The organism is Serratia sp. 22278 (genome assembly GCF_052045405.1).
Taxonomy (GTDB): domain Bacteria; phylum Pseudomonadota; class Gammaproteobacteria; order Enterobacterales; family Enterobacteriaceae; genus Serratia; species Serratia marcescens.
The window spans coordinates 1-56,073 of record NZ_JBQEOW010000013.1; the positions used below are offsets into that span (position 1 = coordinate 1).

The window sequence follows — 56,073 nt, forward strand, 5'->3', positions numbered from 1 at the left end:
GGCGCGCACCCGCACCTGCGCCACGCTGCGCACGCCGGCCACGGCGGACAGCGTCACCGGCGCGAAGATCGCCAGATAAATCAGCAAGATTTTCGAGGTCTCGCCGATGCCGAACCAAATCACCATCAGCGGCAGATAGGCCAGCGGCGGCACCGGGCGATAGATCTCAATCAGCGGATCGAGGATGCCGCGCACCGTGTCGTTCAGTCCCATGGCGATGCCCACCGGAATGCCGACAATCACCGCCGCCAGCAGCGCCACCAAAATGCGCCCCAGGCTGGCCGCCAGATGCTGCCATAGCGTGGCGTCCATAAAGCCTTGCGGGCTGGCAATGGTGATCAGTTGGTGCAGCACCTGCTGCGGCGCCGGCAAAAATAGCGGGCTGATCAGCTGCAGTGCCGTCACGCCCCACCACACCGCCAGCACCGTCAACAGCGTGGCGCCGCTCAACCAAACGTTGCGCGGCACGCTGAAACGGCGCGCCGCTTTGCCCTGCGGCTGGGCCGCGGCCTTCATAGTGGAATGCAGGCTCATAGCAAGGCCTCGCGCTGTTGGAAAACTTTGCCCAGCACGTATTCGCGCTGCGCGATAAATTCAGGATCGGACTTGATGGCGCGGCAGGCTTCGCCGTCGGCATAGCGCTGGCCGAAGTTCAGCGACAGCCGCTCCACCACCTGCCCCGGCCCCGGCGACAGCAGCAGCAGCTCGCTGGCGAGGAACACCGCCTCTTCGATATCGTGGGTGATCAGCAGTACCTGCTTGCCGGTATCACGCCATATGGTCAGCAGCAGCTCCTGCATTTGCTCGCGCGTGAACGCGTCCAGCGCGCCGAATGGCTCATCCAGCAACAGCAGACGCGGATCGGCGGCCAGGGCGCGGGCAATGCCGACGCGTTGGCGCATGCCGCCGGAAAGCTGCCAGATGAAGTGCTGTTCATAGCCCGCCAGCCCCACGCGCTGCAGCATCTGCCCCGCCACCTGGCGGCGCTGCGCCTTGCCGATGCCGGCCAGTTGCAGGCCGAACTCGACGTTGTCCACCACGTTGCGCCACGGCAGTAAGCCCTCATGCTGGAACACCACGCCCCGTTCGGCCCCCGGGCCGTGAACGGGCGTTCCATCCAGCGTGATGCTGCCAGCTGAAGGCTCGATAAACCCGGCGATCAAATTCAGCAGCGTGGTCTTGCCGCAGCCCGATGGGCCGAGCACCACCACCAGTTGCCCGGCGGCGATCTGGAACGACACGTCACGCAGCGCGGGCCGCCCCTGATACTCTGCTGAAAGATGATTGACGTTTAGCATCCTGCTTCCTTACGACTGCGGCGCAGCCTGCACCTGTTTCACAAAACGGTCGGTGACGTAAGCGCTGTAGTCGCTGTCGACCTGCGGGATCTTGCCCTGCTGCTTGAGGAATTCGGCGGTATCGCGGATTGCCTTGTCCACCGGCTGGCCGAGTTGGGCAACCTGATCGGCCACCGGCAGATAACGGTTCCCCTTAACCAGTTCAGGCACCTGCGCTTCCGGTACGCCGCTCAGGCGCGCCAGCGTGCTGAGATGGCTCGGATCTTTCAGCCACTGTTCCGGCGCCGCCAGGTAGGCCTTTTGCGCCTGCAGGGCGCTGGCGGCAAAGGCGGTCACTACGTCGGGATGTTTCTCGGCGAAGTCTTTGCGCACCACCCACACGTCCAGCGTCGGTGAACCCCATTCGCCCACCTGCGCGGAGTCGGTCAGCACCTTGCCCTGTTTGGCCAGTTCGTTGACCACCGGCGCCCAGACATAAGCGCCGTCGATGTCGCCGCGCTGCCAGGCGGCGGCGATGGCCGGCGGCTGCAGATTGAGGATCTTCACCTGTTCAGGCTTGATGCCCCAATGTTTGAGCGAGGCCAGCAGGCTGTAATGGGTGGTGGAAATAAACGGCACCGCAATGCGCTTGCCGATCAGATCCTGCGGGCTTTTGATGTCATTTTTCACCACCAGCGCTTCGGAGCTGCCGAGCTGCGAGGCGATGAGGAACACTTCGATGGGGAGTTTTTGGCTGGCGGCCACCGCCAGCGGGCTGGAGCCGATATTGCCGATCTGCACGTCGCCGGAGGCCAGCGCGCGCAGCACGCTGGAACCGCTGTCGAACTTACGCCAGTCGACGGTCGCGCCGGACTGTTTGGCGAAGCTGTTTTCCGCCTGCGCCACCTTGGCCGGCTCCGCCGACGTCTGGTACGCCACGGTCACGTCCACCGCGTAGGCGCTGGCCGCGCTGAGCGACAACGCCAGCAGCGCCGCGTTACGTAAAGAAAAGAGTTTGCCCGCCATGTTGCGCTCCGTTGATAAAAATCTGTTCAGTTGCTGACAGTTTTATCTGAGCGATGACGGGCGATAAAAGAATAAAAAAGTCTTCTTTATTACCTTAGGTAATATTAAAGCGGATCACAGCGCGATCGACCCGCGCAAGAACACGTGAGCGTAGCCGCCCAGCAGCGTGCGGTCCCCTTGCAGTTCGCAGAACAGCTCGCCGCCGCGCGCCGAAATCTGCCGGGCGTGCAACCGATGGCGGCCGAGACGCGCCGTCCAGTAAGGCATCAACGTGCAGTGCGCGGAGCCGGTGACCGGATCCTCACCGCCGTCGAGCGTGAAATAGCGCGAAACGAAGTCCACGGTGTCACCGGGCGCGGTGACGATGACCGCACGCCCGGCCAGCGCGATCAACGCGGGAATGTCCGGCCGCAGCGCGCGCACCTGCGCCTCGTTTTCAAGCACCACCAGCAGCGCTTTCGCCTGCCACACTTCCTGCGGCTGCACGCCCAACAGCGCCGCGAGGCCTGCCGGTTCGGCGACTTTCTGCGGCGGCCGGGCGGGGAAATCAAGTATCAGCCGCTCCCCGTCCTGCGCATCGCGCTTGACGAGCAGCTCGCCGCCGGCCGAACGGAAGCGAATATCTCGCAGCGCCGGGTTAACCGCGCTGAACATCACATGCGCCGCCGCCAGGGTGCCGTGGCCGCAAAGATCGACCTCGCGTTCCGGGGTAAACCAGCGGATGGCGGTCATATCGCCGTCATCCCAGACAAAGCTGGTTTCCGGCAGGCCGATCTCGTTGGCGATCGCCTGCAGCCGCTCCGTCGGCAGCGGCTGCGTCAGCAGGCAGACCCCGGCCGGGTTGCCGCGCAGCCCCTCACCGGTAAAGGCGACCACGTGATAATAGTTTTCCGCCATCGTTCCGCTCCTTAATGCCAAATCAGTAATACACAGGCTGCAGTCAGCAGCCCCATGGAAACGTTGAAGATAACCCAGGCCTTTTTACTGCGCAGCAGGCGGCCAATCAGGGTGCCGAACGCCAGCCAGATAATGCCGGCGACGATGTTTACCGCCACAATGCCCAGCGCGATCGCCGCAATGGAACCGTTGTACTTATCGCCCGCCAGGCTGAAGCTCGCCACCGCCCCCAGCGCCATCAGCCAGGCTTTCGGGTTGAGGAACTGCAGCAGCCAGCCCTGATACAGCCGCACCGGCTGCGGTGGCGCCACGTCGGTTTCCAGCTTTTCATAGGCGGCGGTGGCGACTTTCCACGCCAGCCACAGCAGGTACAGGCTGCCGAGGATTTTCAGGATCAGGTGCAGCGACGGGTAGACCAGGATCAGGCTGCCGACGCCGAACGCCACCAGCAGCAAGATGCTTTGCATGCCGAGCATGATGCCGACCATCAGCCACAGCGATCGCATAAAGCCGAAGTTAGCGCCGGAGGTGGTCAGCAGCAGATTATTGGGGCCAGGCGTGATGGCGGCGACCCACAGGAAGCCCAGCATCGAAAGGAATAAACTCGGTTCCATGGCACGGGTGCTCCTCACCCAAGGCGCTTTTTTGCAGTATCATTGATAATTCTTGGTATTGAAGCTAACAGTGCGCTAGAGATCTCACAATAGCCGCCCACAACATTTTACTCAGCCTATGCCTAACACCTTTCGCCCTCTGACCGGGGCCAGTAACCCGCACCTGCAAACGCTGTTGCCGCGGCTGGTGCGCCGCCGCGTGTTATTGAAACCGCATTGGCAACGGCTGGAATTGCCCGACGGCGATTTCGTCGATCTCGCCTGGAGCGAGGATCCGGCGCAGGCGCGCGACAAACCGCGCGCGGTGCTGTTCCACGGCCTGGAAGGCAGCTTCTACAGCCCCTACGCGCACGGCCTGCTCAACGCCTGGCGCGAGCGCGGCTGGCTGGGCGTGGTGATGCACTTTCGCGGCTGCAGCGGCGTACCCAACCGCAAGCAGCGCATCTACCACTCCGGTGAAACCGAAGACGCGCGTTTCTTCCTGCGCTGGCTGCGCGACCGCTACGGCGAAGTGCCAACCGCGGCGGTAGGCGTTTCGCTCGGCGGCAACATGCTGGCCTGCTATCTGGCGCAGCAAGGCGCCGACAGCCTGCTGCAGGCGGCGGTGGTGGTCTCGGCGCCGCTGATGCTGGAACCCTGCGCCTACCGCATGGAGCAAGGCTTCTCCCGCGTTTATCAGCGCTACCTGCTGGGGCAGCTGAAACAAAACGCCACCCGCAAGCTGTTGCACTATCCGGACACCCTGCCGCTCAAGCTGTCACAGCTGAACGGTTTGCGGCGCATCCGCGAGTTCGACGATGCCATCACTTCGCGCATTCACGGCTTCAGCGACGCCACCGACTATTATCGCCGCTGCAGCGCCCTGCCGCTGTTGCCGTCCATCCAGACGCCGCTGCTGATCATCCATGCGAAGGACGACCCTTTCATGACCCCTGAGGTGATCCCCGACGTCGCCGGCCTGCCGCGCAATATCGAATATCAGCTGACTGAGTTCGGCGGCCACGTCGGCTTCGTCGGCGGCACGCTGAAAAAACCGCACATGTGGCTGGAGCATCGCATTCCGGCCTGGCTTTCCCCTTATCTGGACATTCCGACGTGATTATTCCCTGGCAAGAACTGGCAACCGACACCCTGAACAGCCTGATCGAATCCTTTGTGCTGCGCGAAGGCACCGATTACGGCGAGCACGAACGATCGCTGGAGCAGAAGGTGGAGGACGTGCGCCGCCAGCTGAAAAACGGCGAAGTGGTGCTGGTGTGGTCGGAACTGCACGAGAGCGTCAACATCATGCCGCGCGGCCAGTTCCGCGCCGGGCAGGAAGAAATTTAGTGGCGCCCGGTTCTATGACTGACGGAAAAAATCAGGTAACAATGGGACATTGCAAACCAGCGCGCGCCATTTTTTCCTGACATAGAGAGCGTCAACAAGAGCCACAATAATCCCCTGACGCCGGCGCATTCAACACGGAGTGACAACCACCATGTCTGCCAAACATCCCGTTATCGCGGTGACCGGTTCCAGCGGCGCCGGCACCACCACCACCAGCGTGGCGTTCCGCAAAATCTTCCAGCAGCTCAACATTCGCGCCGCCGAGCTGGAGGGCGACAGCTTCCACCGCTATACCCGGCCGGAAATGGACGCGGCGATCCGCAAGGCGCGCGATCTGGGCAGACACATCAGCTATTTCGGCCCCGAGGCCAACGACTTCGGCCTGCTGCAGCAGAGCTTTATCGAGTACGGCAAAAACGGCACCGGCCGTTCGCGCAAGTACCTGCACACCTACGACGAAGCGGTGCCCTACAATCAGGTGCCGGGCACCTTCACCCCGTGGGAGCCGCTGCCGGCGCCGACCGACGTGCTGTTCTACGAGGGTCTGCACGGCGGCGTGGTCACCGAGCACCATGACGTGGCCAAACACGTCGATCTGCTGGTCGGCGTGGTGCCGATCGTCAACCTGGAGTGGATCCAGAAGCTGATCCGCGATACCGGCGAACGCGGCCACTCCCGCGAAGCGGTGATGGATTCGGTGGTGCGCTCGATGGAAGACTACATCAACTACATTACGCCGCAATTCTCGCGCACCCACATCAACTTCCAGCGCGTGCCGACGGTGGACACCTCCAACCCGTTCGCCGCCAAGGCCATTCCCTCACTGGATGAAAGCTTCGTGGTGATCCACTTCCGCGGCCTGGACCAGATCGACTTCCCCTACTTGCTGGCGATGCTGCAGGGCTCGTTTATCTCGCACATCAATACGTTAGTGGTGCCGGGCGGCAAAATGGGGCTGGCGATGGAGCTGATCATGGCGCCGCTGGTGCAGCGGCTGCTGGAAGGCAAGAAGATCGAATAAGCGCGTTGAGCGCGGCGCCGAGCCGCGCTCCGTCTCGATTACGCCAGCTGGCGGATCTCGAAGCTGTGGGTCACCGTGGCGGCCTTGTTGAGCATCAGCGCCACCGAGCAGTACTTCTCCGCCGACAGGTTCACCGCTCGCTCAACGATTTTGTCGGTCAGATCCTGGCCGGTAACGATGAAGTGCAGGTTGATATGGGTGAACAACCGCGGGGCTTCTTCGCGGCGCTCGGAGGTCAGCTTCACCTCGCAGTCGCGCACGTCGTTGCGCCCTTTTTGCAGGATGGAGACCACGTCGATCGCGCTGCAGCCGCCCACCGACATCAGCACCATCTCCATCGGGCTGGGCGCTTTATCACCGGCGTTGCCGTCCATCAGCACCTGATGGCCGGAGGCCGATTCACCCAAAAACGTTAACCCTTCCACCCATTTAACTCTTGCCTGCATTCTGGTCACTCCGGTTGATTTCTTAAAATCAGAGTACGCTTTCGCATAGAAACAGGCAACGTAACCTGATGCTAATCATGCTGAAGCGAGACAACACGAGACACCCGCCTTACTCTGTGCTACAAACAGAGCCGCAATAAATCTTTCCGGGACACTGTATTTCAGGGAAACGCCCAGAGAAAGGCTCCTTTACCGGTATGTTAACAGAATGTAGCTTGCAGCGCTTACGGCAAGTTAATATGCTAGAGCGACAGCGTATTTTTATGACACGCCTCAAAACTTGCCGGTAGCCCTCGCTCATGACTGCGGCTACAGGCGGGTTTTACAGGGAACTCTGACCCCTGTGACACAAGGCAGCGATAACAACAGAGGATAACAGCGAATGGTTCTCGGCAAACCGCAAACAGACCCTACTCTCGAATGGTTCCTGTCTCATTGCCATATCCACAAATATCCATCGAAGAGTACGCTGATTCACCAAGGTGAAAAGGCCGAAACGCTTTACTACATCGTGAAAGGCTCCGTCGCGGTGCTGATCAAGGATGAAGAAGGTAAAGAGATGATCCTGTCCTACCTCAACCAGGGGGATTTCATCGGCGAGCTCGGATTGTTCGAAGAAGGCCAGGAGCGCAGCGCCTGGGTTCGCGCGAAAACCGCCTGTGAAGTGGCCGAAATTTCCTACAAGAAATTCCGCCAACTGATCCAGGTGAACCCGGACATCCTGATGCGTCTGTCCGCCCAAATGGCGAGCCGCCTGCAGGTCACCTCCGAAAAAGTGGGCAACCTCGCCTTCCTGGACGTGACCGGCCGCATCGCGCAAACCCTGCTGAATCTGGCGAAGCAACCCGACGCCATGACTCACCCGGACGGCATGCAGATCAAGATCACCCGTCAGGAGATCGGCCAGATCGTCGGCTGCTCGCGTGAAACCGTTGGCCGTATTCTGAAAATGCTGGAAGATCAAAACCTGATTTCCGCCCACGGCAAAACCATTGTCGTCTACGGCACCCGTTAATCTTCGAAGAAACGGCGCAATCTGCGCCGTTTTTTTATCTGCTCTCTGCCATGTGGCGCCGCCTGATCTACCACCCGGAAATCAACTACGCACTGCGACAAACGCTGGTGTTGTGCCTGCCGGTGCTGTTCGGCTTGTTGATAGGCCAGCTGCAGCTCGGCCTGATGTTCTCTCTGGTGCCCGCCTGCTGCAATATCGCCGGTCTGGACACGCCGCATAAGCGCTTCTTTAAACGGCTGATCGTCGGCGGCTCGCTGTTCGCCTTCAGCAGCGTGCTGTTGCAACAGGCGCTGCTGTGGCACGTGCCGCTGCCGGCGCTGATGCTGGGCCTGGCGCTGCTGCTCGGCGTCACCGGTGAAATCAGCCCGCTGCACGCCCGGCTGTTGCCGGCGGCGCTGGTGGCCGCCATTTTCGCCCTCAGCACGGCCGGCACGGTACCTCTCTGGCAGGCGCCGCTGCTGTACGCGATCGGCACCGTCTGGTACGGCTTATTCACCTGGTTCTGGTTCAAGCTGTGGAAAGAGCAGCCGATGCGCGAGACGCTGAGCCAGCTCTACCTGGAGCTGGCGGACTATTTCGAAGCCAAATACTCGTTGCTGACCCAGCACACCGATCCGCAAACCGCGCTGCCGCCGCTGCTGGTACGCCAACAAAAGGTGATGGATCTGATCAGCCTTTTGTACCAACAGCTCAATTTCCTGCCGCACGCCAACAACCTCGAACAAAAGCGCCTGCAGCGCGCCTTTCAGGTGGCGATGGATCTGCAGGAGCACATCACCGTCAGCCTGCATTTGCCGGAGGAAGTACAAAAACTGGTGGAGCAGAGCCAGGCCGAAGCGATCATTCGCCGCAATGCACTGGTGATCGCCGGCCGGCTGCGCGTGGTGGCGCACGATATCCTCTACCATCAGCATTCGAAGCGCTTCTCCATGAGCCACGAACTGGCGGCGCTGGAAAAAATGGCGGCGCAGCATCCCGATAACCCGGTCGGCCAGTTTTGTTATTACCACTTCAGCCGCATCGCCCGCCTGCTGCGCACCCAGCATCCGCTGTACCGCCGCGACCTGATGCCCGGCCAGCACCGCCTGCCGTTTTGGCCGGCGCTGGCCAGCTATCTGTCGTTCAAATCCACCGCCCTGCGCAACGCCGCGCGGCTGGGGGTGACGCTGGCGGTCGGCAGCAGCCTGGGTGCGGTCTTCAACCTGCCGAAGCCATACTGGATCCTGCTCACCATCATGCTGGTGAGCCAAAACGGGTATAACGCCACCCGGGTGCGTATTCAGCACCGTGCGCTGGGCACGATTGCCGGACTGTTGCTGGCGGCCGGGCTGTTGCAGCTGCAGCTGCCGGAAGGAGAAACGCTGAGCATCATGCTGGTGATCACGCTGTTGGCCTACCTGGTTTCGCGCAAGAACTACGGGCTGTCGGTGATTGGCTTTACGGTCACGGCGGTTTACACCCTGCAACTGCTGGCGCTGAACGGCTCGCATTTTCTGGTACCGCGCCTGATCGATACGCTGATAGGCTGCGTGCTGGCGTTCGGCGGCACCATTTGGCTGTGGCCGCAGTGGCAAAGCGGGCTGCTGCGCAAGAATGCCCATCAGGCGCTGGAAAACGATCAAGCCGCGCTGCGGCTGATGCTGAAGCAACCGGAACCGGACGCTACCGCATTGGCCTATACCCGCATGCAGGTCAACCAGGCGCACAACGCGCTGTTCACCTCACTCAATCAGGCGATGCAGGAACCGGGGTTCGCGTCGAATTATCTGGCGGACATGCGGCTGTGGGTCACTCACAGCCAGTTCATCGTCGAACACCTGAACGCCATGACCATTCTGGCGCGCGAGCACTACATGCTGACGCCGAAACTGGCGGAAGCCTATCTGCAAACCTGTGAAATCGCGCTGCAAAGCTGCCAGCAGCGGTTGGAATACGACGGCCCGAGCAGCGGCAACAGCGGCATCATGCAGCCACCGGATCTGCATCCGGAGATGCCCGTCACCGAGATGGAACGTCATTTGCGCCGCATCCTGTCGCACCTGAACGTGATGCATACCATTTCGTCGCTGGCCTGGCGCCAGCGCCCACACCACGGCATCTGGCTCAAGCGCAAACTGCGCGATCAATAAGGGCGCGGCATGCCGCGCCCCGTCATGCGCCGCACGGGCTTCAGGCGTTGATCACATCCTGCACCGCCAGCTCGAACAGCGCCATGCCGGCCTCGATATCCTGCAGCTCCACCACCAGCGACGGCGCAAAACGGATCACGTTCGGCCCGGCGTTGAGGATCATCAGCCCACGCGCGGCGGCGGCGGTGAGGAAATCGCGCGCTCTGCCGTGATAATGCGGCGTCAGCTCGGCGCCGATCAGTAACCCCATGCCGCGAATGGCAGTGAAAATACCGTATTTATCGCCGATATCCTGCAAAACCTGCACATACAGCGCGTGGCGCTGTTCGATGCCGCTCAGCACTTCCGGCGTATTGATCACATCCAACGCCGCCTCCGCCACCGCGCAGGCCAGCGGGTTGCCGCCGTAGGTGGTGCCATGAGTGCCCACCTGCATCACCGACGCAATCTCTTCGGTGGTCAGCATGGCGCTGACTGGGAAACCGCCGCCCAACGCCTTGGCGGTGGTGAGAATGTCCGGCGTCACGCCATAATGCATATAGGCGAACAGCTTGCCGCTGCGCCCCATGCCGCTTTGCACTTCGTCGAACACCAGCAGCGCCTGATGTTGGTCGCACAGCTCGCGCACGCCTTTGAGGAAGCCGGCGTCGACCGGCGTAATGCCGCCCTCGCCCTGAATCGGCTCCATTACCACCGCGCAGGTATGGTCGTCCATCACCGCTTTCACCGCCGCCAGATCGTTGAACGGCACGTGTACGATGTCGGCCGGCTTCGGCCCGAACCCGTCGGAGTATTTGGCCTGCCCGCCCACCGACACGGTGAACAGCGTGCGGCCGTGGAACGCGTTATAGAAGGCGATGATTTTGGTTTTGTACGGGCTGTGGCGGGTGATGGCGTAATGACGCGCCAGTTTAAACGCCGCTTCGTTGGCCTCTGCGCCGGAGTTGGCGAAGAACACCCGGTCGGCAAAGGTGGCGTCGATCAGTTTGCTCGCCAGGCGCAGCGCCGGTTCATTAGTGAAGACATTGCTGGTATGCCACAGAGTCTCGCCCTGACGCTTGAGCGCCTCGACCAGCGCCGGATGGCAGTGCCCCAGCGCCGTCACCGCGATGCCGCCGGAAAAATCGATGTACTCTTTTCCCTGCTGATCCCAGACTCGGCTGCCTTGGCCGCGCACCGGCACAAACTGGGCCGGTGCATAAACAGGCAGGATCACCTGGTCAAAGGTGCTGCGGCTCACTGCGGATTTTTCAGTCATTTTCGGCTCCACCCTGAAGGTTTTTCAGCGCTATCGTAATATTAGATTGAAAACATAATCACGAAATATGCATAAAAAACCAATCAAGCGCAAACGCAAAACGCCTGACGAGCGAAAAAAACGCATCGGGATTAACGGTTGAGGAAGTTATCCAGCAGCTGATGGCCCTGCTCGCTGAGCACGCTTTCCGGATGGAACTGCACGCCTTCCAACGCCAGCGTGCGGTGGCGGATGCCCATGATCTCGTCGCGCACGCCGTCGCGTTCGCTCCAGGCGGTCACTTCAAAACAGTCCGGCAGCGTATCGGCTTTCAGCACCAGCGAGTGATAGCGGGTCACGGTCAGCGGATCGTTCAGGCCGCGAAACACGCCGACGCCCAGATGGCGAATGGCCGAAGTTTTGCCGTGCATCACCGCGCGGGCGCGCACCACCTCGGCGCCGAACGCCTGCCCCAGCGCCTGGTGCCCCAGGCACACGCCGAGGATCGGTAGTTTGCCGGCGAAATGACGAATAGCGGCCAGCGAGATGCCCGCTTCGTTCGGGGTGCAGGGGCCAGGGGAAATCACCAGATGCTGCGGCGCCAGCCGCTCGATATCGGCCAGCTGCAGCTCATCGTTGCGCTTCACCATCACCTCGGCGCCCAATTCGCAGAAGTACTGGTAAAGGTTATAGGTAAAGGAGTCGTAGTTATCGATCAGCAGCAGCATGTTAGGTCCGGCAGAGAAAAATGCCGCCACAGTGTACTGATTTAACCCGCCGCTGCCGACGATAATTTCCGCTTACTTTTTACGGCCGCCGGTGATCGAGCCCAGCACGCCGCGCAGGATCTGGCGGCCGAGATCGCGCGCCATGCTCTTGGCGGCGGTCTGGACGATGCCGTCGCGTTTGCCGCCGCGCGGGCCGGTGGAACCGAACAGCAGTTCGTTCAAACCGTCCATCAGGCCGCCGCCCGTCTGTTGCTGCGCTTGCGCCTGCGGTTGCTGCCCCTGCTGCGCAGTGCCGACGGTGGCGAAACCGCCCGACGACAGCTTCTCGTAGGCGGACTCGCGGTCGATCATGTCTTCATAGCGGCCATACAGCGGCGACTTGTTGATCGCGCTGTTCAGCCCTTCCGCGCCGAGCATGCCCATCTTGGATTCCGGCGCGATCACCATCGCCCGCTCCACCACGTTCGGCCGGCCCTTCTCGTCGAGGAACGACACCAACGCTTCGCCCACGCCCAGCTCGGTGATCGCCGTTTCGGCATCGAAGGCCGGGTTGGCGCGCAGGGTTTGCGCCGCCGTCTTCACCGCCTTCTGATCGCGCGGGGTAAAGGCGCGCAGCGCATGTTGCACGCGGTTGCCCAACTGGCCCAGCACGCTGTCCGGGATATCCAGCGGGTTCTGGGTGACGAAGTAAATGCCGACGCCTTTCGAGCGGATCAGGCGCACCACCTGTTCAATCTTGGTCACCAGCGCCGCCGGCGCATCGTTGAACAGCAGGTGCGCCTCATCGAAGAAGAACACCAGCTTCGGCTGTTCAGGGTCGCCCACTTCCGGCAGGTGCTCAAACAGCTCGGCCAGCAGCCACAGCAGGAACACCGAATACAGCTTCGGCTGATTGATCAGCTTGTCCGCCGCCAGCAGATTAATCACGCCGTGGCCGTTGGCGTCGGTTTTCATCAGATCGTTGATGTCCAGCATCGGCTCGCCGAAGAACTGGTTGGCCCCCTGCTCTTCCAGCGTCAACAATCCGCGCTGAATGGCGCCGATAGAGGCGGCAGAGATATTGCCGTACTGGGTTTGGAATTGTTTGGCGTTGTCGCCGACGAACTGCACCATGGCGCGCAGATCCTTCATGTCCAGCAACAGCAGCGCATTGTCATCGGCGATTTTGAACACCAGCTGCAGCACGCCGCTTTGCACCTCGTTCAGATCCAATAGTCGCCCCAACAGCAGCGGCCCGAGATCGGAAATCGTGGCGCGGATCGGGTGGCCCTTTTCGCCGTAAATATCCCACGGGATAATGGTGCAGGCCTGCGGCTGCCAGTCGGTGACGCCAATCGCCGCCAGACGCGCCTGCAGTTTCTCGGAAGGCGCGCCCTCAGCGCCAATGCCGGACAGATCGCCCTTCACGTCCGACAGGAACACCGGCACGCCGATGCGCGAGAACTGCTCGGCCATTTTCTGCAGCGTCACCGTCTTGCCGGTGCCGGTTGCCCCGGTGATCAGCCCGTGGCGGTTGGCCAACGCAGGCAAAATCACCAGCTCCTGCTCCGGTTTTCCGTCTTTCATCGCTTTGGCGATAATCCGTGGTTCACTCATTTTCGGTTCCTTTGACGCTGACGCGGCGCAAAACGCGCCTGTTGATGCAATAAAGCTATAAGCGCCGCGTAACCCCGTCAAGGACAAACAAAAAGGGCGCCGTCGGGACGCCCATGATGCCTGTCTTTTCAGAATCCCCCTAAGATCTGCGTCACCCCCGCAGCCCCAGTTGCTCCTTCAGCGCCTTCAAATAGCGCCGGCTGACCGGCACTGGATCGCCGGCCGACATGATCATCTCCGCCGCGCCGCCCTCTTCGAAGCGGATCTCGCGCACCAGCTCCAGGTTGACCAGATACTGCCGATGGCAGCGCACCAGCGGCGTACGGCTTTCCAGCGTGCGCAGCGTCAATTCGGTGAAACACTCCATGCCGTCGCTGCGCACCACGAATACCCCGCTCAGCTTGGAACGGATCGCCAGCACTTCATCGAACCGCAGCAGATAGATGCGGCTGTGGCCGGTGCAGGGAATGTATTTCAGGTAACCGGCGCTCTCATCCAGCGCCGTCACATCCTGCGGCGCACTGCGCTGCCGCAGGCGTTGCAGCGTCTTGCTCAACCGCATCGGCTCCGCCGGCTTCAGCAGATAGTCGAAGGCGTGCTCCTCGAATGCCTGTACCGCGTATTCGTCGTAGGCGGTCAGAAACACGATGTGCGGCATCCGGTTGGGATCCAGCATGCCGACCATTTCCAGCCCGCTGATGCGTGGCATCTGGATATCGAGAAACACCACGTCCGGCTGCAGCCGGTGGATCTGGCTGATGGCTTCGATGGCGTTGGCGCACTCGCCGATAATCGAGATCCCCGCTTCAGCTTCCAGCAGGTGGCGCAGGTTGTCGCGCGCGGAAGGTTCATCGTCAACAATCAGTGCATTTAACATCAGGCGGCCCTCTCCATAGGGACATTAAGCGTAATGCGGGTGTAGGCATCCGGCCGGCAATCCACCTGCACGCCATAGCCTTCGCCGTAGCGCACGCGAATGCGTTTATCCACCAGGTTCATGCCCAGGCCGCTGCCGTCCGGTTTCGGCTGGAACAGCCCGGCGTTGTCCGTCACCTGCAACAGCAGATGCTCGCCTTCGCAGCAGGCGCCGATTTCGATGCGGCCCACGCCCAACAGATGCGAGGTGCCATGCTTGATGGCATTCTCGACGATCGGCTGCAGCGAAAACGCCGGCAGCCGCGCCGCCAACAGCGCCTCCGGCAACGATACCGCGATCTCCAGCCGATCGGCGAAGCGCGCTTTCTCTATCTGCAGGTAGGCGTTCACATGTTCAATTTCGTCCGCCAGGCTGACTTCGTCATCCGAGCGTTTGAGGTTTTTACGAAAGAAGGTCGAGAGGGACTGCACCAGATCGCAGGCGCGCTCGCCATCGCGGCGGATCACCGCTACCAGGGTATTCAAGGCATTGAACAGGAAATGCGGATTGACCTGCGCATGCAGCAGCTTGATCTCCGACTGCGCCAGCAGTTGCTTGTGGCGCTCGTACTGTCCGGCCATGATCTGCGCCGACAGCAGGCTGGCGATGCCTTCGCCCAGCGTACGGTTGATGGTGCTGAACAGCTGGCTTTTCGGTTCATACAGCTTGATGGTGCCGATGACCCGCTGGTTTTCGCCGCGCAGCGGGATCACCAGCGTCGATCCCAGCTTGCAGGCCGGATTGATCGAGCAGCAGTAAGAGAGCTGATTGCCGTCGGCGTACACCACCTCGTTGTTGTCGATGGCGCGATGCGAATGCACCGAGGCGATCGGCGTGCCCGGCAGGTGGTGATCGTCGCCGATGCCGATAAACGCCAGCAGCTTGTCGCGATCGGTGATCGCCACCGCGCCGATGCCCAGCTCCTGATAAATCACCCGAGCAACCTTCATGCTGTTTTCCTGATCGAAGCCCTGCCGCAGGATGCCCTCGGTGCGCTCGGCGATCTTCAGCGCCTTGGAAGAGAAAGCGCTGGTGTATTTCTCGAACATCGCGCGCCGATCCAGCAGGATTTGCATAAACATCGCCGCGCCGACGGTATTGGCGATCATCATCGGCAGCGCGATGTGTTCCACCAGCTGCAACGCCTCGTTATAAGGGCGCGCCACCGCCAGAATGATCGCCATCTGCAGCACTTCCGCCACCAGCGCCACGCCGCCGACGAACAGCGGATTGAACAGCAGCTCGATGCGCCCCCGGCGCATGGCGATGCTGTGCACGATGCCGCCGACCAGCCCCTCGGACACCGTGGAGATCGCACAGGCAACGTCGGTCATGCCGCCGAGCGTATACCGGTGCAAGCCGCCGGTCAGCCCGACTAGAAAGCCCACGGACGGCCCGCCCAGCAGCCCGCCCAGGACCGCGCCTATCGCGCGGGTGTTAGCGATCGAATCCTGAATATGCAGCCCGAAGTAGGTGCCCATGATGCAAAACACCGAGAAGATCACGTAGCACAGCAGCTTGTGCGGCAAGCGAATGGTCACCTGCATCAGCGGAATGAACAGCGGGGTTTTGCTCAGCAGATAGGCGATAACGAGATAGACGCACATCTGCTGCAACAGCAACAGCACCTGGTTAAATTCATACATGGCAGTAACTCATCCAGAGACAACAAAGGGCGAACGCCGGATTTCCGGTCTGGTTATTGTCTGCCAATTAGAGCATGGGGCGCGGGAGAAAACAGTGATGAAGGCAAGGCTTCGGGAGGAAGGACGGCCGACCCCGACGGGATCGGCCAAAAAATTTACGGCAGCACCTTGGCCGACAGAATCACCACCGGTTTGGTCGGCACATTCTGGTAAGGGCCGACGTTGCCGGTCGGCACCTGAGCGATCTTGTCCACCACGTCCATGCCTTTCACCACTTTGCCGAACACCGCGTAGCCGAAGTCGCGCTGGCCGTGATCCAGGAAGGCGTTATCCGCCACGTTCAGGAAGAACTGGCTGGTGGCGCTGTCCTTGTCGGCGGTGCGCGCCATCGAGATGGTGCCGCGCAGGTTGCGCAGGCCGTTGTCGGCTTCGTTCTTGATTGGCGCCTTGGTGGATTTTTGCTGCATGTCAGCGGTGAAACCGCCGCCCTGGATCATGAAGCCCGGGATCACGCGGTGGAAAATGGTGTTGTTGTAATACCCGCTGTTCACGTAATCGACGAAGTTCTGGGTGGAAACCGGTGCCTTCTGGCTGTCGAGCGCCAATTCGATATTCCCCGCCGAGGTCGTCAGCATGACGTGGGTCTCACCGGCGGCGAGTGCGGCTGGTGCCACTGCGGACAGGGAACACAGCGCGACGAAGGTCACTAAAGTACGTTTGAACATTAACGGGTCCTTTCTCTGAGAGACAAACAACGGAAAAGCGCTTTGATTCTAAAGAGCTGTATCGGCAAGTGCCAGCCATTTACCTATATTTACCCAATTACGGGACATATCCTAGGCGGCCCTGAATTTTGCTGCGGAAAGTATGGGCGCAGAAGGCTTTTTTGCCAACCGCATCACGCATTTTTTGCCCCGTGCCGCCCCGGGGCGGTTTTTGCGATCTGCCTCCCAGTTTGCACACGCATTGTCGTTACTCTATATAAATGAGAGCGCTCTCATTATAAAAAGAACGGATACTGAAGCATCCCACGGCGGCGTCGCCGCGCAACCCCTGGAGAAATGACGTGAGTGAATTGATGACTGAAGTCAGCCCCGAGTTTGAAAGCACCATCATGGAACTGCTGGTGTTCTCCGGCAGCGCGCGCAGCAATGCGTTGATGGCGTTGCGGCAAGCGCGCGCCGGCGACTTCGCCGCCGCGGCCAAACACATGGCCGAATCCAAAGAATGGGTGAAGAAAGCACACCTGATCCAGACCGAGCTGATCGGCCTGGACGAAGGCTGCGGCAAGCTGGCGATCAACCTGATCACGGTACATGCGCAGGATCATCTGATGAACGCCATGGTGATCCAGGATCTGGCCGACGACATGATCGAGCTCTATCGCCGTCAGTCGCAAACGGAGGGCCGCCAATGAGCACGCTCAAAATCGCGGTGATCGGCGGCGGCAGCAGCTACACTCCCGAACTGGTCGATGGGCTGATCCAGCGCATCGAGGAGCTGCCGGTCACCGAACTGGCGCTGGTGGACGTCGAGCCGGGCCGGCAAAAAGTGGAAACCATCGCCGCTCTGACCCGCCGCATGCTGGCGCGCCACCGGCTGGAGCAGGTGAAGGTCAGCGTGCACTTCGCGCTGGACGACGCCATTCGCGGCGCCGCTTTCGTGCTGACCCAGTTCCGCGTCGGGCAACTGCCGGCGCGCGCCGCCGATGAACGGCTGGGCCTCAAATACCAGCTGCTCGGCCAGGAGACGACCGGCGTCGGCGGCTTCGCCAAGGCGCTGCGCACCATTCCGGTGATGCTGGATATCGCCCGTCGGGTGGAAAAGCTGGCGCCGGACGCCTGGATCATCAACTTCACCAACCCGGCCGGCATCGTCACCGAGGCGGTGTCTCGCTTTACCAAAGCGAAGATCATCGGCCTGTGCAACGTGCCGATCAGCATGCATCACATGATCGCCAACATGCTGCAGGCGCCTTACGCCGACGTGCAGCTGCGGTTCGCCGGCTTGAATCACATGGTCTGGGTGCATCAGGTCACGCAGCAGGGGCGCGACGTCACCGCCAAAGTGATCGACATGCTGTGCGACGGCGCGGCGCTGACCATGAACAACATCAAGGAAGAGCCCTGGCAGCCGGACTTCCTGCGCGCGCTCGGCGCGATCCCCTGCCCGTACCACCGCTATTTTTACCAGACCCGTGAGATGCTGGCGGAAGAGATGGCCGCCGCCGGCGAGCGCGGCACCCGCGCCGAGCAGGTGATGCAGGTGGAGAAAGAGCTGTTCGAGCTGTATGCCGATCCGCAATTGAACACGAAACCGGAACAGCTCAGCTTCCGCGGCGGTTCTTTCTATTCCGAGGTTGCGCTGGAGCTGATTCGTGCTATCCATAATAATCTCGGCACGCAATTAGTGGTCAACACCGCAAACCGCGGCGCGATCCATGGCCTGCCGGACGATGCTGTGATAGAAATCAACTGTATCGTCGATGCCCAAGGCGCGCATCCGCTGACGTTCGGCCCGCTGTCGGAGCCGATGCAGGCGCTGACGCAGCAGGTGAAAGCCTACGAACGCCTGGCCATCGAGGCCGCGGTGCACGGCGATCGCCGCAGCGGCTTGCTGGCGCTGATCGCCAACCCGCTGGTGGGCAACGCCAACCTGGCGCAGCCGTTGCTGGACGAGGTGTTGACGATAAACGCGCCGTATTTGCCGCAGTTCAGGTAAGCGCCTGCGCGGTATGACAGGGGTTCGGCGCGCCGAACCCATTTTTTTAGCCGTAATCAGGAGTTGGACGATGGTGACACTGGAAGATGTCGCGGCGCTGGCGGGCGTTTCGCGCGCCACCGTATCGCGGGTAGTGAACGGCGACAGCAACGTCAAGGCGCCGACCCGCGAGAAGGTTGAACGCGCCGTCGCCCAGCTCGGTTACACCCCCAACCCGGCAGCCCGCGCGCTCGCCTCCAGCCACAGCAATACCCTCGGGCTGGTGACCACGTCGTATCGCGGCGGCTTCTTCGGCGCGCTGATGGACTTCGTGCAGACCGAGGCCGAATCCCACGGCAAGCAGCTGCTGGTGACCCAGGGCCGCAACAGCGCCGAAAACGAATGGCAGGCGGTGCAACGGCTGTTCAGCCTGCGCTGCGACGGCGTGATCCTGCACGTGCGTTTTCTCAGCGACGATCGGCTGCGCCAGCTGGCGGCGGAACAACGTGATTTCGTGTTGCTCGATCGTCTGGTGCCGGGGCTGGAAGACCGCTGCGTCACCTTCGATCACCCGCTCGCCAGCCGCATGGCGACGCAGCAGTTGCTCGACGCCGGGCACCGGCGCATCGCCTGCATCAGCGGCCCGCGCGAGCGCCCGTCGAGCCGCCTGCGGCTGCAGGGGTTTGAAGAGGCGATGCAGGCGGCGAATATCGAGCCGGTGGCCTGTCTGGAGGGCGTCTACGATCTGGAAAGCGGTTACCGCTGCGCCGATCACCTGCTGCAGCAAACCGCACGGCCCAGCGCCATCTACTGCTGCAACGAAGAGATGGCGATCGGCGCGCTGCTGGCGATCAACGAGCACCGCCTGCGGGTACCGCAGGATATCTCCTTGATCTGTTACGACAGCGGCGAACGCGCACCTTTCGTGCGCCCGGCGTTGAGCAGCGTACATTTTCCCATCAGCGAAATGGCCCAATACGCGGCGCGCAGGCTGATCGACCCCGCCACCCCGGCGCACCGGTTTGAGCCGACGATCATCAGCCGTGATTCCATTGTGACGGCACGCAAATAGATCACAATAATGCGTATCATCCCTTCATGGGTTGCATCAAAAAATCGACAGCCATCACAAAAAATCCCGTTGTCTGTGCTAGGATCCGCCCCCTGGTGGCCTGATCGGGACTTTTTTCTGCGTTTGCCAGGAAAAGCCAGCGGCCTTATGCCAGCGTTAAAACCTCTAACAGACATATTCAGGCCTATACAATGAATGACAGTAACCGCATACGGCTTACCTGGATCAGCTTCTTTTCGTACGCGCTGACCGGTGCTTTAGTGATCGTCACAGGGATGGTGATGGGAAACATTGCAGAGTACTTTAATCTGCCGGTTTCCAGCATGAGTAACACCTTTACTTTCCTCAACGCCGGTATTTTGATTTCGATCTTCCTTAATGCCTGGCTGATGGAAATCATCCCGCTGAAGCGTCAGTTGATCTTCGGCTTTGTCCTGATGGTGCTGGCGGTCGCAGGGCTAATGCTCGGCAAGAGCCTGACCATGTTCTCGCTGTGCATGTTTATCCTCGGCGTGGTGAGCGGCATCACCATGTCGATCGGCACCTTCCTGATCACCCACATGTATGCCGGCCGCCAGCGCGGTTCGCGCCTGTTGTTCACCGATTCCTTCTTCAGCATGGCCGGGATGATCTTCCCGATCGTCGCCGCGATGCTGCTGGCCCGCCATATCGGCTGGTACTGGGTTTACGCCTGCATCGGCCTGCTGTACGTGGCGATCTTCGTGCTGACCCTGTGCTCCGAATTCCCGGTGCTGGGCAAGAAAGGCGCCGATGCCGGTCAACCGGTCGAGAAAGAAAAATGGGGCATCGGCGTGCTGTTCCTGTCGATCGCTGCGCTGTGCTACATCCTCGGCCAGCTGGGCTTCATTCAGTGGGTGCCTGAGTACGCGACCAAGTCGTTCAACATGGACATCGGCCAGGCCGGTAAGCTGGTGAGCGACTTCTGGACCTCTTACATGGTCGGCATGTGGGTGTTCAGCTTCATCCTGCGCTTCTTCGATCTGCAGCGCATCGTCACCGTACTGGCCGCGCTGGCTACCGGCGCGATGTACCTGTTCGTGAGCACCGACAATCCGGAACACCTGGGCTACTACATCATGGCCCTGGGCTTCGTTTCCAGCGCCATCTACACCACGCTGATCACCCTCGGCTCGCTGCAGACCAAGGTCTCCTCGCCGAAGCTGGTCAACTTTATCCTGACCTGCGGCACCATCGGCACCATGCTGACCTTCGTGGTCACCGGCCCGATCGTGGCGAAAGGCGGCGCGCACGCGGCGCTGACTACCGCCAACGGCCTGTACCTGGCGGTGTTCGTGATGTGTCTGCTGCTGGGCTTCGTGACCAAGCACCGCAGCCACGGTCACGTGACGCACTAACGTCTTCGCATCAAATACATCAAGGGCGCCCGCAAGGCGCCCTTTTTTATGTACATTTTTCACACTTAATTATACATTGTTTATACATGAACGATGGAGAGGGATTGCTCATGAAAGTCTTTATCAAAAAATGGGGCAACAGCGCGGGAATGCTGGTGCCCTCAGCGCTAATGAACGAGCTGGAACTACAGGTAGGTCAGGAAATGGACATGCAGGTCATCGATGGAGCGTTGGTCATTAAACCGGTTAAGAAACGCTATTCACTGCAGCAATTGCTCGATGGCTGCGACGGTGAAGCGCCGGCCGCCGCAGACGACAACTGGGAACACATGCCGCCGGCGGGGAAAGAAGTATGGTGAAGCGCCCCGTTTTTCAGCGCGGAGATCTTATCCGGGTCAGCCTGAATCCCGTGGTTGGCCGTGAGCAGCAAGGCGACTTTCGTCCGGCACTGGTGCTCTCTCCCCGCGAGTTTAATGCGTTGGGCATGGTGCTGGTCGCCCCTATTTCGCAAGGGGCTAATTTTGCCCGTACAGCGGGTTTCACCGTCAGCCTGAGCGGGAGCGGCACCGCAACGCAGGGCGTCATCTTGATCAACCAGGTTCGCATGATGGATCTGGCCGGGCGCAGCGCGCAATTCATTGAACGTGCCCCTGGCGAAGTCATCGCCGACGCGCTGGCGCGGCTTCAGGCAATCATCGACTAACGCCGAAAATCCACCGTCTCATCCTGCTGCAAATGCAGCGTGGTTTCCGCCGGCCGCGTTTCGGCGATCACCGCGCCCTGGCGAATCGAATAACGCACCGGCGTCTGGCGGCGCACCGCGTCGAAACCACTTTCCGCCGGCAGGATCACCAGGTTGGCGCTGTTGCCGGCCGCCAGGCCGTAGTCGCTCAGGTTAAGGGTGCGCGCGCTGTGGTGGGTGATCAGCTTCAGTCCGTCGTCGATTTGGCCATAGCCCATCAGCTGGCACACGTGCAGCCCCATGTGCAGCACCTGCAGCATGTTGGCGGTACCGAGCGGATACCAGGGATCGAACACGTCGTCGTGGCCGAAGCAGACGTTGATCTCCGCCTCCAACATCTCCTTCACTCGGGTCACGCCGCGCCGTTTCGGGTAACTGTCGAAACGGCCCTGCAGGTGAATGTTCACCAGCGGATTGGCGACGAAGTTGATGCCGGACATTTTCAGCAGGCGGAACAGCCGCGAGGCGTAAGCACCGTTGTAAGAGTGCATCGCCGTGGTGTGGCTGGCGGTGACTTTCGCTCCCATCTCCAGCTTCAGCGCCAGCGCCGCCACGGTTTCGACGAAACGCGATTGTTCGTCGTCTATCTCGTCGCAGTGCACGTCCACCAGCCGATCGTATTTTTGCGCCAGCGCGAACGCCTTATGCAGCGACTCCACGCCGTATTCGCGGGTGAATTCGAAGTGCGGAATGGCGCCCACCACGTCGGCCCCCAGCCGCAGCGCCTCTTCAAGCAGCGCTTCGCCGTTGGGATAGGAAAGGATCCCCTCCTGCGGAAAGGCGACGATCTGCAGCGTCACCCAGGGCGCCACCTCCTGCTTCACCTCCAGCATGGCGCGCAGCGCGGTCAGCGTAGGATCGGAAACGTCGACGTGAGTGCGCACATACTGCACGCCGTTGGCGATCTGCCACTTGAGCGTTTGCCAGGCGCGCTGTTTGACGTCTTCATGGGTCAACAGCGCTTTGCGTTCGGCCCAGCGCTCAATGCCCTCGAACAGTGTGCCGGACTGGTTCCAGGCCGGCTGACCGGCGGTTTGCGTGGTATCCAGGTGGATATGCGGTTCGACGAACGCCGGCAGCGCCAGCCCGCCCTGCGCATCCAACACGTCGCTGCGCCACTCCTGTCCTTCCGGCTGCGGCACCAGATGCGCGATGCGCCCCTGCTCGATCGCCAGTTGCCACAATCCTTCATGCCCGCTTAAACGCAGGTTGTCGATAAACTTCAATGGACGTTTCGCCACCCTTCACCTCTGCCGTTGCGCTGGTTTTCTTCATCATACTGGCAGCGGATCGCACTGACAAAGTCGCCGTGTCGTTCCTACCCCCTGCGTTTACTCCCTGCGGGGTAATTTACATGCAAACTGACTCGCTTCAGCTAAAGATGAATAAAATCCGCAACTTATCAAAAAACGTGAAAAATCATTCATATACCACATTGGAGGTATATGGAAGTGTGATTGATTTGCATCAATAAATTGCTCATCGGGAGGGATAAGGTAACCCTAGGAAACCAGAATTTTGAGGCAATAATGAGCAGAGTCAAACTTGCCGTCGTCGGCAATGGCATGGTCGGCCACCGGTTCATCGAAGATCTGTTGGATAAAGCAGACAAAGACCAATTCGAGATCACCGTATTTTGCGAAGAGCCGCGCATCGCTTACGATCGCGTGCACCTCTCTTCCTACTTCTCTCACCACACCGCCGAAGAGCTGTCGCTGGTGCGCGAAGGCTTTTACGAAAAACACGGCGTGAAGGTGCTGATCGGCGAACGCGCTATCACCATCAATCGCGACGAGAAGGTCATCCACTCCAACACCGGCCGCACCGTCTATTACGACAAGCTGATCATGGCCACCGGCTCCTATCCGTGGATCCCGCCGATTAAAGGCTCGGATAGCCAGGACTGCTTCGTTTACCGCACCATCGAAGACCTGAACGCCATCGAAGCCTGTGCGCGCCGCAGCAAACGCGGCGCGGTAGTCGGTGGCGGGCTGTTGGGGCTGGAAGCCGCCGGCGCGCTGAAAAGCCTGGGGGTGGAAACGCATGTGATCGAGTTCGCTCCGGTGCTGATGGCCGAACAGCTCGACCCGATGGGCGGTGACCAGCTGCGCCGCAAGATCGAGCGCATGGGCGTCAAGGTGCACACCGGCAAAAATACCCAGGAGATCGTCAACGGCGGCGGCACGGCGCGCAAAACCCTGCATTTCGCCGACGGCAGCCTGCTGGAAGTGGATTTCATCGTGTTCTCCACCGGCATCCGCGCCCAGGACAAGCTGGCGCGCCAGTGCGGGCTGGAGATCGGCCGCCGCGGCGGCATCGCCATCAACGACAGCTGCCAGACGTCGGATCCGGACGTGTACGCCATCGGTGAGTGCGCCGCCTGGCGCGATCGCACCTTCGGCCTGGTGGCGCCGGGATACAAAATGGCGCAGGTGGCCGCCGATCGCCTGCTGGGCCGCGAAAACGGCTTCCAGGGCGCCGACATGAGCGCCAAACTGAAACTGCTGGGCGTGGACGTCGGCGGCATCGGCGATGCCCACGGCCGCACCGAGGGCGCCCGCAGCTACGTTTATCTGGATGAAAGCAAAGAAGTCTACAAACGCATCGTGGTCAGCGCCGACAACAAAACCCTGCTCGGCGCGGTGCTGGTGGGCGACACCAGCGACTACGGCAACCTGCTGCAGCTGGCGCTGAACGGCATCGCGTTGCCGGAGAACCCGGACGGCCTGATCCTGCCGGCTCATGCGGGCAGCAAACCGGCCATCGGCGTGGATTCGCTGCCGGAAAGCGCGCAGATCTGCTCCTGCTTCGACGTCAGCAAAGGCGACATCATCCAGGCGGTCAACAAAGGCTGCCACACCGTGGCGGCGCTGAAGGCCGAAACCAAGGCCGGCACCGGTTGCGGCGGCTGCATCCCGCTGCTTACCCAGGTGTTGAACGCCGAGCTGAGCAAGCAAGGCATCGAGGTCAACCATCACCTGTGCGAACACTTCGCCTATTCGCGCCAGGAGCTGTTCCACCTGATCCGCGTCGAAGGCATCAAGTCGTTCGAGGCGCTGCTGGCCAAATACGGCAAAGGCTACGGCTGCGAAGTCTGTAAGCCGACCGTCGGCTCGCTGCTGGCCTCGTGCTGGAACGAGTACATCCTCAAGCCGCAGCATACGCCGCTGCAGGATACCAACGACAACTTCCTCGGCAATATCCAGAAAGATGGCACCTACTCGGTGATCCCGCGCTCCGCCGGCGGCGAAATCACCCCGGACGGCCTGCTGGCCATCGGCCAAATCGCCAAGGAGTACAACCTCTACACCAAAATGACCGGTTCGCAACGCATCGGCATGTTCGGCGCGCAAAAAGACGACCTGCCGGCCATCTGGCGCAAGCTGCTCGCCGCCGGCTTTGAAACCGGCCATGCTTACGCCAAGGCGCTGCGCATGGCGAAAACCTGCGTCGGCAGCACCTGGTGCCGGTATGGCGTCGGCGACAGCGTCGGTTTCGGCGTCACGCTGGAACATCGCTACAAAGGCATCCGTACCCCGCACAAAATGAAGTTCGGCGTCTCGGGCTGCACCCGTGAATGCGCCGAGGCGCAGGGCAAGGACGTCGGCATCATCGCCACCGAAAACGGCTGGAACCTGTACGTCTGCGGCAACGGCGGCATGAAACCGCGCCACGCCGACCTGCTGGCCGCCGACCTCGATCGCGAAACCCTGGTGCGTTACCTCGACCGCTTCATGATGTTCTATATCCGCACCGCCGATAAGCTGCAGCGCACCTCGGTGTGGCTGGAAAGCCTGGAAGGCGGCATCGATTACCTGCGCAAGGTGATCGTCGACGACAAGCTCGGCATCAACGCGCAGTTGGAAGCCGAGATCGCCCGCCTGCGCGACGCGGTGGTCTGCGAGTGGAAAGAGACCGTCGAGCACCCGGAAACGCAGCTGCGCTTCGCCCACTTCATCAACAGCCCGCTGCGCGATCCGAACGTGCAGGTGGTGGCCGAACGCGACCAGCACCGCCCGGCCCGCCCTGACGAGCGCATTCCCGTCACCCTGATCGATACCGAGGAGAGCCACGCATGAGCCAGTGGATTACCGTTTGTCCCGTCGCCGACATTCTGCCCGGCACCGGCGTGTGCGCCCTGATCGGCGATCGGCAGGTGGCGGTGTTCCGCCCCTATGCCGACGAACAGGTGTTCGCCATCAGCAATATCGACCCGTTCGCCCAGGCCAGCGTGCTGTCGCGTGGCCTCATCGCCGAACATCAGGGCGAACTGTGGGTCGCCAGCCCGCTGAAGAAACAGCGTTTCCGCCTGTACGACGGCCACTGTCTGGAAGATGACAACCGTTCCGTTGCCAGCTTCACCAGCCGGGTGGTCGACGGCATCGTGCAAGTCGCGGCATAACCTTTCGGGAGGCAACATGTTTACCGATACGATCAACAAATGCGCCGTCAACGCGGCGCGCATCGTCCGCCTGGCGAAGGAGAGCCCGATCGGCTTCTGGATTAGCTCGGCGATGGCGGGCGCCTACGTCGGCCTCGGCATCATCCTGATCTTCACCCTCGGCAACCTGGTCGACCCAAGCGTGCGGCCGCTGGTGATGGGCGCCACCTTCGGCATCGCGCTGACGCTGGTGATCATCGCCGGTTCCGAGCTGTTCACCGGCCATACGATGTTCCTGACGCTCGGCGTCAAGGCCGGCACCATCCGCCAAAGCCAGATGTGGGCGGTGCTGCCGCAAACCTGGCTCGGCAACCTGCTCGGCTCGGTGCTGGTGGCGCTGATGTATTACTACGGCGGCGGCAGCCTGCTGCCGGTGGATACCAGTCTGGTGCACAGCGCCGCGCTGGCGAAAACCACCGCGCCGGCCGAGGTGCTGTTCTTCAAGGGCGTATTGTGCAACTGGCTGGTTTGTCTGGCGATTTGGATGGCGATCCGCGTTGAAGGCGCCGCCAAGTTCATCGCCATTTGGTGGTGCCTGCTGGCCTTTATCGCCTCGGGTTACGAACACTCCGTCGCCAACATGACGCTGTTCGCCCTTTCCTGGTTCGGCAACCACAGCGAGGCCTACACCCTCGCCGGCATTGGCCACAACCTGCTGTGGGTGACGCTGGGCAACATCCTGTCCGGCTCGGTGCTGATGGGCCTGGGGTATTGGTACGCCACGCCGCGCGCCGAACGCCCGCTGGCGGCGAAAGCCGCCGCACGTCAGACCGCCTGAGTTTTCGGGGGCGCATTTCGCCCCCCACCCTGATGACCCCGAGGAGTGCCGATGGACTACCTGCCGATTTTCTGCCAACTGCAACATAAAGCCTGTCTGCTGGTCGGCGGCGGCGAGATCGCCGAACGCAAGGCGCGCCTGCTGCTGGACGCCGGCGCGGCGCTGACCGTCAACGCCCTGGACTTCACCCCGCAGTTCCGCCTGTGGGCGGAAGAAGGCCGGTTGACGCTGGCCGCAGGCGAATTCAGCCCGGCCCTGCTGGCGGAAAAATGGCTGGTGATCGCCGCCACTGACCGGCTGGAGGTCAACGCGCGGGTATACCAGTGCGCCAACCAGCAACGGGTGTTCTGCAACGTGGTCGACGATCCGAAACGCGCCAGCTTTATCATGCCGTCGATTATCGATCGTTCGCCGATCATGGTGGCGGTGTCCTCCGGCGGCAAAGCGCCGGTGCTGGCGCGGCTGCTGCGCGAGAAGCTGGAAGCGATGCTGCCGCAGCACCTCGGCAAGCTGGCTCAACTGGGCGGCTCGCTGCGGCAGCGGGTAAAACAACGCTTCAGCGGCCTCGGCGCACGCCGTCGCTTCTGGGAAAGGTTGTTCGCCCACGATCGGCTGGCGCAATCGCTGGCCAACGGCGACGCCGCGCTGGCCGAACGCCAGCTCGAGCAGTTGTTCAGCGAACAACGGGAAGATCGCGGTGAAGTGGTGCTGGTAGGCGCCGGGCCAGGCGATGCCGGTTTGCTGACGCTGAAAGGGCTGCAACAGATCCAGCAGGCCGACGTGGTGGTTTACGACCGGCTGGTCTCCGAAGAGATCATGACGCTGGTGCGCCGCGACGCCGAGCGCATCTTCGTCGGCAAACGCGCCGGGCACCACTGCGTGCCGCAGGAACAGATCAACCAAATCCTGCTGCAGCAGGCGCTGCAAGGCAAACGCGTGGTACGCCTGAAGGGCGGCGATCCCTTTATCTTCGGCCGCGGCGGCGAAGAGCTGGAGACGCTGGCGGACGCCAACGTGCCGTTCTCGGTGGTGCCTGGCATTACCGCCGCCTCCGGCTGTTCCGCCTACAGCGGCATCCCGCTCACCCACCGCGACCATGCGCAGAGCGTCCGCCTGGTGACCGGCCACGCCAAGGCCGACGGTGGATTGGACTGGGCGACGCTGGCCGCCGGGCAACAGACGCTGGTGTTCTATATGGGGCTGTCGCAAGCGACGGAAATCCAGCGCCGGCTGATCGCGAACGGACTGCCGGCCGCCACGCCGGTGGCGCTGGTGGAAAACGGCACTTCTTGCCGCCAGCGGGTGATCGAAGGCGAACTCCACCAACTGGGCGCCTTGTCCCTGCAGGCCGCCAGCCCCAGCCTGATCATCGTCGGCAGCGTGGTCAGCCTGCGCAGCAAGCTCAATTGGTTCGCCAGCGAGGAATCGCCCGCCAGCCTGGCGCAAATGGCGTGATACCGACGTAAAAAAAGCGGCCTAAGGCCGCTTTTTTATTTGCGCCGGCGTTACGCCTGCGGCGGTACGAAACCGACGGCCTGATAGACCTTCGCCAGGGTTTCCTGCGCGCGCGCGCGCGCCTTGGCGGCGCCGTCGCGCATCACCAGCTGCAGATAGGCTTCGTCGTTGCGGAAGCGGTGGTAGCGCTCCTGCAGCTCAGCCAGCATGCCAGAGACGGCTTCCGCCACCGCGCCTTTCAGGTGGCCGTACATCTGGCCTTCGAACTCGGCTTCCAACTGCGCGATGCTCTTGCCGGTCACGCCGGCGAGGATATCCAGCAGGTTGGAGACGCCCGCCTTGTTGACCACGTCGTAACGCACGACAGGCGGCTCTTCCGAGTCGGTCATTGCGCGTTTGATCTTCTTGGTCACCGCTTTCGGATCTTCCAGCAGGCCGATCACGTTGTTGCGGTTGTCGTCCGACTTGGACATCTTCTTGGTCGGCTCCTGCAGCGACATCACGCGCGCGCCGGATTTAGGAATAAACGGCTCCGGCACTTTGAACACGTCGCCGTACAGCGCGTTGAAACGCTGGCCCACGTCGCGGCTCAGCTCCAGGTGCTGTTTCTGGTCTTCGCCCACCGGCACCTGGTTGGTTTGATACAACAGGATATCCGCCGCCATCAGCACCGGATAGCTGAACAGCCCGGCGTTGATGTTCTCGGCGTAGCGTGCGGATTTGTCCTTGAACTGCGTCATGCGGCTCAGTTCGCCGAAATAGGTGTAACAGTTCAGCACCCAACTCAGCTGCGTATGCTCAGGCACGTGCGACTGCACGAAGATGGTGCTTTTTTCCGGATCGATGCCGCAGGCCAGATACAGCGCCAGCGTATCCAGCGTGGCCTTGCGCAGCTTCTCGGCGTCCTGGCGCACGGTGATGGCATGCAGATCGACGATGCAGTAGATGCAGTCGTAGTCGTCCTGCATCTGCACCCACTGACGCAGCGCACCCATGTAGTTGCCGATGGTCAGTTCGCCGGACGGCTGCGCGCCGCTAAATACGATGGGCTTACTCATGTTTAAATTTCCTGATTCTCTAAAGATGACAGCCCAAGAGCGGGCAACAAATCGGCGAAGCGCTCCAACACCCGATCGGGGTGGCTCAGGGCGATCGATTCACCGTAGTTATAACCGTAGGTAAAGCCGACGCTCGGACAACCGGCGCCCTGCGCGGCTTGAATATCGTTGCGTGAATCGCCGACGAACAGCAGCTCATGCGCGCGCAGCCCAAGCTTGCCGAGCACCAGGTACAACGGCGCCGGGTGCGGTTTCTTTTCCGTCACGTCGTCGCCGCCGATCACCAGCGAGAAATAGTCGCCAATGCCCAACGATGCCAGCAGCGGCGCCACGAACGGCGTCGGCTTGTTGGTCACCAGCGCCATCGGGTAACCGTGCGCGGCCAGGCGGGCCAGCGTCTCTTGCACCTGTGGGAACAGACGGCTGCCGCTGTCGACGGTCTGCGCGTAGAAATGGTCGAAGCGTTCACGCAGCCGGCTGCACTGCGCCGGCGTGCCTTCCGCCTCCGCCCAACGCAGCGCGCGCTGCACCAGCACGTCGGCGCCGTTGCCGATCCAGGTGCTGACCCGTGCCTCACCCGCTTGCGGCAGGCCCGTCTCTTCCAGCGCCATATCGATGGCGGCCGCCAGACCCGGCGCGCTGTCGACCAGCGTGCCGTCCAGATCGAAGGCCAATGCGCGGATCGCGCCGAAATCAGCCATGGGTAACCTTCGCCAGCTCGCTGCGCATTTCGTCAATCACCTTGCGGTAGTCCGGCTGGCCAAAGATGGCGGAACCGGCGACGAACATATCGGCGCCTGCGGCGGCGATTTCGGCGATGTTATCCACCTTCACCCCGCCGTCGACCTCCAGGCGGATATCGCGACCGCTGTCGTCGATCAGTTTGCGCACCTGGCGCAGCTTGTCCAGGGTGCCGTGGATGAACGACTGGCCGCCGAAGCCCGGGTTGACCGACATCAGCAGGATCACGTCAATTTTATCCATCACGTAATCGAGGTAGCTCAGCGGCGTCGCCGGGTTAAACACCAGACCGGCCTTACAACCGTGCTCTTTGATCAGCTGAATGGTGCGATCGACATGTTCGGAAGCTTCGGGGTGGAAAGAGATATAAGACGCGCCGGCCTTGGCGAAATCTGGCACGATGCGATCTACCGGCTTGACCATCAGATGCACGTCAATCGGCGCGGTAATGCCGTAGTTGCGCAGCGCTTCGCACACCATTGGACCGATGGTCAGATTGGGCACATAGTGGTTGTCCATGACGTCGAAGTGCACCACGTCGCCGCCTGCGGCCAGCACGTTAGCGGTATCTTCACCTAACCGGGCAAAATCTGCCGACAGAATGGACGGGGCAATCAAAAACTTTTTCATCCGCTTCTCCAAACGTAGGGTCGAGTTGTTATGCGCCGGGGTGCCCCCGGCTTAGCGATACAGCGCCAAAAGCTCGTTCACTTTACTGCGGCCGAGAATGTTGCGGCTGATTGTGCGGCGCGCTTTCACCACATACAGCGCAGCATGCTGGTACCAGTCGCGCGTCAGCTCGGTATCGTGATTGGAGATCAATACCGGTACCTGGCTCTCTACCGAGAGCTGGTGCGCCAGATGCGCCAGGCTCTGCTGATCGGCGATGCTGAAGCTGTTGGTGTGGTAAGCGGTGAAATTCGCCGTCGCCGACAGCGGCGCGTAAGGCGGATCGCAATACACCACGGCACCGGCCACGGCCTTCGCCATGGTATCGCGGTAATGCTCGCAGACAAAAGTGGCATTGCGCGATTTTTCGGCAAACCAGTAGAGCTCTTCTTCCGGGAAGTACGGTTTCTTGTACCGGCCGAACGGCACGTTGAACTCGCCGCGCAGGTTATAGCGGCACAGGCCGTTATAGCAGTGACGGTTCAGGTACAGGAACAGCAGCGCCCGGCGGTAAGGCTCGGTGCTAGTATTAAACTCTTCTCTCAGCAGGTAAAACTGATCCGAGTTATTGAATTCATCGGCGAAAAGCGTGCGGGCATCGCGCACGAAGTCATCCGTGCGCAGCTTAACGATGTTATACAGGTTGATAAGATCGCTATTGATGTCGGCGAGAATGTAGGCGTCGTAATCCGTATTCAGAAAGACGGATCCCGCACCCACGAAGGGCTCGATTAAGCAGTCTCCCGCCGGCAGATGGCGACGAATCTCATCTACCAGCGGGTATTTTCCACCAGCCCATTTTAAAAAAGCGCGGTTTTTCTTCATGCCGTCAATTAGCTACTTATACAATTCAGAGCGGCGGATTGTACTCTGTTTCAGACAGCACATCAGCGCACAAATTTAAATGATTTATTTTTTAAGATCTTGCTGCACTTGGTGTACAGGTCGGACCCACGGTTTTTTCGCCTGCACATCCGCCGGCAACGAAGCAATGGCGCGCTTCGCTTCTGCGGAAGAAGCATAGTTGCCGCTCACCAGCACGTACCACGGCTTGCCGTCACGCTTGGTGGCGTACACCAGGTAATTCTGCAGTTTCTGCTGTTTGGCGTAGGCGTTCAGCGTATCGGAACGCGAAGCGCTGCTCAGTTGCAAGGTATAGTGGCTGCCCGGCGCAGACTGCAGAGAGCTGCCGCTGCTGGCGACCGCTCCCGCTTTCGCGGTGGAAGACGGCTTGGCCGGCGGCGTATACACCGTGGTCGGTGATTTATGCTGCGTTGCGGTCGGTTTGGCGGCGGCGGTTTTCGCCGGCGTTTTATGCTGTTGCGGCGCGGTTCCCTGCACAGGACGCGTCGCTTCGCGCGCTGCGGCACCGCTCATCACCGTCGCCGGTGCGGTCGGCAACGTCGACGCTGCGCCAGTCATGCCTTGGGTCGCCGCATCCACCTGCCCCTGCTGCTGCGACAGCGCATCCGCCATGTTGCCCGGCAAATCGACGCGCTGCTGCGCACCGCCCTGCTGAGGCTGCGTTTGCGCTTCGGTCGGCGTGCCGGAGATCGGCGGAACGCTGACGTTCTGAGGTTGCTGCGGCTGAGTCGCGCTCACGCCGTTGTTATCGTGGGTATCCGTCGTGCCGCCCGGCACGCCGTTGTTGGCGGTGGTCAGCGACGAAGAACCGGACAGGTTGATATCGCGGGCTCCGCCGTTTTGCGCGCCGTTCTCCTGAGCCGCTTCATGTTTGGTCGGCGCCTTCAGGGCTGAACCGATGCCGATAATCAGCAGCAGCAGCACCAAAATGCCGATGCCAATCATCAAATGTTGGCGCGAAACGGCGAAGCGCGGCGCGGCGGCCGGCTTGCGCGAGCGCGTAGGGCGACGATCGCTGCTATCAGGTCTGAGATCGTCTTCCGGTTTAAACTCGTCCATCTGAAACCCTCCAACTAGAGGCAAAAGCCCGCCACCGTAGATCTACCGTGGCACGGGCAGATTAACCCGATGATGGCAAAGCGACACCCGTCGTGCTCTGCTCACTGTATTAATATAGATGCAAATGGCGGCTAAGCCACTGTTACTTAGTCCGATTTAATTACTCGCCCGCTCAGGCAGGCAGGCGGCGATCGACGCCAACACCAGCTCATGCCCTACGCCGCCGCGCACTTCCGCCGCACCGATCGCGGTCGGCAGCACCAGACGCAGTTCACCCGCCAGCACTTTCTTGTCACGCAGCATGTGCGGCAGATAGGATTCCGGCGTCATTTCCTGCGGCCCGCAGACCGGCAAGCCGGCGCGCAGCAGCAGCGTTTTGATGCGCTCAATGTCTTCAACGGAGAACTGGCCGAGACGGTGCGCGGTTTCCGCCGCCATCACCATGCCCGCAGCCACCGCTTCGCCGTGCAGCCATACGCCGTAGCCCATTTCGGCTTCGATGGCGTGGCCGTAAGTATGGCCAAGATTCAGCAAGGCTCGCAGGCCGCTTTCGCGTTCGTCGGCGGCCACAACCTCGGCCTTGAGCTCGCAGCAGCGGCGGATACAGTAGGCCAACGCCTGCATATCCAGCGCCATCAGCGCATCGATGTTGTTTTCCAACCAGACGAAGAACTCGCGATCGAGAATGATCCCGTATTTGATGACTTCTGCCAGGCCGGAAGAGAGTTCACGCGTCGGCAACGTTTTCAGGCAATCCAGATCAACCACCACCGAAGCGGGTTGATAGAAAGCGCCGATCATGTTTTTGCCGAGCGGGTGGTTGACGGCGGTCTTGCCGCCCACGGAAGAGTCCACCTGCGACAACAGCGTGGTGGGAACCTGAATGAAGCGCACGCCGCGTTGGTAGCACGCGGCGGCAAAGCCGGTCAGATCGCCGACAACGCCGCCGCCGAGGGCGATCAGCGTAGTATCGCGCCCGTGCGGTTTTTCCAGCAGCGCTGAAAACACCTGCTCCAACACCGCCAGAGATTTGTACTGCTCACCATCAGGAAGGATCACCTGATCCACCACGACGCCGCCCTGCTCCAGCACCTGCCGGACACGCTCCAGATAAAGCGGCGCCAGGGTCTGGTTGGTGACCAACATCGCTTGCTCACCCGCCTTCAACGGCATAAAAGAAGCCGGATCGTTGAACAATCCGGCGGCGATGGTAATCGGGTAGCTGCGCTCCCCAAGCGTTACAGTAATTCTCTCCATGTCGCGCTCAGTTCTCTGTATGGTGCGGCGGTGGTTGATCCCCGCAACTGCGGGGAACACAAATCAGTTCTCCGCATTGGCCGACGGCGAACGCGGAAAGCGGCAATCAGTTGCTTTCCAGCATGTTGATGATCTGGTTGGCAACCACTTTAGCGCTCTGATCGTCGGTGCGGATGGTGACATCGGCAATCTCTTCATACAACGGATTGCGTTCTTTCGCCAAGGCTTCCAGCACTTCACGCGGCGGAGAATCGACCTGCAGCAGCGGGCGTTTTTTATCACGCTGGGTACGAGCAAGCTGCTTCTCGATCGTGGTTTCCAGATAGACCACCACGCCGCGCGCGGACAGACGGTTGCGCGTTTCGCGCGACTTCACCGAACCGCCGCCGGTCGCCAACACAATCCCTTGTTTTTCCGTCAGTTCATTAATGACTTTTTCTTCACGATCGCGGAAACCTTCTTCCCCTTCCACGTCGAATACCCAGCCCACGTCAGCTCCGGTACGTCGCTCAATTTCTTGATCGGAGTCGAAGAACTCCATATTGAGTTGCTGAGCTAACTGACGGCCAATAGTGCTTTTGCCGGCACCCATAGGCCCAACCAGAAAGATATTGCGTTTCTCTGCCATGTTTTTCGGTATTACTAAGACAATTCGTTAATGTTAACCCGCCCCGCCAATCAAATCAGCGGCGGGACCTAAACTGAAACCTCATGAGCGATAGTGCGAGATCAGACGAAAAATTATCTCAACACTCTTGGTAGTTTGGCAACCGAATAAATCGCAATCCACGCCGCGGGAGGGAAACCATATGTTTTTAACGGCGTCTTGACGCTAACAAAAAACCTCGGTGCTCAATTCGGTAACCCTTGTAAGCTAAATCGGCCGCAGCGTCAAACGCAGATCCCCCCAAGGGGATAAAAAAGTGTATCTGCTCATCAACTTTAGGAGATTTGCCGCCCAGCCGACAGGCAGCCGCTTATCCCTTAATCAGAGTCGGCGTAATGAAGATCACCAGTTCGCGTTTTTTCTGTTGTGCGCCGCTTTGCCGGAACAAGCCCCCCAGCAGTGGCGCATCCCCCAATCCCGGCACCTTGTCCGCCGTCTTGCCGCTATGCCGTTGAAAAATACCGCCGAGCACCAGGGTTTCGCCGCTTTTCACCGTGATCTGCGTCTTAATCTCTTGTTTATCGATGGTCAATGCCTCACCCGCCCCGCGGCTGATGGCGCGCCCCGGCATATTTTGGCTGATGTGCAGCGTCAGCGTGATGCGCCCGTCCGGCAACACTTTCGGCGTCACCTCCATGCCCAGCACCGCCTCTTTGAACTCGATGGCGGTCGCACCGCTGGCGCCGCTCGACACTTCATAAGGGATCTCCGTCCCCTGTTTGATGCTGGCGGTTTGCAGGTGCGCCGTCAGCAGGCGCGGACTGGCGATGATCTCCACCTGATTCTCCTGCTCCAGCGCCGTCAGCTCGAGGCTCAACAAACGCCCGCTGATGCGCGCCAGATGAAAACCGGCGTTCACGGCGCCGCGTTCCAGCGGCAGATTGACACCGACATTGCCCGGCCGCAACGGCCGCGCCGGCCTGTCGTCGGCCGCCAACCCCCAACGCACGCCAAGCTCACGCAGGCTTTCGCGGTTGATGGTCACGATATGCGCCGCCAGTTGCACCTGCGCCAGCGGCGCGTCCATTTCCGTTATCCGCTTTTTCAACTGCGTCAGGATTGGCGCGGTGTCGCGCAGCAGCAACGTATTGGTGCGTTTATCCGCCAACACGCTGCCACGCTCGCTCAGCAACGCGCCGCGTTGGGCGTTGAGGCTTTCGGCAATTTCCGCCGCATCGCCGTTCTGTAACGTCAGGGTCAGGCTGTGCAGCGGTTGCCGCTGCGCCAACGCCTCTCGCTGCTGCCTTTTTTCCTGCGCGTCCGGCTCCGGCGAGATCAGTATCACGTTGCCTTCCCGCGTCATCGCCAGTTTGCCCATGCGCAGGGTCAACGCCAGCGCCTGAGGCCAGGGCACATTCTCTAGCCGCAGCGTCAGGTTGCCGCTCACGCCGGGCGCGGCGATCAGGTTCATCTGCCGATAATCCGCCAACGCCTGCAGGATGACCGTGACCGGTGCATCCTGAAATTCCAGGGAAACCCGCTGCTTATCCTGCGCCTGCGCGGTGCCGAGCGTCAGGCACCACAGCGCCACGCCCAATCCAGCACATCCTTTCATGGTTTGCCATCCTTGTTGTCCATCATGAGCGAGACGTCGCCCTGGCTCGCCGGGCAATCCGGTTCGGCCGTCAGCGCCGTTAACGTCAAGCTACGCGCCTGCACCTGCGTCACCTGCCAGCGCTCGGCCAGCACCCGTTGCTGCGGCCGCAGGCGCAACCATTGCCCCGCCGGCGTCACCACCCAGCCATAGCGCAGCGTCGGTTGCCCGATGACGCCTTTCAGTCGCCAGCTCGCCGGCGACGCCTCCGTTTGGGCACAAGCAGACATCGGAAGCGGCGCAAACGGGTCGCGCGGCTCAGCGCATAATGCCCATGGCCACAGCAGCCACCACCAACGGCCGGGTCTTTTACTCATTGGGCTGATCCTCGGCGGCATCCTGCAAAACCAACCGCGCCGTCATGCCAAGGGACGGCGTCTCCACGCTCAGTTGCTCGAGGCGTAAATCGGCGGGCAGCGCCTCCAGCAGCGCCAGCAAACCGGCGTAGTCAATGCGCAAGCTCAGCGTTTGCCGCGGCGGTTTTTCCTGCCGCTGCCAGCGCAACAAGGCGCCTCCCGCCCGTTGCAGCACGCTCGCCAGATCGCCGTTGGTGGACGGAGGAAGCGGCGCCGCCGGGATAGCGGTTTCCGGCACCTCGTCCAGTTGGCGTTGCACCATGGCGATCTGTTGCAACAGGCGCTGTTGCCGCTCCCCCGCGCTTTCCCGCTGACGCCATTCGTCTTGCAGCATCCAGCCACCGCCCAACAGCGCCAACGTGCCGATACCCAACCCTTGCGACAGCAGCAATAGCCAGCCCGGCAAGCTCAGCCAGAGGCGCAGCCCGGATGACAAACGGTTATCCATCACGCCCCCACTGCGCCGCCAGATGAAAGGTGTACAGGCCGTCGTCGCGTTGCGCCACCTCAGCCAAACGCAACCGCGGCAACGCAGGCATCCCCGCCAGCCGCCGTTCGAACTGCGTGATGGCCGCAGGAGAACGGCTCAATCCACGCAGCCGCAGGCCGTTCACCGCATCGCTCTCCAGCGCCGTGAGCCACAGCGGTGGAGGAATGCTGGAGGACAATTGCTGCAGCAGCTGAAAATAACGCCGGTTATGCTGGGCGTTGCTCGCCTGCCGTTCGGCGCGGGCGCGGTGCAGCGCCCGCTGCGCCCGCTCTTGCTGTTGCTGACGGGCGAGCAACGTCAGTGCCGCCAGCTCTTCACCCAGCATCGCCAGCCGCGCCTGCCGCTGCGCCTGTTGGTGACGCAATTGGCCGGCGACCAGGAACAGCGCCAGCAGCAGTGCCATTACCTGCAACATCAGCACGCCCAACCAGAAATAGCCGCGTCGCCGATCGCGGCGTTGTCGCCAGGGCAGAAAGTTGACCTGATACATCAGCGATCCTCCTCGCGCAGCGCCAGGCCACCGGCCAACGCGAACGCCGAAGGATGCGCAGGCAACGGCGGACGCAGCTGCGTGAAGGCGCTGAGCGGCGACCAGGCAAGGCAACCGGCGGGCAAGGCTCCCGCCAGCACGCTGCCGGCATAGACCGGCCGATCGTCGCCCACCGGCATCTGAGCTTGCAGCGCCCGCAGCGCCTGCGCGTCATCGTCGCCCGGCGCCAGACCAAAAGCGAACGCGCCGTCGGCCGGCGCCACCCACAGCCATTCTCGTTCGAGACGGTGCATCAGCCCCGCAGCGGGCGGCACGCCTGCCGCCGTCGCCATCATCCGCAGCGCGCAGGGGGTGATATCGACCGCTTGCGGATGCAGGCCAGCCTGACGCAGACAATGCAGCCACTGCTGCAGCTCCTGCCGCCGCGCGGCGGTCAGCAACAGCGCCGCCTCATCCGCCGGCGCGGTGCGATAGTCGAGCGCCAGCGTCTGGCCATCGAGCGGAAACTGCTTCACACCGTGGCCGCCGATATAGTCGCTGCGTTCCGGCTCGCGCAGCCGCACGTCCGGCTGCGCCATGCGTTGCTGCAACACGCGCTGCGCCGGCAGGGCAATGCGTAAGGAAATATGTCGCGGCAGTTGGACGCGCCATTGCCGCAGCGCCCGGATCAGGAATTCGGAAGGTTCCAGACAGCCATCGCGTAAAACCGCCTGCGGCAGCGCCTGCTGCCACCAGTGGCGCAACTGCCAGCCGTTGCGGCGGCGTTGGGCCGCCACCGCCCGCACGCAGTCGATTTGTATATCCAGCCCCACCTGCCATGCTTGAGGGAACATGTTTCGCAAGCCTCCATAACATCAGATGATAAAAGAACATATCCATGTCGCAGGCTTGCCTTTATACTACCGCGCGGTTGTTTATAAACTGCCCAAATGACTTAGAAATGGGAAATCTCAGGTGAAGTTCGTAAAGTATTTACTAATCCTTGCAGTATGTTGCATCGTGCTGGGAGCAGCCTCGATTTTCGGCTTGTACAAATATGTCGAGCCGCAGCTGCCCGACGTCGCAACGCTGAAAGATGTGCGGCTGCAGATACCGATGCAGGTCTACAGCGCCGATGGCGAACTGATCGCCCAATACGGCGAGAAGCGCCGCATTCCGCTGAAACTGGATCAAATTCCACCGGTGATGGTGCACGCATTCATCGCCACCGAAGACAGCCGCTTCTATGATCACCATGGCGTCGATCCGGTCGGCATCTTCCGCGCCGCCTCCATCGCGTTGGTCTCCGGCCACGCTTCGCAGGGGGCCAGTACCATTACCCAACAGCTGGCGCGTAACTTCTTCTTAAGCCCGGAACGCACCCTGATGCGTAAAATCAAGGAAGCCTTCCTGGCGGTGCGCATCGAGCAGATGCTCACCAAGGATGAAATCCTTGAGCTGTATCTGAACAAGATCTATCTGGGTTACCGCGCCTACGGCGTAGGCGCCGCCGCGCAGGTCTATTTCGGCAAAGACGTCAGCCAGCTGACCCTGAGCGAAATGGCGACCATCGCCGGCCTGCCGAAAGCGCCGTCCACCTTCAACCCGCTCTATTCGCACGATCGCGCAGTTGCCCGCCGCAACGTGGTGCTGTCGCGCATGCTGGACGAACACTACATCACGCAGGCGCAGTACGATCAGGCGCGCTCCGAAGATCTGGTCGCCAATTACCATGCGCCGGAAATCAGCTTCTCCGCGCCGTATCTCTCCGAGATGGTGCGTCAGGAGATGATCAAGCGTTACGGTGAAAACGCCTATACCGACGGTTACAAGGTTTACACCACCGTCACCAAACGGCTGCAGTTGGCGGCGCAGGAGTCGGTACGCAACAACGTGCTGGCCTATGACATGCGCCACGGTTACCGCGGCCCATCCAACGTGTTGTGGAAAGTCGGCGAAGCGGCCTGGGATCGCAAACAGATTGTCGATTCGCTGAAAAACCTGCCGAACTACGGCCCGCTGGCGCCGGCGGTGATCACCGCCGCCAACCCGCAGGAAGCGACGGCGATGCTGGCCGACGGCAGCAGTATTGCCCTGCCGATGGCGACCATGCGCTGGGCACGCCCATACCGTTCGGACATTCAGCAAGGCCCAACGCCGAAACGCGTCACCGACGTAGTGCAGACCGGCCAGCAAGTGTGGGTGCGTAAAGTGAACGAAGCCTGGTGGCTGTCGCAGGTGCCGGACGTCAACTCGGCGCTGGTCTCTATCAACCCGAACGACGGCGCGGTGAAAGCGCTGGTTGGCGGCTTCGACTTCAATCAGAGCAAGTTCAACCGCGTCACGCAGGCTCTGCGTCAGGTGGGCTCGAACATCAAACCGTTCCTGTACACCGCCGCGATGGATAAAGGCCTGACGCTGGCCACCATTCTGAATGACTTGCCGATTACCCGTTGGGATGCCGGCGCCGGCACCGACTGGCGGCCGAAGAACTCGCCGCCGACCTACGACGGCCCGATTCGCCTGCGACAGGGGCTGGGGCAGTCGAAGAACGTGGTGATGGTGCGTGCGATGCGCGCGATGGGCGTCGACTACGCGGCGGAATATCTGCAGCGCTTCGGCTTCCCGGCGCAGAATATCGTGCATACCGAATCGCTGGCGCTGGGGTCCGCCTCCTTCACCCCGATGCAGCTGGTGCGCGGCTACGCGGTGCTGGCGAACGGCGGTTATCTGGTCGACCCGTACTTCATCACCAAAATTGAAGACGATAACGGCAATACGGTGTTCGAAGCCAAACCGAAAGTGGTGTGCGGCAGCTGTAACCTGCCGGTGATCTACGGCGACACCCACCGTTCGGCGGTGCTGTCCGACGACAACATCGAAAACGTCGCCACCTCGCAGGAAGGCAACAACAGCACGGTGCCGATGCCTCAGCTGGAGCAAGTCACCCCGGCTCAGGTACAGCAGGACGGCGATCAACAGTATGCGCCGCACGTCATCAGCACACAGCTGGCCTTCCTGATCCACGACGCGCTGAACAGCAACATCTTCGGCGAACCGGGTTGGATGGGTACCGCCTGGCGCGCCGGCCGCGATCTGAAACGTCATGATATCGGCGGCAAAACCGGTACCACCAACAGTTCCAAGGACGCCTGGTTCTCAGGCTATGGCCCGGATACCGTGACCTCGGTGTGGATCGGTTTCGACGATCACCGCCGCGACCTGGGCCGTTCGACGGTATCCGGCGCCATCCCGGATCAGATTTCCGGCGGTGAAGGCGGTGCCAAGAGCGCCCAGCCGGCGTGGGACGACTTTATGAAAACCGCGCTGGAAGGCATCCCAGAGCAGAAAGTCACGCCGCCGCCGGGCATCATCAGCGTCACCATCGACAAGAGCAGCGGCAAGCTCTCTGGCGGTGGCGGCGGCAGCCGTTCCGAGTACTTCATCGAAGGAACGCAGCCGACGGACTACCCATCGCGCGATACCGGCACCACGTTGACCGATCCGGGCGGTGAAAGCCACGAGCTGTTCTGATCGAAAAGGGCCAGAGAAATCTGGCCCTTTTTTTATTCGGCGTGAAGCGTATCAGCGCGACGCGCGCAAAAATGCCTCGGAAAGGAACAGCGCGCTGACGTTGCGCGCCTCACGGAAATCCGGTTCCGCCAGCAGCGCCATCATGTTGGCGATCGGCCAGCGCACCTGCGGCAAGGGCTCCGGCTCATCCCCCTCCAGGCTCTGCGGATAGAGATCGTGCGCCAGCACGATATTCATTTTGCTGGAAAAGTAGGACGGTGCCATCGTCAGCTTACTGAGAAAATCAAAGCGTTTCGCGCCGTACCCCACCTCTTCCATCAGCTCGCGGTTGGCCGCCTCCAGCACCCCTTCGCCGGGATCGATCAGCCCTTTCGGGAACCCCAGCTCATAGGATTCGGTGCCGACCGCATATTCGCGGATCAGCAGCAGGTCATCGCCAATCACCGGCACGATCATCACCGCTTCGCGATCCGAAGGCCGCATGCGTTCATACACCCGCCGAACACCGTTGCTGAATTCCAAATCGACCGACTCGACGTTAAACAAACGCGAACGCGCGACCGTTTCCACTTTCAGAATTTTAGGTTTTTGCAGGTGTTTATCCATGATTGCCTCAAAGAGGTTACCCAGGCGCGGACGGGCAACCGAAAAAATGATTGGCGTAACGCACGGCTCGTTGGCGCTCAAACGCTGACCAAATTCGATCCTGATCACATTGTGCGTTAAGGGCAAGCTCCGCCGCAACGCGCATGAACAGTAATTTACTTTCTTTTAACAAGCGTAGCCAGCGGCCGGCGATTTTCCGTACTGATTCAGCAAACAGCGCGCAAGAAAATAGGATAATACCGATATCGACGGCAGAGACCGGTTGCTAGTATCACGCAGGCAAGAATCAGTGATAAAATGGCCTTGCGTCATGAAGGAATGAGATCCAGAGCGAGAATCTGTTTGTTCCCTCATTAGTTCTGGGTGCCTCCTGGCGGTTTACTCCGTATAATATTCAGCTTTTCATCAGGTTGGCGAAATTCACGGGTGTGAGATGGGGATTGCATGAGCACAATAGTGTTGATATTGGCCTTAGTGCTTGTCTGCCTGATTGCCGCCGGCCTGTACCTGTGGTTCAAGGCCCGCAACCCGTCGGCGCTGGCGCACGCATTGCCGTTTATCAAGCCTGCCCACCGCAAGCTGACCGACGAAGAGCGCGCCGCGGTCGAGTTCTATCTCAATCAGCAAAACAAGCTGAGCAACAAACTGTTGCCCGGCGGCGGCGCTACGCTGCCCGCGGCCAAGCTGGCGCTCACACCGCAAAGCGATAACGTATATCCGGTCACGCACGCCATTACCCGCTACGGGCTGGCCAGCGACGATCCCAATAAATGGCGCTATTACCTCGACGCGGAAGAGGTGCATCTGCCGCCGTTTTGGGAACCCTATATCACCGCCGACAACCATGTGGAAGTGATCAGAACCCAGACGCTGCCGCTGGTGATTTCGCTCAACGGGCACTCGCTGAAAGATCATATTCACGATCGGCCGCAGCCGCCGGTGGTGGCCGCCACGCCGACCAAAAACGCGTCCATCCGCAAGGAAGAGAGCGAGCATGTCGAGCTGGTCAATATTCGCAAGGAAACGCCGGAAGAGCATGCGCTGAACCGGCCGAACGGCATCCGTGAAGCCGTCATCATCTCCGCCGCGCTGCTGCTGCTGTTCTTCAGCCTGATAAGCCCGGTGCTGGTTATCCCCTGGATGATTTTTGTGGCGGTGCTGATGATCGCCTGGGGATGCTGGAACCTGTTCCGCCGTCCGGCGTCGCGTGAGCTGAAAGAGATCCACTGCCTGCGCGGCACGCCGAAGCGCTGGGGCCTGTTCGGCGAGTCCGATCAGGGGCAGATCAGCAACATTTCGCTCGGCATCATCGATCTTATCTACCCGCCGCATTGGCAGCCGTACCTGACGCAGGATCTGGGCAAGACCACCGATGTGGACGTCTACCTCAATCGGCAGGTAGTGCGCCAGGGGCGCTTCCTCTCGCTGCATGACGAAGTGAAGAATTTCCCGCTGCAGCAGTGGGGCCGCAACGCGGTGCTGGTCGCCAGCTCGGCGCTGGTACTGCTGTTGCTGTTGATCTATATTCCGCTCAACCTGCCGCTGACCCTCAGCATGGCCTGGCTGCAGGGTGCGCAAAAAGTGGAAGTGACCAGCGTGCAGGCCCTGGAAGCCACGCCGCTGCGCATCGGCGACACGCTGAAAGTGCGCGGCAGCGGCATGTGCTATGTGCCGCCGCCGGCCAACGGCGGCGGCACCGTCAATTTTGCGCCGTTCGACTGCTCCGGCATCTATTGGAACAACGCCGCCCCGCTGCCGCAGCCGGAATCGGAAGTCATAGACAAAGCGACGGCCCTGCTGGCCACGGTCAACAGCCAGCTGCATCCGAGCGGCGCCGATCAGAAAGTCAACCCGCAGCTGGCCAGCGCCATCGAGAAATCCGGCATGATCCTGTTGGATGACTTCTCTGATATCGTTCTGAAAACACAGGATTTGTGCCAGGCAGAAAACGACTGCGTGCGGTTAAAAAACGCCTTGGTCAACCTGGGCAACGCCAAAAACTGGAGCGGCCTGGTGAAACGCGCCAGATCCGGCGCGCTGCAAGGCGTCAACGTCCTGCTGCGCCCGGTAAGCGCAGAGTCGCTGGAAAGCCTGACCAAAGTGGCCACGTCGTCGTTCATCTTCAATGAAACGCGCCTGGCCGCCGCGGCGCTCAACAGCCCGCCGCCGGGCGGTTTCCTGATCCGCAGCGATGAAGGCCGCCAGCTGGTCAGCCATCCGCAGTCTTCAGCGCCGCAGAGCGAATACAACGCCCTCGACCAGTGGAATGAGCTGCAGCGCCTTTCCACTCTGCTGCTGCATACCCCGTTCCAGGCCCAGGGGGTGATCACCAGCCTCAGCGTCGATGCCAACGGCACCCGCCACGTGGCGCTGCACAGCGAACCGGACATGATCACCCTGTGGCGCTACCTCGGCACCAGCCTGCTGTTGCTGGCGGTGGTCGTCAGCCTGGGCTATAACGCCTGGCGGCTGGTGCAGCGTCGGCGCATCAATCAGCACCGCGTCGCCGATATCCAGCGTTACTACGACAGCTGCTTCAATCCGCAGATCAATCCGATGTCGATGCGGCCGATGGCCTGAACCTGACGCCGGGCCTCCGCCCTGTCATCTGCTTATGCTACGCTAACGCTATTATTCTCATCTGCGGACCGCCCGTCGGTCCGCCCGTGGAGTTTTTATGGTTCCCGAATTTGATTGGCCGCAGATCGATACCGTGCTGCTGGATATGGACGGCACCTTGCTGGACCTGGAATTCGACAGTCACTTCTGGCTCAGCCTGGTGCCGCAAGCGCTGAGCGAAAGGCGCGCCATTCCGTTTGACGAAGCCCGTCATATCATTGAGCGGGAATATCAGGCGGTGCAGCACACCATGAATTGGTATTGCTTCGATTACTGGAGCGAGCGGTTGGATCTGGATATCTACCGCATGACCAGCGAAGTGGGCAGCCGCGCCCGGCTGCGCGAGGATACCGAGCCGTTTTTACGGGCGCTGCGCGGCGCCGGCCTGCAAACCATTTTGCTGACCAACGCCCATCCGCACAGCCTGGCGGTGAAAATCGAGCATACCGGTCTGGATCGGCACCTTGATTTATTGTTTTCCACCCACACATTTGGTTATCCGAAAGAAGATCAGCGTCTGTGGCAGGCGGTGCAACAGCACACCGGGTTCAACCCGCAGCGCACGCTGTTTGTCGACGACGGCGAGCCGATCCTCGACGCGGCGCGCACTTTCGGCATTCGTTACTGCCTGGGCGTGCAAAACCCGGACTCCAGCACGGCGGAGAAAAGCTTCCAGCGCCATCCGTCGATGCGCGACTATCGCCTGTTGATACCGGCGCTGGCCAAGGGGGAAGCATGAAGGACAAAGCGACGCGCGACGACGCGGTCCGGCTGGATAAATGGCTGTGGGCCGCACGCTTCTACAAGACCCGCGCGCTGGCGCGCGAAATGATCGACGGCGGCAAGGTGCATTACAACGGCCAGCGTGGCAAGCCGAGCAAGATTGTCGAACTTAACGCCGAGCTCAAGCTGCGGCAGGGCAACGAAGAACGTACGGTGATCGTGCTGGCGCTGACCAGCCAACGCCGCGGCGCCGGCGAGGCGCAGCAAATGTATCAGGAAACCGAAGCCAGCATCGCCAACCGCGAAAAAATGGCGCTGGCGCGCAAGATGAACGCGTTGACCATGCCGCATCCGGACCGTCGTCCGGACAAAAAGGAGCGGCGCGACCTGATGAAATTTAAATTTGGTGAGCCGGAATAAGCCCTCACCGCAATGAGAGAAGATTATGTCCAACCATGACCAATTGCACCGTTACCTGTTTGAAAACTACGCGGTGCGCGGCGAGCTGGTTACCGTCAGCGAAACCTATCAGCAGATCCTGAATAACCACGACTACCCGGCGCCGGTGCAAAAGCTGCTGGGTGAACTGCTGGTCGCCACCAGTCTGCTGACCGCGACCCTGAAGTTCGACGGCGACATCACCGTTCAGCTGCAAGGCGACGGCCCGCTGAAGCTGGCGGTGATCAACGGCAACAACCGCCAGGAGATGCGCGGCGTTGCTCGCACCCAGGCGCCTATCGCCGACGACAGCACCTTGCATCAGATGATCGGCAACGGCGTCATGGTCATCACCATTTCCCCAACGGAAGGCGAGCGCTATCAGGGCGTCGTCGGCCTGGAAGGTGAAACCCTGGCCGAATGCCTGGAAGCCTACTTCCGCCAGTCCGAGCAGCTGCCAACCCGCCTGTTCATTCGCACCGGCGAAGCGGAAGGCAACGCCGCGGCGGCCGGTATGCTGCTGCAGGTGCTGCCGGCGCAGGACGGCAACCTCGATGATTTCGATCATCTGGTGCAACTGACCAACACGGTCAAAAGCGAAGAGCTGTTCGGCCTGCCGGCCAACGAAGTGTTGTACCGCCTGTACCATCAGGAAGAGGTCACCTTGTACGAACCGCAGGACGTGCAGTTCCGCTGCACCTGTTCTCGCCAGCGTTGCGCCGACGCGCTGCTGACCCTGCCGACCGACGAAGTGGCGGACATGCTGGAGCAGGACGGCAACATCGACATGCACTGCGACTACTGTGGCAGCCACTATGTCTTTGACCCGGTTGATGTTGCCGCGTTGTATGCGGGTAACACCGGCGAAAGCGACCAGTTGCACTAAGTGACACCCTTTCGGCGGGCGCGCCCGGCGCCCGCCAACGCCCGCCGTTTGCACGTTTGCTTTTTTCCGTGTGCTATCTCTCAGATCGTAACGAAATACCGCCTAAAACGTTAAATATTTGATACCCATCGCGGTTACGCACCGTTAGATCCCTACAATTGCCGCCAGAAATTCTGTGACCAAGGAGTAGTAACATGCGCGTTAAAGGTATAACCCCTCAGGATCTGGCCGCTTACGGCATTCACGACGTTAGCGAAATCGTTCACAACCCGAGCTATGAACTGCTGTTTAAGGAAGAAACAGACCCATCTCTGGAAGGTTTTGAGCGTGGGGTAGTCACCAAGCTGGGTGCCGTCTCCGTCGATACCGGCATCTTCACCGGCCGCTCGCCGAAAGACAAATACATCGTCCGCGACGACATCACCCGCGATACCGTGTGGTGGGCCGATCAGGGCAAAGGCAAGAACGACAACAAACCCCTCAGCCCGGAAGTGTGGGCCGATCTGAAACACCTGGTCACCGAACAACTGTCCGGCAAACGCCTGTTCGTGGTGGATACCTTCTGCGGCGCCAACGCCGACTCGCGCCTGAAAGTGCGCTTCATCACCGAGGTGGCCTGGCAGGCGCACTTCGTGAAAAACATGTTTATCCGCCCGAGCGACGAAGAGCTGGCTGACTTCGAGCCGGACTTCGTGGTGATGAACGGCGCCAAGTGCACCAACCCGAACTGGCAGCAGCAAGGCCTGAACTCGGAGAACTTCGTCGCCTTCAACCTGACCGAGCGCATGCAGCTGATCGGCGGCACCTGGTACGGCGGCGAAATGAAGAAAGGCATGTTCTCGATGATGAACTACCTGCTGCCGCTGAAAGGCATCGCCTCGATGCACTGCTCGGCCAACGTGGGCGAGAAAGGCGACGTGGCGGTGTTCTTCGGCCTGTCCGGCACCGGCAAGACCACCCTCTCCACCGATCCTAAGCGTCAGCTGATCGGCGATGACGAGCACGGCTGGGACGACGACGGCGTGTTCAACTTCGAAGGCGGCTGCTACGCCAAGACCATCAAGCTGTCTGAAGAAGCCGAACCGGACATCTACCACGCCATCAAACGCGATGCGCTGCTGGAAAACGTCACCGTGCTGGCCGACGGCAGCATCGACTTCAACGACGGTTCGAAAACCGAGAATACCCGCGTTTCTTACCCGATCTATCATATCCAGAACATCGTCAAGCCGGTGTCCAAGGCGGGTCACGCCACCAAGGTGATCTTCCTGACCGCCGACGCTTTCGGCGTGCTGCCGCCGGTATCGCGCCTGACCGCCAACCAGACTCAGTACCACTTCCTGTCCGGCTTCACCGCCAAACTGGCCGGCACCGAGCGCGGCGTAACCGAACCGACGCCAACCTTCTCCGCCTGCTTCGGCGCCGCGTTCCTGTCGCTGCACCCGACGCAGTACGCCGAAGTGCTGGTGAAACGCATGCAGGCCGCCGGCGCCCAGGCTTACCTGGTCAACACCGGCTGGAACGGCACCGGCAAACGCATCTCGATCAAAGATACGCGCGGCATCATCGACGCCATCCTGAGCGGTGAAATCGACAAGGCGGAAACCGTCACTCTGCCTATCTTCGATCTGGCGATGCCGACCGCGCTGCCGGGCGTGAACCCGGAAATCCTCGATCCGCGCAACACCTACGCCAGCCTCGAGCAGTGGCAGGAAAAAGCGCAGGATCTGGCCGAGCGCTTCATCACCAACTTCGACAAATACACCGACACGCCTGCGGGCGCCGCGCTGGTTAGCGCCGGCCCGAAGCTGTAATTCGGTAACGTTACCTCTTCAGCTAAGGCGCGGATCCCGCGCCTTTATTTATTTCAATTGATTGCTTTTTAACCGGCAAGACGAGAAAATAAGTCAATGCAATCATTGATAGCAAAGGAGGTTTCAATGGCTACTATCACCGTCAGAAATCTGGACGACGAAATCAAAGAGCTGCTGCGTATCTCAGCGGCGAAAAACGGCCATTCCATGGAAGAGGAAGCGCGCATGATCCTGAAACAGGCGCTGGTGAAAAAGCCGCCGCGCTATGGATTGGGTACCTGGATGCATCAGCACTTCGCCGAATTCGGCGGCGTTGAGCTGGAGATCCCACCGCGTGACGCCGTGCCGCCACGCATCGTCACCTTTGATGATGAAGATGACAACGCATGATCATTATCGACACCAACGTCATTTCAGAAACGCTGCGTCCCAGCCCGTACTACAACGTCATTAACTGGTTAAATGAAAAGGACAATGACGAGCTCTATCTCAGCGCCATTGTCCTTGCCGAACTGTTTAGCGGCGTCGCCTGCATGCCTGACGGCAAGCGCCAGCGGGATCTCAAGCTGAAATTGGCGGACGCCATTGAATTGAAGTTCGAGGGGCAGATATTGCCGTTTGATGGGCTGTGCGCGATGCAATACGCGGAATTGACGGCAAGGAATCGGCTGCTGGGTAAAGCGATGAGCGTGCCGGATACCCAAATCGCCGCCACCTGCCTGCATTACGGCGCCGCCCTGGCCACCCGCAATACCAAAGACTTCCTCCACTGCGGCATCGAGTTAATCGATCCGTGGCAGGCGCCGACCGGCCGTCGGTTGCATGAAGATGCGGCGGAATACTACGTGATGAGCAGAAAGTCCTGACGGGGCCGCAGCGGCGCGGCCCACACCAGAGTGTCAGGCGTTTTCCCTGGCCGTTTGATGGCCGTTGGTCGACTCTTTTTTCTCCATCGGCAACGGAATATACGCGCGGATCAACAGCCCACCGCGCTCGCTGGTGCCGATATCCAGTTCGCCGTCATGCGCGTCGATAATACGCTGCACGATCGCCAGCCCCAGACCGGTGCCGCTGGTGCTGCGCGCGCTGTCACCGCGTACGAACGGCTGCAGCAGGTGCTTCAATTCTTCCGGCTTGATGCCCGGGCCGTCATCTTCCACCTGGAACCAGCCGCGCTGCAGCTCGCGACCGCTGCTGACCTTGATCCAACCGTTGCCGTAACGCGCCGCGTTCACCACCATGTTCACCGCCGCCCGCTTAATCGACAGCGGATGCACATTCATCATCAGCTCGCCCGGCGACAGCGCGGTTTCAATTACCCGCTCATAGCCGCTTTCCGCCGCGACCACTTCGCCTAAAATGGCGTTCAGATCGCTGCTTTCGGTCGGCATCTCCTGCCCGGTGCGCAGATAATCGATGAACTGCTCGATGATGGCATTGCACTCTTCGATGTCTTTATTGATCGACTCGGCCAGATAACCGTCTTCGGCGCTCATCATCTCCGTCGCCAGCCGAATGCGCGTCAACGGCGTGCGCAGGTCATGGCTGACCCCGGCCATCAGCAAGGTGCGATCGTCCGCCAGCTGCTTGACGCCCGACGCCATCTGATTGAATGCGCGAGTCACTGACCGCACTTCGGAAGCGCCATACTCGCGCAGCGGCGGCGGAATGATGCCCTTGCCCACCTGCAGCGCCGCATGTTCCAGCTCCACCAACGGGCGGTTTTGAATGCGGATAAACAGCCAGGCGCCGCCGATCGCGAGCAGCATGATCGCCAGCGTATAGCGGAACAGCGGCGAGAAGTCGCCCTGGTGGATTTCTGTCAGCGGCACGCGCACCCAGATATCGGGCTGCAGCCAGGTTTTCAGCCACACCACCGGGGAGTTCTTGTTCACCTCCACCCGAACATCGGTCGGCCCGCCGAGCTGCTGCGCCATCTGCTGGCTGAGGAACTGGTAGTGCTGCGCCCAGCGCAGGCCGCTCTCCTCCGCCGCCGAATTCGTGTAGAGAGAGATGCCCAGTTCGCGGTAGATCTCACGGCGGAATGCCGGCGGCACTTCCAGCAGCGTGCCGTCTTCCAGCTGCAGCCGATCGGTCATCAGCATACGCACTTCGTAGGCCAACACCTTGTTGAACTGCTGCAGGCTGGGCAGGATGGCGAAGTTCAGCACCACCAGATAGGTCGTCACCAGGCTGACGAACAGCAAGGTGACGATCAACAACAGGGTTCGGGCAAACGAGCTACGCGGTGAAAAGCGCAATCGCCTCATGCCTTGCTGCCGTCCGGTACGAAGACGTAGCCGAGACCCCACACGGTCTGGATATAACGCGGATGCGCCGGATCTTCTTCAACCATGCGGCGCAGGCGAGAGATCTGCACGTCAATGGAACGCTCCATGGCGCTGTATTCGCGGCCACGCGCCAGGTTCATCAGCTTATCGCGCGACAGCGGTTCACGCGGGTGGCTGACCAGCGCCTTCAGTACCGCGAACTCGCCGCTGGTCAACGGCATCGGTTCGTCTTCGCGGAACATTTCGCGGGTGCCGAGGTTCAGTTTGAATTTGCCGAACGCGATCACCGCCTCTTCCTGCGAAGGCGCGCCCGGCAGTTCGTTCGCCTGGCGGCGCAACACCGCGCGGATACGAGCCAACAGCTCACGCGGGTTGAACGGTTTAGGAATGTAGTCGTCGGCGCCGATTTCCAGCCCCACGATGCGATCGACCTCTTCGCCTTTGGCGGTGACCATAATGATCGGCATCGGGTTGCTCTGGCTGCGCAGGCGGCGGCAGATGGACAGGCCGTCTTCGCCCGGCAACATCAGATCGAGCACCATCAAATGGAAGGATTCACGAGTCAGCAAGCGATCCATTTGCTCAGCGTTGGCAACGCTGCGAACCTGGAAGCCCTGCTCGGTTAAATAACGTTCTAAAAGCGCGCGCAGGCGCATGTCATCATCGACAACCAGGATCTTATGATTCTCTTGCATGGTATTACTCCCAAAGGCTTTATTGCCTGACTCGAATATTGTTAGAAAACCTTGCCATTTGAGACAGCGTTTAATGGTATGTATTCTAGACGAAATTGTTACAAAGCTTATTCTTTTCCCCATTTATCAACAATTTTCAGTGAATGTCGACGGGGGTTCGTTAAAATTTCGCCCTTTATCGGCGCAATGTGGGGCGACGGCCCAATTTTGCACAATTTCGCCACCGGCGAACCGACCGGTGGCGTTTAGCCGTCGGGTCAGGAAGTCTGCAGGAAACGCGCCAGCTGCCGGCGCAACTGCCGGTTCTCTTGCTGCAGCGCATCAACCCGATCGAGCAACGTCAACGCCATAGCGATCCCCGGCCAATCCAGATCCAGCTCGGCACGCAGCCTGCGCGCGCGCTGCAGATGGCTCAGCGCCGGGTAATCGAACTCCCAGCGCGGCTGCGCCGGCTCCAGCGGCACGATCACGCCCAGGCCGACGATCTCGACCAATTCATCCTCTGAAATCTCCACTCGCTGACACAGTTCCACCACGGTGAATGTGATCTCTTTCTTCATCATGTGCTTTACTCCCATTCCGCACGCGGGTTGAACGCCGCCTGCTCAGCCAGCTCTCGCCACAGGGCGCTGGCCTTCTCGTTCGGCTTCGGCGGCATCACCACCTTGAGAATGACATACAGATCGCCGGGCTCTTTCTTGCCCGCCAGCCCTTTGCCCTTGACCCGCAGCCGTTTGCCGCTCTGGCTGCCGGCCGGCACGGTCAACGCGATTTTGCCGGTCAGCGTCGGCACCTCGATGCTGGCGCCGAGCGCCGCTTCCCACGGGGCGAGCGGCGCCACGATGCTCAGATTGTGGCCATCAATTTCGAACAGCGGATGCGGCGCGAGGCGGATGACCAGATACAGGTCGCCGTTCTGGCCGCCGCCCACGCCGGCAACGCCCTGCCCCTTGAGGCGAATGCGCTCGCCGTCGCCCACGCCGGCCGGGATTTTCACGTTCAGCGTTTTGCTGGCTTCGCTCACCTGCCGCCCCAGCTCGTCGTACACCGGCAGCGTGTAGGAGATCTCGCGGCTTTGGCCATGCAGCGTTTCCTCGAGGAACAGCGGCACCTCCATTTCGAGATCCTGGCCGCGGAAGCCATGCCCGCCGTGCGAGTGCGAAGCGGAGCGATGCCCGCCCGCCGCCCGCCCGCCGAACATGCTTTCGAAGAAATCGGAGAAGTCTTGCGCGTCGGCGCCGCCGCCGTGCCATGAAGCGCTCTGCTGATAGCCGCCGTGATCGCCGCGCGCCTGGCGGCCAAAGTTCGGATCGTTGCGATGCAGCCGGATCTGATCGTACTCGGCGCGGCGCTCCTCGTCCTTCAGCACCTCATAGGCTTCGGCCACTTCCTTGAACTTGCTTTCGGCGTCGTCTTCAGTGCTCACGTCAGGGTGATATTTACGCGCCAGCCGACGGTAGGCCGTTTTGATGGTTTTCAGATCGGCGTTGGGCTCAACGCCCATCGTGGCGTAGTAATCTTTAAATTCCATGCGGTAATACCTTCAATGTGTTGGGTTGTGCGCCAAAATTCCTTGTCTCTCTCGCCAGATATCCTCCTTTCGTCACATTCCTTTTCCGCTATCGCTAAGCATACTCCCGATTGTTAAAAGCTGCGCAAACTGAATAAAAACCGTGCGACAACGCGCAGGCCCGCGCGCCATTTCTAAAGCCCCCCGCATTCACGTACACTGTGGCGGTAACCCCATAAAGATAAATCACGATGAGAACTCAACTGATAACCCGTGAAGGGTATGACAAGCTCAAACAAGAGCTGGATTACCTCTGGCGCGAAGAACGCCCCGAGGTGACCAAGAAAGTGACCTGGGCCGCCAGCCTGGGCGACAGAAGCGAAAACGCCGATTACCAGTACAACAAGAAGCGGCTGCGCGAGATCGATCGCCGCGTCCGCTATCTGACCAAATGCCTGGAGCAGTTGAAGATCGTCGATTACTCCCCGCAGCAGGAAGGCAAAGTGTTCTTCGGCGCCTGGGTAGAGGTGGAGAACGAAGACGGCGAAATCAAACGCTTTCGCATCGTCGGTTACGACGAGATCTTCGGCCGCAAGGATTACATCTCCATCGACGCGCCTATGGCGCGCGCCCTGCTGAAAAAAGAGGTCGGGGACGTCGCCACCGTCAATACGCCGCTGGGCGAGGCGCAGTGGTACGTGAACGAGATAGACTACCCGAAGTAAGCTTTCAGCTTTTTCCGAACCGCCGCCAACGCCGCCGCCTGAGCTGTTCTCCACGCCGCGGCCGCGCGGCGGCGGCCCGCTCCACTGGCATTTTCCCCGATCAATCCGTATAACTGTCCCCTGTTTATTCACCGTTCTCAATACAGATACCAGACCTATGAATGACCCACTGAGCCGCATTATTGCAACAGAACTGCAGGCCCGGCCGGAGCAAGTCGACTCCGCCATCCGTCTGCTGGATGAAGGTAATACCGTGCCCTTTATTGCACGCTATCGTAAGGAAGTCACCGGGGGCCTGGACGACACCCAACTGCGCCAGCTGGAAACCCGCCTGGGTTATCTGCGTGAACTGGAAGATCGTCGCCAGACCATCCTGAAGTCGATCGATGAACAGGGCAAACTGACTGAACAACTGGCGGGGGCGATCAACGCCACGCTGAGCAAGACCGAACTCGAAGACCTCTACCTGCCGTACAAACCGAAGCGCCGCACCCGCGGCCAGATCGCCATCGAAGCCGGCCTGGAACCGCTGGCGGACACGCTGTGGCAGGATCCGCAACAGCAGCCGGAACAACTGGCCGAACGCTACGTCGACGCCGACAAGGGCGTGGCGGATGTGAAAGCCGCCCTCGACGGCGCGCGCTATATCCTGATGGAGCGCTTCGCCGAAGACGCCGCACTGCTGGCCAAGGTGCGCGACTACCTGTGGAAAAACGCCCATCTGGTGTCCAAAGTGGTCGAGGGCAAGGAAGACGAAGGCGCCAAGTTCCGCGACTATTTCGATCACCACGAACCGATTTCCCAGGTGCCTTCGCACCGCGCGCTGGCGATGTTCCGCGGCCGCAACGAAGGCGTGCTGCAGCTGGCGCTGAACGCCGATCCGCAGTTTGAAGAAGCGCCGCGCGAAAGCCAGGCGGAGCTGATCATCATCAATCACCTCAATCTGCGCCTGAACAACGCTCCGGCCGACGCCTGGCGCAAGGCGGTGGTCAACTGGACCTGGCGCATCAAGGTGTTGCTGCACCTGGAAACCGAGCTGATGGGCACGGTGCGCGAGCGCGCGGAAGATGAAGCGATCAACGTGTTCGCCCGCAACATGCATGATCTGCTGATGGCTGCGCCGGCCGGCATGCGCGCCACCATGGGCCTCGATCCGGGCCTGCGCACCGGAGTGAAAGTCGCCGTGGTCGACGCAACCGGCAAGCTGGTCGCCACCGACACCGTCTACCCGCACACCGGGCAAGCGGCCAAAGCCGCCGCCATCGTCGCGGCGCTGTGCATCAAACACAATGTAGAGCTGGTGGCCATCGGCAACGGCACCGCGTCGCGTGAAACCGAGCGTTTCTATCTCGACCTGCAAAAGCAGTTCAGCGACGTCCGGGCGCAGAAAGTGATCGTCAGCGAAGCGGGCGCATCGGTGTACTCCGCGTCCGAACTGGCGGCGCAGGAGTTCCCGGATCTCGACGTATCGCTGCGCGGCGCGGTGTCCATCGCTCGCCGCCTGCAGGATCCGCTGGCGGAGCTGGTGAAGATCGACCCGAAATCCATCGGCGTCGGCCAGTATCAGCACGACGTCAGTCAGAGCCAGCTGGCGAAGAAGTTGGATTCGGTGGTGGAAGACTGCGTGAACGCCGTCGGCGTCGATCTGAACACCGCGTCGGTGCCGTTGCTGACCCGCGTGGCCGGCCTGACGCGCATGATGGCGCAGAACATCGTCAACTGGCGCGACGAGAACGGCCGCTTCAGCAACCGTGAACAGCTGCTGAAGGTCAGCCGCCTGGGGCCGAAAGCGTTCGAACAGTGCGCCGGCTTCCTGCGCATCAACCACGGCGACAACCCGCTGGATGCCTCCACCGTTCACCCGGAAGCCTATCCGGTGGTGCAACGCATCCTGGCCGCCACCGAGCAGGCGCTGCAGGATCTGATGGGCAACGCCTCCGCGGTGCGCAGCCTGAAAGCAGTTGATTTCACCGACGACAAGTTCGGCGTGCCGACGGTCACCGACATTCTGAAAGAGCTGGAGAAGCCGGGCCGCGATCCGCGTCCGGAGTTCAAAACCGCCACCTTCGCCGAAGGTGTGGAAACCCTCAACGATCTGCAGCCGGGCATGATCCTGGAAGGCTCGGTGACCAACGTCACCAACTTCGGCGCCTTCGTGGATATCGGCGTGCATCAGGACGGCCTGGTGCACATCTCCTCGCTGGCGGACAAATTCGTCGAAGATCCGCACACCGTGGTGAAGGCCGGCGACATCGTCAAAGTGAAGGTGATGGAAGTCGATCTGCAGCGTAAACGCATCGCGCTGAGCATGCGCCTGGATGAGCAACCGGGTGAAGGCTCGCCGCGCCGCGGCGGCAACGCGCCGGCACAGTCGCGCGACACCGCCAACCGTTCGGCGGGCGGCAACAAGGCCAAACCGCGCAACGCGGCGCCGGCCGGCAACAGCGCCATGGGCGACGCGCTGGCGGCGGCATTCGGCAAGAAACGCTAAGTCAGAGCCAACAGGGCGGAGCCTGCTCCGCCCTTTCTGATGAATAAAACTTGCGGCATTTCTTGACCCGTCTCAA

55 protein-coding genes are annotated in these 56,073 nt (G+C 61.1%); 25 read left to right on the forward strand and 30 right to left on the reverse strand.

All coding sequences use genetic code 11. The annotated features are described in order from the left end of the window. The 5 genes from ACTJJ6_RS19620 to ACTJJ6_RS19640 all read right to left on the reverse strand — a co-directional run. Positions 1–534 (reverse strand): ABC transporter permease subunit (locus tag ACTJJ6_RS19620; RefSeq protein WP_411326941.1); only part of this gene is annotated, 534 nt, incomplete at its 3' end. Beyond that, the gene (tauB, locus tag ACTJJ6_RS19625; protein WP_143778639.1) at positions 531–1,298 is read right to left on the reverse strand and encodes a taurine ABC transporter ATP-binding subunit; all 768 of its coding nucleotides are present in this window, start codon (positions 1,296–1,298) and stop codon (positions 531–533) included. The genes tauB and ACTJJ6_RS19620, both read right to left, overlap by 4 nt. A 9-nt stretch (positions 1,299–1,307) precedes the next feature. After that, entirely contained in the window at positions 1,308–2,303 is a 996-nt protein-coding gene (gene tauA, locus ACTJJ6_RS19630) for a taurine ABC transporter substrate-binding protein (RefSeq protein WP_004930383.1), read from the reverse strand. Between the two features lie 114 nt (positions 2,304–2,417). Beyond that, positions 2,418–3,200, reverse strand: coding sequence for a PhzF family phenazine biosynthesis protein (locus ACTJJ6_RS19635; RefSeq protein WP_049300705.1), 783 nt, complete (start codon positions 3,198–3,200; stop codon positions 2,418–2,420). A gap of 11 nt (positions 3,201–3,211) precedes the next feature. Then, entirely contained in the window at positions 3,212–3,814 is a 603-nt protein-coding gene (locus tag ACTJJ6_RS19640; protein WP_031300069.1) for a LysE family translocator, read from the reverse strand. A 118-nt stretch (positions 3,815–3,932) separates the two neighbouring features. Between ACTJJ6_RS19640 and ACTJJ6_RS19645 the strand changes: the two genes are divergently transcribed. The 3 genes from ACTJJ6_RS19645 (at position 3,933) to ACTJJ6_RS19655 (ending at position 6,164) form a co-directional block, all read left to right on the forward strand. Continuing rightward, entirely contained in the window at positions 3,933–4,913 is a 981-nt protein-coding gene (locus ACTJJ6_RS19645; RefSeq protein ID WP_440803988.1) for a hydrolase, read from the forward strand. After that, positions 4,910–5,143, forward strand: coding sequence for a YheU family protein (locus ACTJJ6_RS19650; RefSeq protein WP_004930376.1), 234 nt, complete (start codon positions 4,910–4,912; stop codon positions 5,141–5,143). Before ACTJJ6_RS19645 ends, ACTJJ6_RS19650 begins: the two co-directional genes overlap by 4 nt. Positions 5,144–5,294: 151 nt before the next feature. Beyond that, the gene (locus ACTJJ6_RS19655) at positions 5,295–6,164 is read left to right on the forward strand and encodes a phosphoribulokinase (RefSeq protein ID WP_016930343.1); all 870 of its coding nucleotides are present in this window, start codon (positions 5,295–5,297) and stop codon (positions 6,162–6,164) included. Positions 6,165–6,202: 38 nt separating this feature from the next. On the opposite strand, the gene ACTJJ6_RS19660 is transcribed toward ACTJJ6_RS19655, so the two are convergent. Next, positions 6,203–6,610 carry an OsmC family protein gene (locus ACTJJ6_RS19660; RefSeq protein WP_049300706.1) on the reverse strand — a complete coding sequence of 136 codons (408 nt, stop codon included), beginning with the start codon at positions 6,608–6,610 and terminating at the stop codon, positions 6,203–6,205. A gap of 382 nt (positions 6,611–6,992) precedes the next feature. Here ACTJJ6_RS19660 and crp point away from each other — a divergent pair, with 382 nt between their 5' ends. Both crp and ACTJJ6_RS19670 read left to right on the forward strand, forming a co-directional pair. Further along, positions 6,993–7,625, forward strand: a complete 633-nt coding sequence (gene crp / locus ACTJJ6_RS19665) for a cAMP-activated global transcriptional regulator CRP (RefSeq protein WP_004090925.1) — start codon at positions 6,993–6,995, stop codon at positions 7,623–7,625. Positions 7,626–7,675: 50 nt separating this feature from the next. After that, a complete protein-coding gene (locus ACTJJ6_RS19670; protein ID WP_049300707.1) occupies positions 7,676–9,754 on the forward strand; it encodes a YccS/YhfK family putative transporter in 2,079 nt (692 codons plus the stop codon). A 40-nt stretch (positions 9,755–9,794) separates the two neighbouring features. On the opposite strand, the gene argD is transcribed toward ACTJJ6_RS19670, so the two are convergent. The 6 genes from argD to ppiA all read right to left on the reverse strand — a co-directional run bounded on the left by argD (position 9,795) and on the right by ppiA (position 16,602). Beyond that, on the reverse strand, positions 9,795–11,012 hold the full coding sequence (argD, locus tag ACTJJ6_RS19675) for a bifunctional acetylornithine/succinyldiaminopimelate transaminase (protein WP_049300709.1): 1,218 nt from the start codon (positions 11,010–11,012) through the stop codon (positions 9,795–9,797). Between the two features lie 131 nt (positions 11,013–11,143). Then, a complete protein-coding gene (locus ACTJJ6_RS19680) occupies positions 11,144–11,719 on the reverse strand; it encodes an aminodeoxychorismate synthase component II (RefSeq protein ID WP_016930347.1) in 576 nt (191 codons plus the stop codon). Between the two features lie 72 nt (positions 11,720–11,791). Next, entirely contained in the window at positions 11,792–13,315 is a 1,524-nt protein-coding gene (locus ACTJJ6_RS19685) for a helicase HerA-like domain-containing protein (protein ID WP_440803982.1), read from the reverse strand. Between the two features lie 151 nt (positions 13,316–13,466). After that, on the reverse strand, positions 13,467–14,192 hold the full coding sequence (btsR, locus tag ACTJJ6_RS19690; protein ID WP_164053178.1) for a two-component system response regulator BtsR: 726 nt from the start codon (positions 14,190–14,192) through the stop codon (positions 13,467–13,469). Continuing rightward, on the reverse strand, positions 14,192–15,877 hold the full coding sequence (locus tag ACTJJ6_RS19695; protein ID WP_016930350.1) for a sensor histidine kinase: 1,686 nt from the start codon (positions 15,875–15,877) through the stop codon (positions 14,192–14,194). Before ACTJJ6_RS19695 ends, btsR begins: the two co-directional genes overlap by 1 nt. Positions 15,878–16,032: 155 nt before the next feature. Continuing rightward, positions 16,033–16,602 (reverse strand): peptidylprolyl isomerase A, encoded by a 570-nt coding sequence (gene ppiA / locus ACTJJ6_RS19700; RefSeq protein WP_015379288.1) that lies wholly within the window; start codon positions 16,600–16,602, stop codon positions 16,033–16,035. 353 nt (positions 16,603–16,955) lie between these two features. Between ppiA and ACTJJ6_RS19705 the strand changes: the two genes are divergently transcribed. The 6 genes from ACTJJ6_RS19705 to ACTJJ6_RS19730 all read left to right on the forward strand — a co-directional run bounded on the left by ACTJJ6_RS19705 (position 16,956) and on the right by ACTJJ6_RS19730 (position 21,728). Beyond that, positions 16,956–17,294, forward strand: coding sequence for a PTS lactose/cellobiose transporter subunit IIA (locus ACTJJ6_RS19705; RefSeq protein ID WP_016930352.1), 339 nt, complete (start codon positions 16,956–16,958; stop codon positions 17,292–17,294). Then, positions 17,291–18,598: a 6-phospho-beta-glucosidase gene (locus ACTJJ6_RS19710; RefSeq protein WP_440803977.1), complete on the forward strand. Its 1,308-nt coding sequence runs from the start codon at positions 17,291–17,293 to the stop codon at positions 18,596–18,598. Before ACTJJ6_RS19705 ends, ACTJJ6_RS19710 begins: the two co-directional genes overlap by 4 nt. 70 nt (positions 18,599–18,668) lie before the next feature. Further along, positions 18,669–19,649 (forward strand): LacI family DNA-binding transcriptional regulator, encoded by a 981-nt coding sequence (locus ACTJJ6_RS19715; protein WP_016930354.1) that lies wholly within the window; start codon positions 18,669–18,671, stop codon positions 19,647–19,649. Between the two features lie 191 nt (positions 19,650–19,840). Further along, positions 19,841–21,025, forward strand: a complete 1,185-nt coding sequence (gene tsgA, locus ACTJJ6_RS19720) for an MFS transporter TsgA (RefSeq protein ID WP_004930336.1) — start codon at positions 19,841–19,843, stop codon at positions 21,023–21,025. 110 nt (positions 21,026–21,135) lie between these two features. After that, the gene (locus ACTJJ6_RS19725; protein WP_049300713.1) at positions 21,136–21,384 is read left to right on the forward strand and encodes an AbrB/MazE/SpoVT family DNA-binding domain-containing protein; all 249 of its coding nucleotides are present in this window, start codon (positions 21,136–21,138) and stop codon (positions 21,382–21,384) included. Then, entirely contained in the window at positions 21,378–21,728 is a 351-nt protein-coding gene (locus tag ACTJJ6_RS19730) for a type II toxin-antitoxin system ChpB family toxin (protein WP_049300714.1), read from the forward strand. Before ACTJJ6_RS19725 ends, ACTJJ6_RS19730 begins: the two co-directional genes overlap by 7 nt. On the opposite strand, the gene ACTJJ6_RS19735 is transcribed toward ACTJJ6_RS19730, so the two are convergent. Continuing rightward, positions 21,725–22,993, reverse strand: coding sequence for a cytosine deaminase (locus tag ACTJJ6_RS19735; protein ID WP_207188402.1), 1,269 nt, complete (start codon positions 22,991–22,993; stop codon positions 21,725–21,727). The two genes, ACTJJ6_RS19730 and ACTJJ6_RS19735, sit on opposite strands and share 4 nt — an antisense overlap. A gap of 303 nt (positions 22,994–23,296) precedes the next feature. Here ACTJJ6_RS19735 and nirB point away from each other — a divergent pair, with 303 nt between their 5' ends. Genes nirB through cysG form a run of 4 tightly spaced genes read left to right on the forward strand, consistent with a single transcriptional unit; the run spans position 23,297 to position 28,441 of the window. Then, positions 23,297–25,846 carry a nitrite reductase large subunit NirB gene (gene nirB / locus ACTJJ6_RS19740; protein WP_033639222.1) on the forward strand — a complete coding sequence of 850 codons (2,550 nt, stop codon included), beginning with the start codon at positions 23,297–23,299 and terminating at the stop codon, positions 25,844–25,846. After that, on the forward strand, positions 25,843–26,169 hold the full coding sequence (gene nirD, locus ACTJJ6_RS19745) for a nitrite reductase small subunit NirD (protein WP_115436596.1): 327 nt from the start codon (positions 25,843–25,845) through the stop codon (positions 26,167–26,169). The genes nirB and nirD overlap by 4 nt, the downstream gene beginning before the upstream one ends. A 16-nt stretch (positions 26,170–26,185) precedes the next feature. After that, positions 26,186–26,986, forward strand: coding sequence for a nitrite transporter NirC (nirC, locus tag ACTJJ6_RS19750; protein ID WP_151254278.1), 801 nt, complete (start codon positions 26,186–26,188; stop codon positions 26,984–26,986). A gap of 51 nt (positions 26,987–27,037) precedes the next feature. After that, positions 27,038–28,441 carry a siroheme synthase CysG gene (gene cysG, locus ACTJJ6_RS19755; RefSeq protein ID WP_049300719.1) on the forward strand — a complete coding sequence of 468 codons (1,404 nt, stop codon included), beginning with the start codon at positions 27,038–27,040 and terminating at the stop codon, positions 28,439–28,441. 50 nt (positions 28,442–28,491) lie between these two features. Here cysG and trpS read toward each other — a convergent pair whose 3' ends face one another. The 12 genes from trpS to pilM all read right to left on the reverse strand — a co-directional run bounded on the left by trpS (position 28,492) and on the right by pilM (position 38,519). Then, the gene (gene trpS / locus ACTJJ6_RS19760; protein WP_440803969.1) at positions 28,492–29,499 is read right to left on the reverse strand and encodes a tryptophan--tRNA ligase; all 1,008 of its coding nucleotides are present in this window, start codon (positions 29,497–29,499) and stop codon (positions 28,492–28,494) included. Between the two features lie 2 nt (positions 29,500–29,501). After that, the gene (locus ACTJJ6_RS19765; protein ID WP_049300721.1) at positions 29,502–30,200 is read right to left on the reverse strand and encodes a phosphoglycolate phosphatase; all 699 of its coding nucleotides are present in this window, start codon (positions 30,198–30,200) and stop codon (positions 29,502–29,504) included. Beyond that, positions 30,193–30,870, reverse strand: a complete 678-nt coding sequence (rpe, locus tag ACTJJ6_RS19770; protein ID WP_004930320.1) for a ribulose-phosphate 3-epimerase — start codon at positions 30,868–30,870, stop codon at positions 30,193–30,195. The genes ACTJJ6_RS19765 and rpe overlap by 8 nt, the downstream gene beginning before the upstream one ends. Before the next feature lie 51 nt (positions 30,871–30,921). Next, positions 30,922–31,734, reverse strand: coding sequence for an adenine-specific DNA-methyltransferase (gene dam, locus ACTJJ6_RS19775; RefSeq protein WP_004930319.1), 813 nt, complete (start codon positions 31,732–31,734; stop codon positions 30,922–30,924). An 84-nt stretch (positions 31,735–31,818) separates the two neighbouring features. After that, positions 31,819–32,832, reverse strand: a complete 1,014-nt coding sequence (locus ACTJJ6_RS19780) for an SPOR domain-containing protein (RefSeq protein WP_016930365.1) — start codon at positions 32,830–32,832, stop codon at positions 31,819–31,821. Between the two features lie 156 nt (positions 32,833–32,988). Next, entirely contained in the window at positions 32,989–34,089 is a 1,101-nt protein-coding gene (aroB, locus tag ACTJJ6_RS19785; RefSeq protein WP_016930366.1) for a 3-dehydroquinate synthase, read from the reverse strand. A 106-nt stretch (positions 34,090–34,195) separates the two neighbouring features. Further along, the gene (gene aroK / locus ACTJJ6_RS19790; protein WP_004391482.1) at positions 34,196–34,717 is read right to left on the reverse strand and encodes a shikimate kinase AroK; all 522 of its coding nucleotides are present in this window, start codon (positions 34,715–34,717) and stop codon (positions 34,196–34,198) included. 349 nt (positions 34,718–35,066) lie between these two features. Then, positions 35,067–36,311 (reverse strand): DNA uptake porin HofQ, encoded by a 1,245-nt coding sequence (gene hofQ / locus ACTJJ6_RS19795; RefSeq protein WP_049300722.1) that lies wholly within the window; start codon positions 36,309–36,311, stop codon positions 35,067–35,069. Beyond that, positions 36,308–36,667, reverse strand: a complete 360-nt coding sequence (locus ACTJJ6_RS19800; RefSeq protein ID WP_097101269.1) for a HofP DNA utilization family protein — start codon at positions 36,665–36,667, stop codon at positions 36,308–36,310. Before ACTJJ6_RS19800 ends, hofQ begins: the two co-directional genes overlap by 4 nt. Further along, positions 36,660–37,154, reverse strand: a complete 495-nt coding sequence (locus tag ACTJJ6_RS19805; protein WP_049300723.1) for a hypothetical protein — start codon at positions 37,152–37,154, stop codon at positions 36,660–36,662. The genes ACTJJ6_RS19800 and ACTJJ6_RS19805 overlap by 8 nt, the downstream gene beginning before the upstream one ends. Next, positions 37,147–37,686, reverse strand: coding sequence for a PilN domain-containing protein (locus tag ACTJJ6_RS19810; RefSeq protein WP_143778633.1), 540 nt, complete (start codon positions 37,684–37,686; stop codon positions 37,147–37,149). Before ACTJJ6_RS19810 ends, ACTJJ6_RS19805 begins: the two co-directional genes overlap by 8 nt. Beyond that, positions 37,686–38,519 carry a pilus assembly protein PilM gene (gene pilM / locus ACTJJ6_RS19815; RefSeq protein WP_016930373.1) on the reverse strand — a complete coding sequence of 278 codons (834 nt, stop codon included), beginning with the start codon at positions 38,517–38,519 and terminating at the stop codon, positions 37,686–37,688. Before pilM ends, ACTJJ6_RS19810 begins: the two co-directional genes overlap by 1 nt. Positions 38,520–38,640: 121 nt before the next feature. On the opposite strand from pilM, the gene mrcA reads away from it, so the two are divergent. After that, complete coding sequence (gene mrcA, locus ACTJJ6_RS19820) at positions 38,641–41,199, forward strand: peptidoglycan glycosyltransferase/peptidoglycan DD-transpeptidase MrcA (protein WP_143778632.1); 2,559 nt, start codon at positions 38,641–38,643, stop codon at positions 41,197–41,199. 51 nt (positions 41,200–41,250) lie between these two features. Here the strand turns inward: mrcA and nudE are convergent, their stop codons facing one another. Further along, positions 41,251–41,805 (reverse strand): ADP compounds hydrolase NudE, encoded by a 555-nt coding sequence (gene nudE / locus ACTJJ6_RS19825; RefSeq protein ID WP_015379304.1) that lies wholly within the window; start codon positions 41,803–41,805, stop codon positions 41,251–41,253. 444 nt (positions 41,806–42,249) lie between these two features. Between nudE and ACTJJ6_RS19830 the strand changes: the two genes are divergently transcribed. From ACTJJ6_RS19830 to ACTJJ6_RS19860, 7 genes are all read left to right on the forward strand, one after another. Further along, positions 42,250–44,385 carry an intracellular growth attenuator family protein gene (locus tag ACTJJ6_RS19830; RefSeq protein WP_028127610.1) on the forward strand — a complete coding sequence of 712 codons (2,136 nt, stop codon included), beginning with the start codon at positions 42,250–42,252 and terminating at the stop codon, positions 44,383–44,385. 97 nt (positions 44,386–44,482) lie between these two features. Next, positions 44,483–45,163: a GMP/IMP nucleotidase gene (gene yrfG / locus ACTJJ6_RS19835; protein WP_016930376.1), complete on the forward strand. Its 681-nt coding sequence runs from the start codon at positions 44,483–44,485 to the stop codon at positions 45,161–45,163. Next, positions 45,160–45,567: a ribosome-associated heat shock protein Hsp15 gene (gene hslR, locus ACTJJ6_RS19840; protein ID WP_016930377.1), complete on the forward strand. Its 408-nt coding sequence runs from the start codon at positions 45,160–45,162 to the stop codon at positions 45,565–45,567. The genes yrfG and hslR overlap by 4 nt, the downstream gene beginning before the upstream one ends. Positions 45,568–45,592: 25 nt before the next feature. Further along, positions 45,593–46,471: an Hsp33 family molecular chaperone HslO gene (gene hslO, locus ACTJJ6_RS19845; RefSeq protein WP_015379307.1), complete on the forward strand. Its 879-nt coding sequence runs from the start codon at positions 45,593–45,595 to the stop codon at positions 46,469–46,471. Positions 46,472–46,665: 194 nt separating this feature from the next. Then, complete coding sequence (pckA, locus tag ACTJJ6_RS19850) at positions 46,666–48,285, forward strand: phosphoenolpyruvate carboxykinase (ATP) (protein WP_015379308.1); 1,620 nt, start codon at positions 46,666–46,668, stop codon at positions 48,283–48,285. A gap of 126 nt (positions 48,286–48,411) precedes the next feature. After that, positions 48,412–48,675 (forward strand): FitA-like ribbon-helix-helix domain-containing protein, encoded by a 264-nt coding sequence (locus ACTJJ6_RS19855; RefSeq protein WP_004930730.1) that lies wholly within the window; start codon positions 48,412–48,414, stop codon positions 48,673–48,675. Next, positions 48,672–49,151 (forward strand): type II toxin-antitoxin system VapC family toxin, encoded by a 480-nt coding sequence (locus tag ACTJJ6_RS19860; protein WP_016930378.1) that lies wholly within the window; start codon positions 48,672–48,674, stop codon positions 49,149–49,151. Before ACTJJ6_RS19855 ends, ACTJJ6_RS19860 begins: the two co-directional genes overlap by 4 nt. A 33-nt stretch (positions 49,152–49,184) precedes the next feature. Here ACTJJ6_RS19860 and envZ read toward each other — a convergent pair whose 3' ends face one another. The 4 genes from envZ to cbpA form a co-directional block, all read right to left on the reverse strand. Next, positions 49,185–50,555 (reverse strand): two-component system sensor histidine kinase EnvZ, encoded by a 1,371-nt coding sequence (envZ, locus tag ACTJJ6_RS19865; protein ID WP_015379311.1) that lies wholly within the window; start codon positions 50,553–50,555, stop codon positions 49,185–49,187. Next, complete coding sequence (ompR, locus tag ACTJJ6_RS19870) at positions 50,552–51,271, reverse strand: osmolarity response regulator transcription factor OmpR (protein WP_004709363.1); 720 nt, start codon at positions 51,269–51,271, stop codon at positions 50,552–50,554. Before ompR ends, envZ begins: the two co-directional genes overlap by 4 nt. Before the next feature lie 257 nt (positions 51,272–51,528). Continuing rightward, positions 51,529–51,834 (reverse strand): chaperone modulator CbpM, encoded by a 306-nt coding sequence (locus ACTJJ6_RS19875; RefSeq protein WP_004930739.1) that lies wholly within the window; start codon positions 51,832–51,834, stop codon positions 51,529–51,531. A gap of 5 nt (positions 51,835–51,839) precedes the next feature. Continuing rightward, positions 51,840–52,802, reverse strand: a complete 963-nt coding sequence (gene cbpA / locus ACTJJ6_RS19880; RefSeq protein ID WP_016930380.1) for a curved DNA-binding protein — start codon at positions 52,800–52,802, stop codon at positions 51,840–51,842. 230 nt (positions 52,803–53,032) lie between these two features. On the opposite strand from cbpA, the gene greB reads away from it, so the two are divergent. Further along, positions 53,033–53,506 (forward strand): transcription elongation factor GreB, encoded by a 474-nt coding sequence (gene greB / locus ACTJJ6_RS19885; RefSeq protein ID WP_016930381.1) that lies wholly within the window; start codon positions 53,033–53,035, stop codon positions 53,504–53,506. Positions 53,507–53,663: 157 nt separating this feature from the next. Further along, positions 53,664–55,997, forward strand: a complete 2,334-nt coding sequence (locus ACTJJ6_RS19890) for a Tex family protein (protein WP_033639208.1) — start codon at positions 53,664–53,666, stop codon at positions 55,995–55,997. Positions 55,998–56,073: the final 76 nt, after the last annotated feature.

Bases quoted from the DNA above. Each gene is read 5' to 3' on its own strand.
- tauB (WP_143778639.1), bottom strand. From the start codon at position 1,298: ATGCTAAACGTCAATCATCTTTCAGCAGAGTATCAGGGGCGGCCCGCG.
- tauA (WP_004930383.1), bottom strand. From the start codon at position 2,303: ATGGCGGGCAAACTCTTTTCTTTACGTAACGCGGCGCTGCTGGCGTTG.
- ACTJJ6_RS19635 (WP_049300705.1), bottom strand. From the start codon at position 3,200: ATGGCGGAAAACTATTATCACGTGGTCGCCTTTACCGGTGAGGGGCTG.
- ACTJJ6_RS19640 (WP_031300069.1), bottom strand. From the start codon at position 3,814: ATGGAACCGAGTTTATTCCTTTCGATGCTGGGCTTCCTGTGGGTCGCC.
- ACTJJ6_RS19645 (WP_440803988.1), top strand. From the start codon at position 3,933: ATGCCTAACACCTTTCGCCCTCTGACCGGGGCCAGTAACCCGCACCTG.
- ACTJJ6_RS19655 (WP_016930343.1), top strand. From the start codon at position 5,295: ATGTCTGCCAAACATCCCGTTATCGCGGTGACCGGTTCCAGCGGCGCC.
- ACTJJ6_RS19660 (WP_049300706.1), bottom strand. From the start codon at position 6,610: ATGCAGGCAAGAGTTAAATGGGTGGAAGGGTTAACGTTTTTGGGTGAA.
- crp (WP_004090925.1), top strand. From the start codon at position 6,993: ATGGTTCTCGGCAAACCGCAAACAGACCCTACTCTCGAATGGTTCCTG.
- ACTJJ6_RS19670 (WP_049300707.1), top strand. From the start codon at position 7,676: ATGTGGCGCCGCCTGATCTACCACCCGGAAATCAACTACGCACTGCGA.
- argD (WP_049300709.1), bottom strand. From the start codon at position 11,012: ATGACTGAAAAATCCGCAGTGAGCCGCAGCACCTTTGACCAGGTGATC.
- ACTJJ6_RS19680 (WP_016930347.1), bottom strand. From the start codon at position 11,719: ATGCTGCTGCTGATCGATAACTACGACTCCTTTACCTATAACCTTTAC.
- ACTJJ6_RS19685 (WP_440803982.1), bottom strand. From the start codon at position 13,315: ATGAGTGAACCACGGATTATCGCCAAAGCGATGAAAGACGGAAAACCG.
- btsR (WP_164053178.1), bottom strand. From the start codon at position 14,192: ATGTTAAATGCACTGATTGTTGACGATGAACCTTCCGCGCGCGACAAC.
- ACTJJ6_RS19695 (WP_016930350.1), bottom strand. From the start codon at position 15,877: ATGTATGAATTTAACCAGGTGCTGTTGCTGTTGCAGCAGATGTGCGTC.
- ppiA (WP_015379288.1), bottom strand. From the start codon at position 16,602: ATGTTCAAACGTACTTTAGTGACCTTCGTCGCGCTGTGTTCCCTGTCC.
- ACTJJ6_RS19705 (WP_016930352.1), top strand. From the start codon at position 16,956: ATGACTGAAGTCAGCCCCGAGTTTGAAAGCACCATCATGGAACTGCTG.
- ACTJJ6_RS19710 (WP_440803977.1), top strand. From the start codon at position 17,291: ATGAGCACGCTCAAAATCGCGGTGATCGGCGGCGGCAGCAGCTACACT.
- ACTJJ6_RS19715 (WP_016930354.1), top strand. From the start codon at position 18,669: ATGGTGACACTGGAAGATGTCGCGGCGCTGGCGGGCGTTTCGCGCGCC.
- tsgA (WP_004930336.1), top strand. From the start codon at position 19,841: ATGAATGACAGTAACCGCATACGGCTTACCTGGATCAGCTTCTTTTCG.
- ACTJJ6_RS19725 (WP_049300713.1), top strand. From the start codon at position 21,136: ATGAAAGTCTTTATCAAAAAATGGGGCAACAGCGCGGGAATGCTGGTG.
- ACTJJ6_RS19730 (WP_049300714.1), top strand. From the start codon at position 21,378: ATGGTGAAGCGCCCCGTTTTTCAGCGCGGAGATCTTATCCGGGTCAGC.
- nirB (WP_033639222.1), top strand. From the start codon at position 23,297: ATGAGCAGAGTCAAACTTGCCGTCGTCGGCAATGGCATGGTCGGCCAC.
- nirD (WP_115436596.1), top strand. From the start codon at position 25,843: ATGAGCCAGTGGATTACCGTTTGTCCCGTCGCCGACATTCTGCCCGGC.
- nirC (WP_151254278.1), top strand. From the start codon at position 26,186: ATGTTTACCGATACGATCAACAAATGCGCCGTCAACGCGGCGCGCATC.
- cysG (WP_049300719.1), top strand. From the start codon at position 27,038: ATGGACTACCTGCCGATTTTCTGCCAACTGCAACATAAAGCCTGTCTG.
- trpS (WP_440803969.1), bottom strand. From the start codon at position 29,499: ATGAGTAAGCCCATCGTATTTAGCGGCGCGCAGCCGTCCGGCGAACTG.
- ACTJJ6_RS19765 (WP_049300721.1), bottom strand. From the start codon at position 30,200: ATGGCTGATTTCGGCGCGATCCGCGCATTGGCCTTCGATCTGGACGGC.
- rpe (WP_004930320.1), bottom strand. From the start codon at position 30,870: ATGAAAAAGTTTTTGATTGCCCCGTCCATTCTGTCGGCAGATTTTGCC.
- dam (WP_004930319.1), bottom strand. From the start codon at position 31,734: ATGAAGAAAAACCGCGCTTTTTTAAAATGGGCTGGTGGAAAATACCCG.
- ACTJJ6_RS19780 (WP_016930365.1), bottom strand. From the start codon at position 32,832: ATGGACGAGTTTAAACCGGAAGACGATCTCAGACCTGATAGCAGCGAT.
- aroB (WP_016930366.1), bottom strand. From the start codon at position 34,089: ATGGAGAGAATTACTGTAACGCTTGGGGAGCGCAGCTACCCGATTACC.
- aroK (WP_004391482.1), bottom strand. From the start codon at position 34,717: ATGGCAGAGAAACGCAATATCTTTCTGGTTGGGCCTATGGGTGCCGGC.
- hofQ (WP_049300722.1), bottom strand. From the start codon at position 36,311: ATGAAAGGATGTGCTGGATTGGGCGTGGCGCTGTGGTGCCTGACGCTC.
- ACTJJ6_RS19800 (WP_097101269.1), bottom strand. From the start codon at position 36,667: ATGAGTAAAAGACCCGGCCGTTGGTGGTGGCTGCTGTGGCCATGGGCA.
- ACTJJ6_RS19805 (WP_049300723.1), bottom strand. From the start codon at position 37,154: ATGGATAACCGTTTGTCATCCGGGCTGCGCCTCTGGCTGAGCTTGCCG.
- ACTJJ6_RS19810 (WP_143778633.1), bottom strand. From the start codon at position 37,686: ATGTATCAGGTCAACTTTCTGCCCTGGCGACAACGCCGCGATCGGCGA.
- pilM (WP_016930373.1), bottom strand. From the start codon at position 38,519: ATGTTCCCTCAAGCATGGCAGGTGGGGCTGGATATACAAATCGACTGC.
- nudE (WP_015379304.1), bottom strand. From the start codon at position 41,805: ATGGATAAACACCTGCAAAAACCTAAAATTCTGAAAGTGGAAACGGTC.
- ACTJJ6_RS19830 (WP_028127610.1), top strand. From the start codon at position 42,250: ATGAGCACAATAGTGTTGATATTGGCCTTAGTGCTTGTCTGCCTGATT.
- yrfG (WP_016930376.1), top strand. From the start codon at position 44,483: ATGGTTCCCGAATTTGATTGGCCGCAGATCGATACCGTGCTGCTGGAT.
- hslR (WP_016930377.1), top strand. From the start codon at position 45,160: ATGAAGGACAAAGCGACGCGCGACGACGCGGTCCGGCTGGATAAATGG.
- hslO (WP_015379307.1), top strand. From the start codon at position 45,593: ATGTCCAACCATGACCAATTGCACCGTTACCTGTTTGAAAACTACGCG.
- pckA (WP_015379308.1), top strand. From the start codon at position 46,666: ATGCGCGTTAAAGGTATAACCCCTCAGGATCTGGCCGCTTACGGCATT.
- ACTJJ6_RS19855 (WP_004930730.1), top strand. From the start codon at position 48,412: ATGGCTACTATCACCGTCAGAAATCTGGACGACGAAATCAAAGAGCTG.
- ACTJJ6_RS19860 (WP_016930378.1), top strand. From the start codon at position 48,672: ATGATCATTATCGACACCAACGTCATTTCAGAAACGCTGCGTCCCAGC.
- envZ (WP_015379311.1), bottom strand. From the start codon at position 50,555: ATGAGGCGATTGCGCTTTTCACCGCGTAGCTCGTTTGCCCGAACCCTG.
- ompR (WP_004709363.1), bottom strand. From the start codon at position 51,271: ATGCAAGAGAATCATAAGATCCTGGTTGTCGATGATGACATGCGCCTG.
- ACTJJ6_RS19875 (WP_004930739.1), bottom strand. From the start codon at position 51,834: ATGATGAAGAAAGAGATCACATTCACCGTGGTGGAACTGTGTCAGCGA.
- cbpA (WP_016930380.1), bottom strand. From the start codon at position 52,802: ATGGAATTTAAAGATTACTACGCCACGATGGGCGTTGAGCCCAACGCC.
- greB (WP_016930381.1), top strand. From the start codon at position 53,033: ATGAGAACTCAACTGATAACCCGTGAAGGGTATGACAAGCTCAAACAA.
- ACTJJ6_RS19890 (WP_033639208.1), top strand. From the start codon at position 53,664: ATGAATGACCCACTGAGCCGCATTATTGCAACAGAACTGCAGGCCCGG.